This window comes from Bacillus sp. PPSBB_11, assembly GCF_038023285.1.
Classification (GTDB): Bacteria; Bacillota; Bacilli; order Bacillales; family Bacillaceae; genus Bacillus; species Bacillus altitudinis.
This window is the reverse complement of the sequence record NZ_CP150633.1, coordinates 2,936,434-2,994,104: the sequence shown is the minus strand read 5'-3', so window position 1 is coordinate 2,994,104 and position 57,671 is coordinate 2,936,434. Positions and strand designations below refer to the sequence as shown.

Annotated in this window: 59 protein-coding genes and 1 riboswitch (2 of these 60 only partly in view); of the genes, 2 read left to right on the top strand and 57 right to left on the bottom strand. The window is 42.6% G+C overall.

Annotated elements, in window-relative coordinates; translation table 11 throughout:
- The 29 genes from topA to V7L95_RS14530 all read right to left on the bottom strand — a co-directional run.
- Nucleotides 1–1,966 carry the 5' portion of a type I DNA topoisomerase gene (gene topA / locus V7L95_RS14670; RefSeq protein ID WP_046526653.1) on the bottom strand. 110 nt of this gene lie to the left of the window's left edge, so 1,966 of the gene's 2,076 nt are visible here — the first part of the coding sequence; the start codon lies at nt 1,964–1,966; its stop codon lies off the left edge, out of view.
- Nucleotides 1,967–2,160: 194 nt separating this feature from the next.
- A complete protein-coding gene (dprA, locus tag V7L95_RS14665) occupies nt 2,161–3,063 on the bottom strand; it encodes a DNA-processing protein DprA (RefSeq protein WP_017367240.1) in 903 nt (300 codons plus the stop codon).
- 63 nt (nt 3,064–3,126) lie between these two features.
- The gene (gene sucD, locus V7L95_RS14660; RefSeq protein WP_007499624.1) at nt 3,127–4,029 is read right to left on the bottom strand and encodes a succinate--CoA ligase subunit alpha; all 903 of its coding nucleotides are present in this window, start codon (nt 4,027–4,029) and stop codon (nt 3,127–3,129) included.
- A 22-nt stretch (nt 4,030–4,051) separates the two neighbouring features.
- Entirely contained in the window at nt 4,052–5,212 is a 1,161-nt protein-coding gene (sucC, locus tag V7L95_RS14655; RefSeq protein WP_008344824.1) for an ADP-forming succinate--CoA ligase subunit beta, read from the bottom strand.
- A gap of 176 nt (nt 5,213–5,388) precedes the next feature.
- Nucleotides 5,389–5,664 carry a FlhB-like flagellar biosynthesis protein gene (locus V7L95_RS14650; RefSeq protein ID WP_048002829.1) on the bottom strand — a complete coding sequence of 92 codons (276 nt, stop codon included), beginning with the start codon at nt 5,662–5,664 and terminating at the stop codon, nt 5,389–5,391.
- On the bottom strand, nt 5,661–7,397 hold the full coding sequence (locus V7L95_RS14645; protein ID WP_050827260.1) for a hypothetical protein: 1,737 nt from the start codon (nt 7,395–7,397) through the stop codon (nt 5,661–5,663). The genes V7L95_RS14650 and V7L95_RS14645 overlap by 4 nt, the downstream gene beginning before the upstream one ends.
- A gap of 28 nt (nt 7,398–7,425) precedes the next feature.
- Nucleotides 7,426–8,190, bottom strand: coding sequence for a ribonuclease HII (locus V7L95_RS14640; RefSeq protein WP_046526651.1), 765 nt, complete (start codon nt 8,188–8,190; stop codon nt 7,426–7,428).
- A 76-nt stretch (nt 8,191–8,266) separates the two neighbouring features.
- Nucleotides 8,267–9,115 (bottom strand): ribosome biogenesis GTPase YlqF, encoded by an 849-nt coding sequence (gene ylqF, locus V7L95_RS14635; RefSeq protein WP_007499632.1) that lies wholly within the window; start codon nt 9,113–9,115, stop codon nt 8,267–8,269.
- A gap of 90 nt (nt 9,116–9,205) precedes the next feature.
- A complete protein-coding gene (rplS, locus tag V7L95_RS14630) occupies nt 9,206–9,553 on the bottom strand; it encodes a 50S ribosomal protein L19 (RefSeq protein ID WP_008344834.1) in 348 nt (115 codons plus the stop codon).
- Nucleotides 9,554–9,690: 137 nt separating this feature from the next.
- Entirely contained in the window at nt 9,691–10,425 is a 735-nt protein-coding gene (gene trmD / locus V7L95_RS14625; protein WP_007499635.1) for a tRNA (guanosine(37)-N1)-methyltransferase TrmD, read from the bottom strand.
- The gene (rimM, locus tag V7L95_RS14620; RefSeq protein WP_007499637.1) at nt 10,422–10,946 is read right to left on the bottom strand and encodes a ribosome maturation factor RimM; all 525 of its coding nucleotides are present in this window, start codon (nt 10,944–10,946) and stop codon (nt 10,422–10,424) included. Before rimM ends, trmD begins: the two co-directional genes overlap by 4 nt.
- An 8-nt stretch (nt 10,947–10,954) precedes the next feature.
- Nucleotides 10,955–11,341, bottom strand: coding sequence for a YlqD family protein (locus tag V7L95_RS14615; RefSeq protein ID WP_008344839.1), 387 nt, complete (start codon nt 11,339–11,341; stop codon nt 10,955–10,957).
- A 103-nt stretch (nt 11,342–11,444) separates the two neighbouring features.
- Nucleotides 11,445–11,690 carry a KH domain-containing protein gene (locus tag V7L95_RS14610; RefSeq protein WP_012009937.1) on the bottom strand — a complete coding sequence of 82 codons (246 nt, stop codon included), beginning with the start codon at nt 11,688–11,690 and terminating at the stop codon, nt 11,445–11,447.
- A complete protein-coding gene (gene rpsP, locus V7L95_RS14605; protein ID WP_008344841.1) occupies nt 11,690–11,962 on the bottom strand; it encodes a 30S ribosomal protein S16 in 273 nt (90 codons plus the stop codon). The genes V7L95_RS14610 and rpsP overlap by 1 nt, the downstream gene beginning before the upstream one ends.
- Before the next feature lie 105 nt (nt 11,963–12,067).
- Nucleotides 12,068–13,411 carry a signal recognition particle protein gene (gene ffh, locus V7L95_RS14600; protein WP_008344842.1) on the bottom strand — a complete coding sequence of 448 codons (1,344 nt, stop codon included), beginning with the start codon at nt 13,409–13,411 and terminating at the stop codon, nt 12,068–12,070.
- A 13-nt stretch (nt 13,412–13,424) separates the two neighbouring features.
- On the bottom strand, nt 13,425–13,757 hold the full coding sequence (locus V7L95_RS14595) for a putative DNA-binding protein (RefSeq protein WP_008344844.1): 333 nt from the start codon (nt 13,755–13,757) through the stop codon (nt 13,425–13,427).
- Between the two features lie 343 nt (nt 13,758–14,100).
- Nucleotides 14,101–15,087, bottom strand: a complete 987-nt coding sequence (ftsY, locus tag V7L95_RS14590; protein WP_017359097.1) for a signal recognition particle-docking protein FtsY — start codon at nt 15,085–15,087, stop codon at nt 14,101–14,103.
- Between the two features lie 21 nt (nt 15,088–15,108).
- Nucleotides 15,109–18,669, bottom strand: coding sequence for a chromosome segregation protein SMC (gene smc / locus V7L95_RS14585; RefSeq protein WP_340966980.1), 3,561 nt, complete (start codon nt 18,667–18,669; stop codon nt 15,109–15,111).
- A 105-nt stretch (nt 18,670–18,774) separates the two neighbouring features.
- Nucleotides 18,775–19,518: a ribonuclease III gene (rnc, locus tag V7L95_RS14580; RefSeq protein WP_008344850.1), complete on the bottom strand. Its 744-nt coding sequence runs from the start codon at nt 19,516–19,518 to the stop codon at nt 18,775–18,777.
- A gap of 184 nt (nt 19,519–19,702) precedes the next feature.
- The gene (acpP, locus tag V7L95_RS14575; protein ID WP_008344853.1) at nt 19,703–19,936 is read right to left on the bottom strand and encodes an acyl carrier protein; all 234 of its coding nucleotides are present in this window, start codon (nt 19,934–19,936) and stop codon (nt 19,703–19,705) included.
- 81 nt (nt 19,937–20,017) lie between these two features.
- The gene (gene fabG, locus V7L95_RS14570; RefSeq protein WP_340966978.1) at nt 20,018–20,761 is read right to left on the bottom strand and encodes a 3-oxoacyl-[acyl-carrier-protein] reductase; all 744 of its coding nucleotides are present in this window, start codon (nt 20,759–20,761) and stop codon (nt 20,018–20,020) included.
- Nucleotides 20,761–21,705, bottom strand: coding sequence for an ACP S-malonyltransferase (gene fabD, locus V7L95_RS14565; protein ID WP_284565073.1), 945 nt, complete (start codon nt 21,703–21,705; stop codon nt 20,761–20,763). Before fabD ends, fabG begins: the two co-directional genes overlap by 1 nt.
- Before the next feature lie 15 nt (nt 21,706–21,720).
- Nucleotides 21,721–22,719, bottom strand: a complete 999-nt coding sequence (gene plsX, locus V7L95_RS14560) for a phosphate acyltransferase PlsX (protein ID WP_050827257.1) — start codon at nt 22,717–22,719, stop codon at nt 21,721–21,723.
- A gap of 15 nt (nt 22,720–22,734) precedes the next feature.
- Entirely contained in the window at nt 22,735–23,301 is a 567-nt protein-coding gene (fapR, locus tag V7L95_RS14555) for a transcription factor FapR (RefSeq protein ID WP_017359102.1), read from the bottom strand.
- A 112-nt stretch (nt 23,302–23,413) separates the two neighbouring features.
- Nucleotides 23,414–25,462 carry an ATP-dependent DNA helicase RecG gene (gene recG, locus V7L95_RS14550; protein ID WP_241511893.1) on the bottom strand — a complete coding sequence of 683 codons (2,049 nt, stop codon included), beginning with the start codon at nt 25,460–25,462 and terminating at the stop codon, nt 23,414–23,416.
- Nucleotides 25,440–26,342: an L-serine ammonia-lyase, iron-sulfur-dependent, subunit alpha gene (gene sdaAA / locus V7L95_RS14545; RefSeq protein ID WP_340969059.1), complete on the bottom strand. Its 903-nt coding sequence runs from the start codon at nt 26,340–26,342 to the stop codon at nt 25,440–25,442. The genes recG and sdaAA overlap by 23 nt, the downstream gene beginning before the upstream one ends.
- Before the next feature lie 20 nt (nt 26,343–26,362).
- A complete protein-coding gene (gene sdaAB, locus V7L95_RS14540) occupies nt 26,363–27,025 on the bottom strand; it encodes an L-serine ammonia-lyase, iron-sulfur-dependent subunit beta (protein ID WP_008344864.1) in 663 nt (220 codons plus the stop codon).
- 149 nt (nt 27,026–27,174) lie between these two features.
- Complete coding sequence (locus tag V7L95_RS14535) at nt 27,175–28,848, bottom strand: DAK2 domain-containing protein (protein WP_008344868.1); 1,674 nt, start codon at nt 28,846–28,848, stop codon at nt 27,175–27,177.
- A 15-nt stretch (nt 28,849–28,863) separates the two neighbouring features.
- Nucleotides 28,864–29,226: an Asp23/Gls24 family envelope stress response protein gene (locus tag V7L95_RS14530; RefSeq protein ID WP_241511892.1), complete on the bottom strand. Its 363-nt coding sequence runs from the start codon at nt 29,224–29,226 to the stop codon at nt 28,864–28,866.
- Nucleotides 29,227–29,497: 271 nt separating this feature from the next.
- Between V7L95_RS14530 and rpmB the strand changes: the two genes are divergently transcribed.
- The gene (rpmB, locus tag V7L95_RS14525) at nt 29,498–29,686 is read left to right on the top strand and encodes a 50S ribosomal protein L28 (RefSeq protein ID WP_003212514.1); all 189 of its coding nucleotides are present in this window, start codon (nt 29,498–29,500) and stop codon (nt 29,684–29,686) included.
- A gap of 69 nt (nt 29,687–29,755) precedes the next feature.
- Here rpmB and spoVM read toward each other — a convergent pair whose 3' ends face one another.
- The 17 genes from spoVM to V7L95_RS14440 form a co-directional block, all read right to left on the bottom strand.
- Entirely contained in the window at nt 29,756–29,836 is an 81-nt protein-coding gene (gene spoVM / locus V7L95_RS14520) for a stage V sporulation protein SpoVM (RefSeq protein WP_008354550.1), read from the bottom strand.
- A 71-nt stretch (nt 29,837–29,907) separates the two neighbouring features.
- On the bottom strand, nt 29,908–30,552 hold the full coding sequence (locus V7L95_RS14515) for a thiamine diphosphokinase (protein ID WP_210552426.1): 645 nt from the start codon (nt 30,550–30,552) through the stop codon (nt 29,908–29,910).
- Between the two features lie 59 nt (nt 30,553–30,611).
- Nucleotides 30,612–31,262 carry a ribulose-phosphate 3-epimerase gene (gene rpe / locus V7L95_RS14510; RefSeq protein ID WP_017367226.1) on the bottom strand — a complete coding sequence of 217 codons (651 nt, stop codon included), beginning with the start codon at nt 31,260–31,262 and terminating at the stop codon, nt 30,612–30,614.
- Between the two features lie 3 nt (nt 31,263–31,265).
- The gene (rsgA, locus tag V7L95_RS14505; RefSeq protein WP_017367225.1) at nt 31,266–32,162 is read right to left on the bottom strand and encodes a ribosome small subunit-dependent GTPase A; all 897 of its coding nucleotides are present in this window, start codon (nt 32,160–32,162) and stop codon (nt 31,266–31,268) included.
- 12 nt (nt 32,163–32,174) lie between these two features.
- Nucleotides 32,175–34,130, bottom strand: coding sequence for a Stk1 family PASTA domain-containing Ser/Thr kinase (gene pknB, locus V7L95_RS14500; RefSeq protein WP_340966962.1), 1,956 nt, complete (start codon nt 34,128–34,130; stop codon nt 32,175–32,177).
- Nucleotides 34,124–34,894 carry a Stp1/IreP family PP2C-type Ser/Thr phosphatase gene (locus tag V7L95_RS14495; RefSeq protein WP_034647887.1) on the bottom strand — a complete coding sequence of 257 codons (771 nt, stop codon included), beginning with the start codon at nt 34,892–34,894 and terminating at the stop codon, nt 34,124–34,126. The genes pknB and V7L95_RS14495 overlap by 7 nt, the downstream gene beginning before the upstream one ends.
- A 3-nt stretch (nt 34,895–34,897) precedes the next feature.
- A complete protein-coding gene (gene rlmN / locus V7L95_RS14490) occupies nt 34,898–35,986 on the bottom strand; it encodes a 23S rRNA (adenine(2503)-C(2))-methyltransferase RlmN (RefSeq protein ID WP_017367222.1) in 1,089 nt (362 codons plus the stop codon).
- Nucleotides 35,987–35,989: 3 nt separating this feature from the next.
- Nucleotides 35,990–37,333, bottom strand: a complete 1,344-nt coding sequence (rsmB, locus tag V7L95_RS14485; protein ID WP_081114473.1) for a 16S rRNA (cytosine(967)-C(5))-methyltransferase RsmB — start codon at nt 37,331–37,333, stop codon at nt 35,990–35,992.
- Entirely contained in the window at nt 37,320–38,273 is a 954-nt protein-coding gene (gene fmt, locus V7L95_RS14480; protein WP_017359336.1) for a methionyl-tRNA formyltransferase, read from the bottom strand. The genes rsmB and fmt overlap by 14 nt, the downstream gene beginning before the upstream one ends.
- Nucleotides 38,274–38,278: 5 nt before the next feature.
- A complete protein-coding gene (def, locus tag V7L95_RS14475; RefSeq protein ID WP_008344891.1) occupies nt 38,279–38,761 on the bottom strand; it encodes a peptide deformylase in 483 nt (160 codons plus the stop codon).
- Nucleotides 38,762–38,776: 15 nt separating this feature from the next.
- Nucleotides 38,777–41,185 carry a primosomal protein N' gene (gene priA / locus V7L95_RS14470; protein ID WP_050827252.1) on the bottom strand — a complete coding sequence of 803 codons (2,409 nt, stop codon included), beginning with the start codon at nt 41,183–41,185 and terminating at the stop codon, nt 38,777–38,779.
- Nucleotides 41,182–42,399, bottom strand: coding sequence for a bifunctional phosphopantothenoylcysteine decarboxylase/phosphopantothenate--cysteine ligase CoaBC (gene coaBC, locus V7L95_RS14465; RefSeq protein WP_008344895.1), 1,218 nt, complete (start codon nt 42,397–42,399; stop codon nt 41,182–41,184). The genes priA and coaBC overlap by 4 nt, the downstream gene beginning before the upstream one ends.
- Before the next feature lie 115 nt (nt 42,400–42,514).
- Complete coding sequence (gene rpoZ, locus V7L95_RS14460) at nt 42,515–42,718, bottom strand: DNA-directed RNA polymerase subunit omega (RefSeq protein WP_008344896.1); 204 nt, start codon at nt 42,716–42,718, stop codon at nt 42,515–42,517.
- 3 nt (nt 42,719–42,721) lie between these two features.
- Complete coding sequence (gene gmk / locus V7L95_RS14455; RefSeq protein ID WP_007499680.1) at nt 42,722–43,336, bottom strand: guanylate kinase; 615 nt, start codon at nt 43,334–43,336, stop codon at nt 42,722–42,724.
- Between the two features lie 9 nt (nt 43,337–43,345).
- Complete coding sequence (remA, locus tag V7L95_RS14450) at nt 43,346–43,615, bottom strand: extracellular matrix/biofilm regulator RemA (protein WP_008344898.1); 270 nt, start codon at nt 43,613–43,615, stop codon at nt 43,346–43,348.
- Between the two features lie 76 nt (nt 43,616–43,691).
- Nucleotides 43,692–44,567 carry a YicC/YloC family endoribonuclease gene (locus V7L95_RS14445; protein ID WP_007499682.1) on the bottom strand — a complete coding sequence of 292 codons (876 nt, stop codon included), beginning with the start codon at nt 44,565–44,567 and terminating at the stop codon, nt 43,692–43,694.
- Between the two features lie 83 nt (nt 44,568–44,650).
- A complete protein-coding gene (locus V7L95_RS14440; RefSeq protein ID WP_007499684.1) occupies nt 44,651–47,326 on the bottom strand; it encodes a calcium-translocating P-type ATPase, SERCA-type in 2,676 nt (891 codons plus the stop codon).
- A gap of 165 nt (nt 47,327–47,491) precedes the next feature.
- Between V7L95_RS14440 and V7L95_RS14435 the strand changes: the two genes are divergently transcribed.
- The gene (locus tag V7L95_RS14435; protein WP_076821734.1) at nt 47,492–49,201 is read left to right on the top strand and encodes an NFACT RNA binding domain-containing protein; all 1,710 of its coding nucleotides are present in this window, start codon (nt 47,492–47,494) and stop codon (nt 49,199–49,201) included.
- 31 nt (nt 49,202–49,232) lie between these two features.
- Here V7L95_RS14435 and V7L95_RS14430 read toward each other — a convergent pair whose 3' ends face one another.
- The 11 genes from V7L95_RS14430 to V7L95_RS14380 form a co-directional block, all read right to left on the bottom strand.
- A complete protein-coding gene (locus V7L95_RS14430; RefSeq protein WP_050827250.1) occupies nt 49,233–49,736 on the bottom strand; it encodes an NAD(P)-dependent oxidoreductase in 504 nt (167 codons plus the stop codon).
- Nucleotides 49,717–50,535, bottom strand: a complete 819-nt coding sequence (locus V7L95_RS14425; protein ID WP_340969056.1) for a sirohydrochlorin chelatase — start codon at nt 50,533–50,535, stop codon at nt 49,717–49,719. The genes V7L95_RS14430 and V7L95_RS14425 overlap by 20 nt, the downstream gene beginning before the upstream one ends.
- Nucleotides 50,536–50,578: 43 nt before the next feature.
- On the bottom strand, nt 50,579–51,334 hold the full coding sequence (gene cobA, locus V7L95_RS14420; protein ID WP_050827248.1) for a uroporphyrinogen-III C-methyltransferase: 756 nt from the start codon (nt 51,332–51,334) through the stop codon (nt 50,579–50,581).
- Between the two features lie 28 nt (nt 51,335–51,362).
- On the bottom strand, nt 51,363–51,956 hold the full coding sequence (gene cysC / locus V7L95_RS14415; protein ID WP_007499696.1) for an adenylyl-sulfate kinase: 594 nt from the start codon (nt 51,954–51,956) through the stop codon (nt 51,363–51,365).
- Between the two features lie 13 nt (nt 51,957–51,969).
- Nucleotides 51,970–53,106 (bottom strand): sulfate adenylyltransferase, encoded by a 1,137-nt coding sequence (gene sat / locus V7L95_RS14410; RefSeq protein ID WP_008344912.1) that lies wholly within the window; start codon nt 53,104–53,106, stop codon nt 51,970–51,972.
- Nucleotides 53,107–53,163: 57 nt separating this feature from the next.
- Entirely contained in the window at nt 53,164–54,228 is a 1,065-nt protein-coding gene (locus V7L95_RS14405) for an inorganic phosphate transporter (protein WP_008344915.1), read from the bottom strand.
- Between the two features lie 13 nt (nt 54,229–54,241).
- Nucleotides 54,242–54,943, bottom strand: coding sequence for a phosphoadenylyl-sulfate reductase (locus V7L95_RS14400; protein WP_008344917.1), 702 nt, complete (start codon nt 54,941–54,943; stop codon nt 54,242–54,244).
- 45 nt (nt 54,944–54,988) lie between these two features.
- Nucleotides 54,989–55,135 (bottom strand): YezD family protein, encoded by a 147-nt coding sequence (locus V7L95_RS14395; RefSeq protein ID WP_008344920.1) that lies wholly within the window; start codon nt 55,133–55,135, stop codon nt 54,989–54,991.
- A 74-nt stretch (nt 55,136–55,209) separates the two neighbouring features.
- A riboswitch (SAM riboswitch) is annotated at nt 55,210–55,312 on the bottom strand.
- A 159-nt stretch (nt 55,313–55,471) separates the two neighbouring features.
- Nucleotides 55,472–56,110, bottom strand: a complete 639-nt coding sequence (gene pyrE, locus V7L95_RS14390) for an orotate phosphoribosyltransferase (RefSeq protein ID WP_017359346.1) — start codon at nt 56,108–56,110, stop codon at nt 55,472–55,474.
- Between the two features lie 7 nt (nt 56,111–56,117).
- On the bottom strand, nt 56,118–56,822 hold the full coding sequence (gene pyrF, locus V7L95_RS14385; RefSeq protein WP_007499705.1) for an orotidine-5'-phosphate decarboxylase: 705 nt from the start codon (nt 56,820–56,822) through the stop codon (nt 56,118–56,120).
- A protein-coding gene (locus V7L95_RS14380; RefSeq protein WP_017359348.1) for a dihydroorotate dehydrogenase crosses the window boundary here: on the bottom strand, nt 56,794–57,671 show its 3' portion. It continues 55 nt past the right edge of the window; 878 of the gene's 933 nt are visible here — the last part of the coding sequence; its start codon lies beyond the right edge, outside the window — the gene reads right to left on this strand; it ends in the stop codon at nt 56,794–56,796. The genes pyrF and V7L95_RS14380 overlap by 29 nt, the downstream gene beginning before the upstream one ends.

The window sequence follows — 57,671 nt, the reverse complement described above, 5'->3', positions numbered from 1 at the left end:
TTGGTTTGTCCCAAGAAACGAATTCACACTCTGGAAAACGATCGCAACCGTAAAAAATGCGGCGCTTCTTAGATTTCCGTTCAACGATATTTCCTTCGTGACAAGTCGGGCATTTGACACCAATATCTTTGACAATTGGTTTTGTGTTACGGCAGTCAGGGAAATTAGAGCATGCCATGAACTTACCGTATCTCCCCATTTTGTACACCATTGGATGACCACACTCTTCGCAATCAACTCCGGCGTATTCAGGCTCAATCTCAACTTCCTGCATCTCTGCTTCTGCTTTTTCTACCCGTTTTGCAAAATCTTGATAGAAACTGTCGATAATGCGTACCCATTCAATCGTACCTTCTTCAACGCTATCAAGTTCTTTTTCCATTTTCGCAGTAAATTCTACGTTAATGATTTCAGGGAAGAATTCAATAATTAAGTTGAGCACAATCTCTCCAAGCTCTGTTGGAATAAACCGTTTGTTATCAAGTGCCACGTAGCCGCGCTTTTGAATGGTATCTAATGTTGGTGCATACGTCGATGGGCGGCCGATACCTAGCTCTTCAAGGGTTTTGACAAGTCTTGCCTCAGTGTAACGTGGAGGCGGCTGCGTGAAGTGCTGCTCTGGTTCAATATCTTTTGAAAGAACGGTATCCCCCTCTTTCAGATCAGGAAGCATTTTGTCCTTTTCTTCTAACTGGTCGTCCTTCCCTTCAACATATACTTTCATAAATCCAGGGAATTTCACCTTACTTCCATTTGCACGGAAAGTAAGCCCGTTATTTTCAAGATCCACACTCATTGTATCAAGAACAGCTGGTGCCATTTGGCTTGCCACAAAACGTTCCCAAATCAATTTATAAAGACGAAGCTGATCTCTACTTAGCACGTGTTTGACATCTGCTGGTTTTCTTAGCGTAGAAGTCGGACGGATGGCTTCGTGAGCATCCTGTGCATTTTCGTTCTTTTTGGCAGTACGTTTTGTTGTATTCAAGAAATTCTTGCCGTACGTTTGATCAATGAAAGCAGATACTTCTTCAATTGCCGTATTGGAAATACGTGTTGAGTCCGTTCTCATATATGTAATGAGACCTACTGTACCTTCTTTACCAAGATCAATTCCTTCATATAATTGCTGTGCAATCATCATCGTTTTCTTCGCACGGAAGTTTAGTTTTCTCGCTGCCTCTTGTTGTAAGGTAGATGTTGTAAACGGAACAGCTGGGTTGCGTTTACGTTCTTTTTTCGTCACTTTTTCAACAGAAAACTTGCTTCCTTTTAATTTCGCAAGGATTTCTTTTACATCTTCTTTTGTTTTTAGCGGATGTTTTTTGCCATTTACGCCAAAGAAACTCGCTTCAAAACTTTCTTTCCCTTTTAGGAAGGTGCCATCAATTGTCCAGTATTCTTCTGGTTTGAATTCATTAATTTCATTCTCGCGGTCAATAATCAGGCGGAGTGCAACTGATTGAACACGACCGGCGCTTAAACCCTTTTTGACTTTCTTCCATAAAATCGGGCTGATTTTATATCCAACGAGACGATCTAAAATCCGTCTTGCCTGCTGCGCATCAACCAAGTCCATATCGATCATACGTGGATGTTTAAAGGAATCTTTAATTGCATCTTTTGTAATCTCGTTAAAGACAACGCGGCAATCTGAAGAGAGGTCAAGGTCAAGGCTGTGGGCTAAATGCCAAGCAATCGCTTCTCCCTCTCTGTCGGGGTCAGCTGCGAGATATACTTTTTTTGCTTTCTTCGCTGCTGTTTTTAATTCTTTTAAGACTGGACCTTTTCCTCGAATCGTAATATATCTCGGTTCGAAGTCATGCTCAGTGTCAACACCAAGCTGACTTTTCGGTAAATCCCTTACATGCCCCATTGAAGCCTTTACTTTATACTTTTTTCCTAAATAACGCTCAATCGTTTTCGCCTTTGCTGGCGACTCAACGATGACTAAATAATCAGCCATACTCAAAATCCCCCTTAAGAGGTGTTCTCTCTTTATCCATTTCACAAATTTATATTTATGTTAATTGCACCTATCTAACAGGCAATCGTTAAAAATTCTTTATGATGAACATCATTATAAACACGAAAAACAAAGTGTAAACTTAAATCCTCACTATTATTAAATATTCCGATGTCTTTTGTCAAACGATATTTTTATGTGAGTTCAGTATATTGAACACCGCTCAAGGAGAATTCCTCTAAAATATCCTTCGTTGAATGAACAAGCTTGGCACCTTGCTGAATCAATCTAGCTGGACCTATAGAATTAGAATCAAAGATCGATCCTGCAACAGCAAACACTTCTTTTCCTTGCTCTAATGCCTGGTAGGCTGTAATAAGCGAACCGCTCTTTTCTTTGCACTGGACCACGATGGTTCCTCTTGTCAGGGCACTAATTAATCGGTTTCTCATTGGAAAATGCCATTTTTCTGGTTTGATATAAGGCGGGTGCTCTGACAACAGTAAATGATGTTCTCCCATATATTGAGCCATTTGCACATGTTCTTTTGGATATACATGTTGAAAGCCGCCAGCTACAACACCAATCGTTTTTCCTTTTTTTCTTATGCACTCTTTGTGTGCAAGTCCATCAATTCCTTTTGCTAAACCGCTCACAATCATCCAATCTTCCTCTACAAGTTCTCCAACAATTTTCTTCACGCACGCTTCTCCATAAGAGGATGGCACTCGTGTACCTACTACACCTAAACTTTTTTCTTCATTTAAATAGGTAACGTTTCCTTTTAGGAATAATACTGGGGGAGGATCATAAATGTGTTTTAGTGAGCTGGGATATAAAGGTGATGTGATGGGAATCATGTGAATATTTTGCTTTAAATAGGCTTGAACGATGTGTTGAAAAATGGGGAATTCATTTTCTTCAGCTTGTTGTAAGCGGGTAAAGTCGATCTTTTGTAATGATCGATCCTGTTTGAAATGATGTGTTTCTTCATTTATATATAGCTCAGGATCGACTTTCCACCATTTTGTTAACAAAGAGGGTGAGATGAGGCCTTTTAAGCGGTGAAAAATCATTCTTTCGGACACGTTGTACATACCATTCCTCCAGTTTAAGATAGAAAGAAGAAGACTTGTCAAAGAACAAGTCTTCTTGTGTCATTAATGCGTTTTACAAGCTTCGAAGAGATTCTTCTCTTTTAACACTTTAATTAAGGTTTCTCCCATGACAGATGGTGTCTCTGCCACTTCAATTCCACATTCACGCATTGTTTTTACTTTTTCATCAGCAGTTCCTTTACCACCAGAAATAATGGCACCAGCATGTCCCATACGTTTTCCTGGAGGCGCTGTTTTACCGCCAATAAAGCCAACAACCGGCTTGGTCATATTTGCTTTTACCCATTCAGCTGCTTCTTCTTCAGCAGTACCGCCGATTTCACCAATCATGATCACAGCATGCGTTTCAGGATCTTCATTGAAGGCTTTTAATACATCAATAAAGTTCGTACCATTGACAGGGTCGCCGCCAATTCCTACAGCTGTTGATTGACCAACACCAGCCTCTGAAAGCTGATGTACCGCTTCATATGTAAGCGTTCCAGAACGAGACACAACACCAACATGACCTTTTTTATGAATGTAGCCAGGCATGATGCCAATTTTACATTCTTCAGGTGTAATCACACCAGGACAGTTCGGTCCAACAAGTCTTGTCTTCTTACCTTCCATATAGCGTTTCACTTTAACCATATCCAGAACTGGAATGTGTTCTGTGATACAAATCACTAGATCCACTTCTGCATCAACAGCCTCTAAAATGGCGTCTGCTGCAAATGGTGCTGGTACATAGATAACAGAAGCATTTGCTCCAGTTGTCTGTACTGCTTCAGATACAGTATTAAATACAGGAACTCCCTCTACTTCAGTTCCACCTTTTCCAGGTGTGACACCGCCAACGATATTTGTTCCATACTCAATCATTTGTTTTGTATGGAATAATGCGGTTGAACCGGTAATCCCCTGAACAATTACTCTCGTATTTTTATTAATAAATACACTCATTTAGGTTCCCTGCCTTTCTGCTCTACTTGACTAAAGATACAATCTTTTCTGCCCCGTCAGCCATAGACTCAGCAGAAGTGATATTTAAGCCTGAATCACTCAGGATTTTCTTCCCTAATTCAACGTTTGTTCCTTCAAGACGTACAACGAGTGGTAATGTTAAGCCGACTTGTTTCGTCGCTTCAACAACACCTTCTGCAATGACATCACATTTCATGATGCCGCCAAAAATGTTCACGAAAATCCCTTTGACATTTTGATCAGATAAGATGATTTTAAATGCTTCCGTTACTTTTTCAGCAGTTGCACCGCCGCCAACATCAAGGAAGTTTGCAGGGTCCCCGCCGTAATGCTTGATGATATCCATTGTAGACATCGCAAGGCCTGCTCCATTCACCATACAGCCAATATTCCCATCTAGTGAAATGTAGCTTAGGTCATATTTAGATGCTTCAATCTCCTTTGGATCTTCTTCATCAAGGTCACGGTATTCTAATATATCTTTTTGTCTATATAAGGCATTGCTATCAAAGTTTAATTTTGCATCAAGTGCCATGACTTTTCCATCACCTGTTACAACAAGAGGATTTATCTCGGCAATTGAACAATCCTTTTCAATAAACGCATTGTAAAGGCTTGTCATAAACTTAACAGCTTGACCAACTAATTTTGTTGGAATATTAATTTTAAACGCAACTTCTCTCGCCTGATAGGCTTGGAGACCAATCGCTGGGTCGATGACCACTTTCACGATTTTTTCTGGCGTTTTTTCTGCTACTTCTTCAATTTCAGTACCGCCTTCTTCAGAAGCCATCAAAACAATTCTTGATGTCGCTCTATCCAAAACGAGTCCTACATAGTACTCTTTTTGAATATCGCAGCCTTCTTCAATAAGTAAGCGTTTTATTTCGCGCCCTTCAGGCCCTGTTTGATGTGTGACAAGTGTCTTGCCGAGCAATTCCTCTGCAAACCCTTTCACTTCATCTTTTGTTTTTGCAATTTTTACCCCACCTGCTTTACCACGGCCGCCTGCATGAATCTGTGCTTTTACGACATATACAGAGCTTCCAAGCTCTTCTGATGCTTTCACTGCTTCATCAGGTGTAAATGCTACTTTACCATTTGGAACTGAAACCCCATATTTTCTTAGGATTTCTTTTCCTTGGTACTCATGGATATTCATTTCCCATCCTCCCAACATATGTAGAAACAAAAATTATAAAATAGACTGCGCTTTCATTTTAAAGAATAAAAAAGAGAATGTCTAGGGTTCTATGTAAAATCGTAAAATCCTTCTAAACATTCAAACTTTTATTTTATTAAAAATATAAATTTTTCAGTCAAAACACTTATTTTACCTTATTTTTTCATTTTTTGATCCAATCGATAGATAAATGAAAATATTTCTGCTACAGTATCGTATAACGCTTCTGGGATTTCCTCATCGAGCGTTAAGTGGCGCATCAGTTCTACTAAATTACGGTCTTCTTGAATAGGGACTCCAGCTTTTTGAGCTTCTTCAATAATATGATCAGCCACATAGCCACTGCCTGTTGCAACGACTTTTGGCGCTTTTTGTTTTTCTTCATCATAGTGTAGAGCGATCGCTCTTCTAAGCGGTTTTGAATCTTTCATACTCGTAAGTCCAGCCCTTTCTCGCTGATTTTATGAAAGTGTTCATCTAGAAAGTCAGACGGATCAATTGGCTCTTCTCTCTTTTTCGCTGTAATCCCCGTCAAACTATACCCTAGGGCATTTAAATTCTCTCGAACAGCTGGAATCATTGGATTAATGGTCCCTTGCAGTTCGTGAGCCGTCTCGACTGTAATTGACATCACTTTTTGCTGAATCGTACAGTCTATTAACGTTTCTTCTAAGTTTTCCATGTTTAAATAAAACATTAAACGGCACTGAGAAATATCGATAGAGCCATCTTTTTTCTTATGCCCTTTTAGAATAAAGGTTAAATCTTGAACACTATGTTTTGAGAAAAGCGGGTAAGAAACCATCATTTGACTAACTGTTTGGTTTTCCTGATGCACTAGTAACTGCCCATTTAATCTATGGAATAATTGATCCACTTCTTTTTTTACGGGCTCGGGAACATCAGCTTGCCTTGCATCATTTAAAACCATCTTTAATTGGTGAAGCTCTTGGCTTTTGACATCTTGGCTGCCCTTTTCCAGTAATTTCAGCATCCCAATTTCATCTCGTACACCTATCGCTTTTTTCATCGTCATCAGTAAATTGAGTACATCGGTTTTATTGCCTAATGCTGGTTCAGTCTGCTGAATGACCTTTACCAATGCGTTCGCCTCTGTTTTTGAAAGAAACGGAAATTCCCTTTGAAGCACGGCTGCCTTTGCGTCAGCCTGTGGCCCTGCCTGCTGGACTGCTTGAACCAGTGATGTGAGTTGTTTTACATCAAGCTGCTGCTGTCCGTCTGTACCTTGCTTTGTGATGCTCGTCAGAATGCGTTCTATTTGCTGAAGCGGGAGCTGTTTTGGACTTAATAATTGCTGCACGCTGTTCTGATTCACTGTATCCGCCTGTCGCCCTTGTTGTATAGCGGTGGGCTGGCTCTGCTTTGTTTGCTGAGCCGGATTGACATGAGGCTGCACTTGCTGCAAGCTTTCTCCTTGCTTCGTTTGACCTTCTTTTGCTCCTAGAAGCACCGATAAGAGCTTTTCTGCATGAACGGTTGTCTCAGCATTTACAACCGTACGAACGGCCTGTGTAAGAGCCTGTGTGGCTTCTGATTGCTTCGGAAGCTGTGTTAATCGATCTAGCAGTGCTGTCACATCCTGATGAAGTGCAGAGGGGGATTTCATCGCTAATATTGATTGGAGCACTCCTTGTTGAATCGGCAAATCTTTCTTTAAAGCAAAAAGAAGTGCTTGCAGACCTTTTTTGATATCCGCACCTTGAAGTTGTTCAATCCATTTTACTGCCGTTTTTAACTCTGCTTCGTTGATGACCGGTTTTTCTTTTAAAAAAGCTGTAGCTGTTAACATTTGTTCAAGTCCATTTTTAAGCGACAGACCTTCTAGTAGTTTAGCTGCGGCATCCTTTAATGTTTTAGGATCTTGGTCAAATTGCTGAACAGGTCTTAATTTACTCAGACTGCCTCCACCTTCTTGTTCTAATTGGAACCAGTAGAAAGAATCGGCTTTGAGCTGAGCCGCTAGCTGCGCTTTGATTTTGGTCGAACCTATTTGAACAAGTGCTGTATCATCCCCGAGCATTTTCAGTACTTTGCCGAGAATGAGCCGGTGAATATTTTCCTTTCCTTCCGTGTTAAGCGGAACAGATTCTGCCGTATTCAGCCGACTATTCAGTGCAGTATGTATATCTTCAACTCTTGTCATCACAGGCAGCCTCCTTGTGTCAAAATATTTATGAAATAACAGATTTCACTGGTGCAAATGATAACCGGTGGATAGGTGTGGCGCCATGTGTTTGAATGGCAGCAAGGTGCTCTTTCGTTCCATACCCTTTATGTTTTTCAAATTGATACTCAGGGTACTGGCGTCCATACTCTTCCATCATTTGGTCCCTTGTCACTTTGGCAATACATGCACCAGCTGCGATGGATGCGCTTTTAGCATCTCCTTTGATGATATTCTCCTGTTGAGTAGGAAGCGGGAGCGTCATCGCATCTATGAGTAGATAATCAGGTGTGTGAGTGAGCTGCTTTACAGCCCTCACCATCGCCAGTCTTGATGCTTCGTATATATTGATTTCGTCAATCGTTGCCGCATCAACAATGCCGATGCCGATGTCGAGCGCTTCCTTTTGAATGAGCTCATAATAGGTCATTCTTTTTTTCTCAGATAGCTGTTTTGAATCATTTAAACCGAGTAGGACGGTATCTTCTTTTAATATCACAGCTGCCGCAACCACTGGGCCAGCGAGTGGTCCTCTTCCTGCTTCATCTATGCCTGCAATATAAGTGTATCCTTGCGCTTTTGCTTTGGTTTCAAATTGCAGCATTTGCTTCCATGCTGCATGTAGTTCTTGCTGCTTTTCTCTCTCTTTGTTCCATTTGTCCATCAGCTTCTGGACACTTTTTCTTGTATCGTCTTTCAATAGTTCACGAATGTATGACTCGTCGTCAGCATGTTGTTCTATTAATGCTTTTATTTGTTTGACCGTGTACATTGGCTTTTCCGCAGCCTCCTTCTTTATATCGGCAGTTTTTCGCAAAAAATAAAGACCCGCATGAGCTGCGTGTCTTTTAGCTTTCAGGCTTCTCAAAAGTGAGGGGACCAAATTTTTCCGTTCGAATATCCCGAATGATGATTTCGGTCGTTTTGTCGTAATTAATGAATCCTCCACTCATCAGACAGCCGCGTTTTGTGCCAATGGCATCAAACAGCTCAACTGTATCTTCAGGTATTTCTGCTAGATCATAGCGTTTTTTTAATCGCTCTGGATAGTGCTCTTCTAAAAAGCGTAGCGCATAAACGGCGACATCCTGCAAGTTGATGATTGAGTCTTTAATCGCTCCGGTGACGGCCAGCCTAAGACCTACTTGTTCATCTTCAAATTTCGGCCAGAGAATTCCGGGGGTATCGAGCAGTTCAAGTTCTTTTCCTACCTTCACCCATTGCTGTGACGTCGTAATACCAGGTCGATCTCCTGTTTTCGCAATATTTTTCTTTGCCAACCGATTGATCAGCGTTGATTTGCCGACATTGGGAATTCCGATAATCAAAGCTCGAATGGCACGCGGCTTAACACCTTTTGCTTTCATTCGATCGAACTTTTCTTTTAATATTTCTTTTGATGTCGTAATGATTTGATTTAACCCTTGTCCATCGACAGAATTAATGGCAAGCGACCGTACACCTTGCGCTTCAAAGTGTGCCTGCCACTCTTTTGTCATACGAGGATCTGCTTTATCTGCTTTGTTCAAAAGCATAATTTTCGGTTTGTTTTGGAGGATTTCTTCAATCATTGGGTTTCTAGAGGACATCGGAATCCTTGCATCGGTTAATTCAAATACGATGTCGATGAGCTTTAATTTTTCTGTGACTTCCCGTCTTGCTTTTGCCATATGGCCTGGAAACCATTGAATTGTCATATGTGCACCTTCTCTCTTCTAACGGTTGTCTCTATACATTGTACAAAAAAAGAGCCTGTTACAGGTAACAAGCTCTTTCCTTTGATATCATTATCGTCTGATTTCTTTGATACGAGCCGCTTTACCGCGAAGTTCACGTAGGTAGTAAAGTTTCGCACGACGTACCTTACCGTGACGTACAACTTCGATCTTAGCGATTTTTGGTGTGTGTACAGGGAATGTACGCTCAACGCCTACACCGTAAGAGATCTTACGAACTGTGAAAGTTTCGCTGATTCCACCACCACGACGCTTAATTACAACACCTTCAAAGATCTGGATACGCTCACGAGTACCCTCGACAACTTTCACGTGTACACGTAAAGTGTCACCAGGACGGAACGCAGGAAGATCAGTGCGTAATTGTTCTTTTGTGATTTCTTCAATCAATTGTTGCATCGTTTTCAACTCCTTCCAACAGATGCTCATGTCCTCTTTCTTCATTGCAGCGGAACATCGTTTTCAAACTTGAATCGGCAAGCCGTCCAAGTCACAAGTAGTATCATACCACACCTGTATACCTTGTGCAATACAATCTAGTCATTATGAAGCTGCCAAAGCCATCTTTTTTCTTCATCCGTTAATGTTTTGCAAGAATCGATCAAATCTGGCCGTCTTGTATAGGTTCGCTTCAACGATTCTTTACGCCGCCACTCTTCAATTTTGGCATGATTTCCAGAGAGAAGCACATCTGGTACTTTCAATCCTTTATAATCAGCTGGTCTTGTATAGTGCGGATGCTCAAGCAGACCTGTACTAAATGAATCTTCGATATGAGACGCTTCTTTTCCAAGCACATGAGGCAAAAGCCTGACCACACTGTCTGCAATCATCATCGCCGGCAGCTCTCCGCCTGTGAGAACGAAATCTCCGATTGAGATTTCATCTGTGACAAGATGCTCCCTGATGCGCTCATCGTAGCCTTCATAGTGGCCGCAAATGAACATAAGATGCTCTTCTTTTGCAAGCTCTTCTGCTTTCTTTTGTGTATATCTTTCTCCTTGAGGACAGACAAGAATAATGCGGGGCTTCTTGTTTGCTTTTTTCGTTAAATCTTCTACCGCATCAAATACTGGCTGTGCTTTCAGAACCATGCCAGCACCGCCGCCATACGGATAGTCATCCACTGTTTTATGTTTATGATCGGAATACTCCCTAAAATTCACGACATCAAATGAGACCGCATCTTTTTCCTGAGCTTTTTTTAAGATCGATGAGTGAAGCACTCCTTCGAACATTTCAGGAAATAGTGTTAAAAAGTCAATTTTCATTCGTCAATGAGTCCTTCCATCACTTCAATGTGTACTTTCTTGGATGAAATATCAACTGTTTTGACGACAGATGGAATATAAGGGATGAGGGCATCTTTTTTGCCTTTTCTTCCAACCACCCATACATCATTTGCCCCTGGCGTTAAAATTTCTTTGATTTGACCAATCAGTTTGTCCTCTTCATCATATACTTCGCAGCCGATGATTTCGTGGAAATAGAATTCCCCTTCATCTAATGAACCAAGATGTTCTTTTTCTACTTTTAAAATCGACTCTTTTAATTGCTCAGCTTCATTTAACGAGCCGACTTCTTCAAATGTCAGTAAATCAAATTGTTTGTGCTGTCTATGTGATGCGACAGTCACTTTTAGCGGTTCTTTTTGATTTTGTTTGAAAATATAAAGGACGCTGCCTTTTTTGTAGCGTTCTTCTGGGAAATCAGTCTTTGACACAACACGTACTTCTCCGCGCACTCCATGTGTATTGACGATCTTTCCGACATTCAACCATTCTAGCTCCATGTTCTCAATCACCCCTGACGTATTTCCACAATGGTGCCGTCTTTCACGACGATGACATTGTCTTGCATTTTGTCATCCCATTTATCACCTATTTTTACTTCAATCAGCGCATCCACTTCTGTTTCTTTCATTTCACTGCCAAGAGGCAAGATATGCAGCTGCTCGACTTGAAAATCAATTTGCCTCATTTTCTCTTGTCTTTTTTCAATGGCTTTTTGAAATTGAGGGATGGCTTCTTGCTGATGTGGTTCTTTTTCATGCTTTTTTAGTTGAAAATATAGTTGATTGCATTCACGTTCTAGTCTTTCTTTTTTCTCCAAAAAAGTCGTTAACAGTTTGTCCTTACTGCTTTCAGTTAATACTTGCATGACGGTGACATGTTGAATGATCTGCATCTTCCTTTTTGTCCCCCTATCCGAAGGCATTTGTCCTCTACAGTATAACGAAAAATAGATTTAAACGTGTAAAAAAAGGGGAGGTCCTAAGCCCTCTCCCTTTTTAGTCAGCAATCTCAAGTTGAACTTTCTTAGAAGACTCTGCACTTGCTGCAAACATGACTGTTCGTATCGCTTTAGCTGTACGTCCCTGCTTTCCGATCACTTTTCCGGTATCTTCAGCATTGACAGACAGTGTGTAAATGACCTGCTCATCTTTTTCTAATGAAGATACGTGAATATCTTCAGGGAAATCAACAAGTGGCTCGACGATGGACACAATCAATTCTTCCAAGGACAGCTCATTCATTATTTGCTGTTTTTCGCATTATGAAATTTTTCAAGAATTCCTTGGCTTGAGAAAAGGTTACGAACTGTATCAGATGGTTTCGCACCATTTTGAAGCCATTTAAGCGCTAATTCTTCGTTGATTTTCACCTCAGCTGGTGATACCACTGGGTTGTAAGTTCCAACTGTTTCGATGAAACGACCGTCACGTGGTGAACGAGAATCTGCTACAACAATACGATAGAAAGGAGATTTTTTTGCTCCCATACGTTTTAAACGAATTTTTACTGCCATTTTACTAGCACCTCCGAAAATATTTCAACAAGATAGTATATTAACAATGATAAAAGGGTTTGTAAAGTGTTTTTTCTTAACAACGGTTTTATCATGTATAACCAATTACATAAATGGTAATTTAAAGCCGCCTTTTTTCTTTCCTTTGGACATGTTGGTCATTTGCTTCATCATCTTTTTCATTTCGTCAAATTGTTTTAAAAGGCGATTGACTTCCTGTACAGATGTTCCGCTTCCTTTTGCAATCCGTTTTCTTCGGCTTGCATTGATGACCTCTGGCTGTTCTTTTTCTTCGGTCGTCATTGATTTAATGATCGCTTCGATGTGATTGAGCTGCTTTTCGTCTACTTGGACGTTTTTGAGCCCTTTCATTTTACCGGCTCCCGGCATCATTTGGATCAGTTCATCAAGTGGACCCATGTTGCGAACCTGCCCAAGTTGCTCGAGGAAATCATCGAGCGTGAAGCTCATTGTCCGCATTTTTTGTTCAAGCTCTTTCGCTTTATCTTGGTCAACGTTTGCTTGTGCTTTTTCAATAAGCGTGAGCACATCTCCCATGCCAAGAATTCTCGATGCCATCCGCTCCGGGTGGAATGGTTCAATTGCATCAAGCTTTTCACCTAGTGCGGCGAATTTAATCGGCGTATTTGTGACTGCACGAATTGAAAGTGCTGCCCCGCCTCGCGTATCACCGTCTAGTTTTGTCAGAACGACACCTGTTAAACCAAGCTGTTCATTAAAGCTTTTTGCGACATTGACAGCATCTTGACCAGTCATCGAGTCAACAACGAGGAAAATCTCTTCTGGATTTGCGACTTCTTTTACTTTCTGAAGTTCATCCATTAAGTCTTCATCAATATGAAGACGTCCTGCTGTATCTAAAATGACATAATCATGATGTTCTTCTTTCGCTTTTTCAATTGCCTGTTTGGCAATTTCGACAGGACTGACTTGATCACCTAATGAGAATACAGGCATATCAAGCTGTTTCCCAAGCGTTTGAAGCTGCTGGATCGCTGCTGGTCTGTAAATATCAGCGGCCACCATCATCGGCTTGCGATTATGTTTTTTGCGAAGTAAGTTGGCAAGCTTTCCAGTTGTGGTCGTTTTACCTGCCCCTTGAAGACCAACCATCATAATGACAGTTGGAGATTTTTTCGCTACAGCGATTTTACTCTCTTCCCCGCCCATTAATTCAGTGAGTTCTTCTTTTACAACTTTAATGACCTGTTGTCCTGGGGTAAGACTTTGCATGACCTCTTGTCCAACTGCCCGCTCGCTTACTTTTTTCACAAAGTCTTTGACTACTTTAAAATTGACGTCAGCTTCAAGAAGGGCAAGGCGTACCTCGCGCATCATTTCTTTTACATCTTGCTCTGACACTTTTCCTTTGCCGCGGATTTTTGAAATCGTCTGCTGCAGTCGGTCGGCTAATCCTTCAAATGCCATACTGTGCCGCCTCCTAATCTAATTTCTCAAGCGATTCAATTAAAGCTTCTGCTTCTTCCTTTTGCGCGGAATCTGCTACAAGCTCTCTCATTTTTGTGAGAAGTTCTTTACGCTCTTTAAATTTCTTAAACAAGAGCAGCTTTTCTTCATATTGTTCAAGCATCGCTTCAGTCCGTTTAATATTATCATAAACAGCCTGTCTTGATACTTCATATTCATCCGCAATTTCACCGAGGGAAAAATCGTCTAGGTAGTAAAGCGACATGTAGCTCTTTTGTTTTGCGGTCAACAACGATTGATAGAAATCAAACAAGTAGTTCATTCTCGTTGTTTTTTCAAGCGTCATGGGCTCTCTCCCCTTTGTTAAGTTCATTCCCTTTACAACAACTAAGTTTACACGGTTCTAATCTATGTGTCAAGTTTTTATCTTGTCACTTCCTGCGGCGATATATAAATAAAAATGCCGGCAGTTTTGCCGGCATCCCCAGATTGTTGACAAAGGGCTAAAATGAACTTGATTTTAGCACTTTGTCTTCTTTTCAGCGTGATAGAAAACCTTTGCAGCCCTAGGAAGGACGAGTACTGGCGCGGAGCGAATTTATCATTCGTGAGCACCAGCACGCAGGACTGACAAAGAATGCGAGGGTTTGTCTACACGCTGAATGCCGGCAGTTTTGCCGACATCTTGATTAGTCTTCTTGATCAATCATGTCTGAGAATAATCCGTACACATACGATTCAGCATCGAACTCTTGCAGATCGTCTACTTTTTCACCTAATCCGACAAGTTTTACAGGGATGTTGAGCTCATTGCGAATGGCAAGAACAATCCCGCCTTTTGCAGTACCGTCAAGCTTTGTTAAAGCGATACCTGTCACGTTTGTTGCTTTAGAAAATTCCTTCGCTTGCGCCATCGCATTTTGACCCGTTGTCGCATCAAGGGCAAGCAGTACTTCATGCGGTGCATCGGGCACTTCGCGTTCAATGACTCTCTTGACCTTCTCCAGCTCTTTCATCAAGTTGACTTTATTTTGCAGTCTGCCTGCTGTATCACAGATCAGGACATCTGCTTTTTTGGCTTTAGCTGATTGAACGGCATCATAGATGACCGCTGCCGGGTCAGAGCCTGCTGTTTGTTTAACGACAGGAACACCAGAGCGCTCGCCCCATACTTCAAGCTGCTCAATCGCCCCCGCACGGAACGTATCACCTGCTGCTAAAATGACGGATTTCCCTTCATTTTTCAGCTTGTTTGCCAGCTTACCAATGGTTGTGGTTTTACCGACACCGTTCACGCCTACGAATAAAATAATATTTAAACGGCCGTCTTCAATGTTCAGTTCAGAGATTTGTTCCTCACCGCTATTGTAAATCTCCACGAGTTTTTCAGAGATGACTGCTTGTACTTCACTTGGGTCTTGAATGTTTCTTAATTTCACTTCTTTTTTCAGCTCATCAATCAGTTCCATCACAGTCGTGAAACCAACATCAGCACCGATTAACACTTCTTCTAGTTCTTCAAAAAAGTCTTCATCCACTTTACGATAGCGAGAAATGAGTTCATTTACTTTTCCCTGAAACGAATTTCTCGTTTTTTCAAGTCCATCTTTAAACTTTTCTGATACTGAATCGGTTTGCTGCGTAAATTTTTCTTTTAATTTCTTAAAAAAGCTCATTGGTTCAAAAACCTCCTTTAATTACTGGACAAGCTCTTTCGTTTCCTCTAGTTTGACAGATACCAGTTTTGAGACACCTGACTCCTGCATCGTGACACCGTACAGAACATCTGCTTCTTCCATGGTTCCTTTTCGGTGTGTAATCACAATGAACTGTGTTTCTTGGCTATATTTCTTTAAATACTGGGCAAAGCGGAACACATTCGCTTCATCAAGCGCTGCTTCTACCTCATCTAGCACACAGAATGGAACTGGTCTCACTTTTAAGATCGAGAATAATAAAGCAATGGCTGTTAATGCTCTTTCTCCGCCTGAAAGCAGGCTTAGATTTTGCAGCTTTTTCCCCGGCGGCTGCGCCACAATATCGACGCCTGAGTTTAGTAAATCGTTTGGATCTGTGAGCTTAAGGTCTGCTCTTCCTCCGCCAAATAATGCTTGGAAAACAGATTCAAAATGCCCGCGGATTTGAGAGAATGTCTCAGAGAAACGTTTCGTCATCTCCTGATCCATTTCTTCAATGACTTGGAATAACGTATTTTTCGCTTCTGTCAGATCATTGCGCTGTTCAGTTAAGAAGAGAAAACGTTCATTCACACGTTCATACTCGTCAATGCTGCCTAAGTTCACTGTTCCAAGCTCTTCAATGGCTAGTTTGATCAATTTCACGCGTTTTCTTGCTTCATCCGGCGATAGCGTCAGATGATACATTTCTTTTGCTCCTTCAAACGAAAGGGCATACTCTTCGTTTAAATAAGCGATGAGGTTATCAAGTTCAACTTCCATGCGGCCAAGCTTGATTTCTTCATCTTTTAAGCTTGTCGTGAGCTGTTTATACAGGCGTTTTTGTTCTTTCAGTTCACGTTCTGCGAATTCTAATGTTTCAGAAAGAGCCAGGCGCTGTTTGCGTCGCTCTGAGATAAGTGCTGTCGTTTTGTTTTTATGTTCCAGTTTCTCTTTTGCCGCTTCTTCCAGTTGTTCGGCGCCGCTTGAGCTGGATGACATTTCACTTGTTAAGAGGGACAAATCTTCTTTTGTTTCCGTCAGCGTCTTTTCAGCCTCTTCTAATTCAGCGGTTAAGCTCGACAGTTTTTCTTGTTCATTTGCTAAAGACTGCTCTTTTTTGGCAAGCGAGATTTTCAGCTCTGTTAATTCGGAAGAAATGGTTTCTTTCGTTGAGCTTTGGGTCTGCTTCCGTTTTGTTAACGTGTTGATCTCTTCGTCAAGAGAGGTCAGTTTCTCACCTATAGATGTTTCAAGGGCTGCCTGCTCTTTGTCCTTGATCGCAAGTTCGCTAGAGCGCTGCTGCAACTCTTCTTTTTCTTGATCATAGAGCTCTAGATGAGCGTTAATATTTTTTTCAGCTACTTGCAGTTCATATAATGTCCCTTTTAACTCTTGCTGCTTTTCTCGAAGCATTTCGCCGCGCTGACGCAATTCATTTAATTGGACTTCTCTTTCGGCAATCGATTGCTTCGTTTCTTTTGTTTCTTTTTCAAGGATCGTTGTTTTTTCTTCCATTTCAACGAGCTGCTTTGTTAATGTTTCAATCTCTCGGTTTCTGGAGAGGAGGGAATTGTTCTTTTTCTTTACGCCGCCCCCAGTCATTGAACCACCTGGGTTCACCACGTCCCCATCAAGGGTCACGATGCGATAACGATGTCCAAGCATTTTCGCCAGCTCATTGGCACCTTTTAAGTCTTGAACAATCAGGACCGTTCCAAGCAAATTCTGTATGACTTTTTCATACTTTTCATCAAAGGAAACGAGCTGACTCGCTACGCCAATAAACGCGTCATGCTGCTCAGCTGTTTGAATATCTCTGAACTGAATGGTTCGTTCTTTGATGACGTTCATCGGCAGGAAGGTCGCACGCCCAAAGGAATGCTGCTTTAAATATCCAATGGCCTGTCTGGCAGCCGCTTCATTTTCAGTAACGACATGCTGCGTGGCTGAGCCAAGTGCAATTTCAATCGCTGTTTCATGTTGCTGCTCTGTTTGAATTAGCTCTGCAATCGCCCCGTGAATACCACCTAACCGGTCCTTTGCCTTTAAAACCTCTTTCACTCCTTGGAAAAATCCTGAGAAGTCTTCCTGCATGGATTCAAGCATTTCTTTTTTAGATTTTGCCTGCTGTACATATTGATAGGCTTGGTAAAGAGCCGTTTCTTTTTTCTCGTATTGACGTTTCATCTGTTCTAGCTTTTGTTCCGCTTCTCTAAAGCGTTTCACCTGAGCCAAAATGTCTTCTTCTCGTTCTGAAAGTTGCTTCTCGGCTTCTGTTTTCTTTTCCTTCACAGATACCCGTTCTTCGATATGTTTCTGATTATTTTGCGTTAACCGCTCTAGCTGCAAGGCTGCTTGGCGCTGCTGTTCTTCTAGTAATGTGCGTTCGTTTCGGATAGAAGCTTGCTCGTTTAATAGGTCAAAATAATCGTTTTTTAGCTGTTCAATTTGCCCTTCCACATCTTCACTATGAAGAGACAGCTGATGTTGTTTTGTTTTCACTTCATCTTTTAGCTGCTGGACTTCTGTTTGCAGGCTGTCACGTGTGACTTTCTGCTGTTCAATCTTTTCCGTTAACGACGCCTGTTTTTCGGTTAAGCGCACGAGCGTGTCTTCTAGCTGCCCTTGGTTAGCGGCCGCATTTTTTTTCCGTTCTTTTAGAACTTCTTTTTTCCCTTCAAGCTTTTCTAGTTCTTCACTTGTGAAAAGGAGGACTTCTTGGAGGTCATGAATCGAATCGTCAAGCGCCTGAATACGGTCTCTCGATTCTTCGATTTTGGCTTCCTTCGCTTGAATGTCTGTGGACTGCTTCATTTCATCTTGTTTGAACCGCTCGACAGCTTCACCAAGTGTTGTCCATTTTTTGTGCAGTGCTTCAATATCATGGACGGTGAGAGCAATTTCTACATTTTCAAGTTCTTCTTTCTTTTGCAGATAGTCTTTTGCAATAGACGCCTGCATTCTTAGTGGTTCTACTTGATCTTCTAGTTCATGCAGAATATCTTCTACCCGGTTTAAGTTGTCCTGCGTTTCAAACAGTTTATTCTCGGCTTTTTTCTTTCTTGTTTTATATTTCAGGACACCAGCTGCTTCTTCAAAGATGCTACGCCTTTCTTCAGCTTTACTCGATAGAATCTCTTCTACCTTACCTTGGCTGATGATCGAAAAAGCTTCTTTTCCAAGACCTGAATCCATGAAAAGATCAATAATATCCTTTAAGCGGACAGATTGATTGTTAATGAGAAATTCACTTTCTCCAGAACGATAGACTCTTCTTGTCACACTGACTTCGTGAAAATCGATCGGCAAAAAGTGATCTTCGTTATCGAGCGTTAATGTCACTTCTGCTAAGTTGACTCGTTTTCTTGAGTCACTTCCTGCAAAAATGATGTCTTCCATTTTTCCTCCGCGGAGGCTTTTAGCTGATTGCTCTCCAAGTACCCAGCGGATCGCATCAGTAATATTACTTTTGCCGCTTCCGTTTGGTCCAACAACAGCTGTAACCCCTTTGACAAAGTCTACAGTCACCCGCTGTGCGAAAGATTTGAATCCTATCACGTCTAAACGTTTGAGGAACATGAGAGTGATCCTCCTTATGTATTTAAAGTACTATTATCTTACCATATGAACTGAAAAAAGATGATGGAAAACAGAGTGAAATCCCCCTGAATCACGAGGGGGATTTTATTGGTTCATATGATGTTTCTGTAATTTAGCAAGTGCTTCCTGTGCAGCATGCTGTTCCGCTTCTTTTTTTGAACGGCCATTTCCAATTCCGAGCACTTCACCTCTAAGGGATACATTTGCTTCAAATTCCCGGTTATGTGCTGGACCTTTTTCATGCAGGATTCGGTATTCAAGTACACCTTTTCCATCTCGCTGAACAAATTCTTGAAGCTGGCTTTTAAAGTCCATGACATGTGAGAATGCCCCGTCATTAATTTTCGGGTACACATAGGCTTCTAGGAATCGTTCAACAGGCTCAAGTCCTTGATCTAAATAAAGCGCTCCGATAAACGCCTCAAATACGTCTGCTAAGAGTGCTGGGCGTTTTCTGCCGCCTGTCATTTCTTCCCCTTTTCCTAAAAGAACAAGGTCTCCGAAGGACAGCTCATGCGCTAATGACACAAGTGATGGCTCACATACGATCGCCGCTCTCAGTTTTGTTAAATCTCCCTCGCTCATGGCTGGGTACTTTGCAAATAAGAACTGTGAGATCGTCAATTCTAAAACAGCGTCCCCTAAAAATTCAAGTCTTTCATTATCCTCATAAGGTTTTTTACGATGCTCATTCACATAAGAGGAATGTGTAAAGGCTTGATAGAGTAGTTTCTCATTTTTAAAGTGTACAGAAATGCGCTGCTGAAATTCTCTGAATTGCTCTAGTTTTTTGCTCTGTTTCTGTTTGTCTTTATATTGTTTTGGCATAGCAACCTCCAGGTAGGCGTTATCGCCTTTAAGGATACTGATTATATGGAGTCTCTCTTTCTACATGCAAGGAAACCGTGCTCCTTAGCATCTGAAAAAGGCTGACAATTGATCAGCTGAATATGTTGAAACTAACATAAATTTTCAAAGTCCCGCCATGAATATAGACGGGACTTTGTTACGCTTATTGCTGGTTATTTATGTAGTTCACAGCGTCACCGACTGTTGCAATTTTTTCAGCATCTTCGTCAGAAATTTCCATATCGAACTCATCTTCAAGTTCCATAACTAGCTCAACTACATCAAGGGAATCAGCGCCTAAATCTTCTTTAAATGAAGCCTCCATTTTCACGTCAGCCTCATCAACGCCAAGGCGGTCTACAATAATTTTTGATACACGCTCTAATACGTCTGCCATTGCCTTTCACCTCCCCTCAAAGTATTATAGTTGATTCGTTTTTAAAAAACTAGAGAAAACGTAACGAAATTTTGATATTTCTTAGGACATAACCATTCCGCCATCCACTTGGATGGTTTGGCCTGTAATATAACCTGCTCCTTCTGAAGCTAAAAAGACAACAACGTTGCTTATATCTTCAGGCGCACCAAAGCGTGCGAGCGGGATTTGCTTAAGCATTTCTGTTTGAACATTCTCATCAAGCTTGTCAGTCATATCAGTAGAAATAAAGCCTGGTGCTACGGCATTGACTGTAATATGACGGCTTGCCAGCTCTTTTGCTGTTGTTTTCGTTAAACCGATCACACCAGCTTTTGCTGCAACATAGTTTGCTTGTCCAGGGTTTCCGCAAACGCCGACAACAGATGCTACATTGATGATTCTTCCGCTGCGCTGTTTCATCATTTGACGTGTCACAGCTTTTGTACAGTTGAAGACACCTTTTAAGTTTATGTTAATGACATCATCCCATTCATTTTCTTTCATTCTCATGAGCAGGTTGTCCTTTGTAATTCCAGCATTATTCACAAGAATGTCGATTGAACCAAATGTATCAACGGCTTGTTTCATTAATGCCTGTACTTCTTCTGCATTTGACACATCCGCTTTGAAAGCAAAAGCCTGCTGGCCAAGTGCTTTGATCTCATCGACGACTTCATTTGCTTTTGCTTCGTTTCCGGAATAGTTCACGACAACATTTGCACCACTTTTCGCTAGATCGATCGCGATGGAACGGCCAATCCCGCGTGATGCACCTGTGACAACGGCTGTTTTATTTGTAAGCATCAAGAATCCCCCTTGAGTGTTTGAATGGCTGCTTCAATTGTTGCTTGATCTGATACGGAAATGGTCGTCAGGCGGCGATTGACTTTTTTCACAAGACCTGAGAGCACTTTACCAGGACCAATTTCAATAAATGTTGTCACGCCTAAGTCAATCAGGCGTTCTACACTTTCTTCAAATCGAACAGGAGAATACAATTGTTCAATCAGCTTCGTTTCAATTTCATTACGTGATGTCACGATGTCTGCTGTTACGTTTGAAATCACTGGCGTTGCGGCATCAGAAATGTCTAATTTAGATAATACATCTGTGAATTTTTCAGCTGCTGGTTTCATTAATGCAGAATGGAAAGGTCCACTCACTTCAAGTGGAATTGCACGTTTTGCGCCCTTTTCTTTCGCTTTCTCTGATGCAAATTCCACACCTTTTGCTGTACCAGAGATGACGATTTGCCCCGGACAGTTTAAGTTCGCGAGTTCTACAAGATGACCGCTTTCTGTCACTTCTTTTGTCACTTCTACAAGCGCCGCTTGGTCTAAGCCAAGAATCGCCGCCATTGCGCCTTCTCCTGCTGGAACGGCTTCATTCATTAATTCGCCGCGCTTTCTCACTGCGAAAACGGCATCATTAAACGAAAGAGCTCCCGCTGCAACAAGGGCTGTATATTCACCCAGACTGTGCCCTGCTGCATAATCTGCTTTGATTCCGCTCTCTTCAAACTTCTTTAAGATCGCGATGCTTGTCGTTAAAAGAGCTGGCTGTGCATTATATGTCAGCGTCAGTTCTTCTGCATCTCCTTCAAAAATCATTGAAGATAAATCAAAACCAAGGGTCTGATCTGCTTCTTCAAACACAGCTTTAGATGCTGCTTCTTGGTCAAATAAATCTTTTCCCATGCCAATTTTTTGAGAGCCTTGGCCTGGGAATAAAAAAGCAATTTTACTCATGCTGCTCTACCTCCATTACGACTCATTCGTGTCTTCTTTTTGAACTTCTTGATGAATGATAGCTGAAACGTCTTTTTTAACGATGTCGCGCGCCTGACGAATGGCATGAAAAATCGCATTTTCATCAGAGGAACCATGCGCTTTAATAACGGGTGCTTTTAAACCAAATAATGCGGCACCACCATATTCGGAGTAATCCATTTTAGATTTCATCTGCATTAATTTTGGCTTCATCATACCTGCTGCTATTTTAGCTGTGAAGCTGGATGTTAAGGTTTCTTTCAGCATTTTAAAAACAGAAAGAGCTGTGCCTTCGATCGTTTTAAGGGCGATATTCCCCGTGAAACCATCTGTGACAACGACATCAGCTACACCTTCTAATAAGTCACGCGATTCTACATTTCCTATGAAATTCAAATCTGATGCTTTTAATAATTCAAAGGTTTTTTTCGTTAAATCGTTGCCTTTTTTATCTTCTGTCCCGACATTTAAAAGTCCAACGCGTGGATTGCTCTTCGGGAAGACATGCTCTGCGTAAATAGATCCCATCATGGCATATTGCACAAGATGCTCTGGCTTTGCATCAACGTTTGCGCCGACATCCAATAATAAGAACCCGCTGCCATCAAGTGTTGGCAACGTCGGAGCAAGTGCTGGTCTGTCAATGCCATCAATTCTGCCTACGATAAACAGGCCTGCTGTCATGAGTGCCCCAGTATTTCCAGCTGAAATACAGGCATCTGCTCTTCCTTCTGAAACTTCCTGCGCCATTTTCACCATAGAAGAATCCTTTTTACGTCTCACTGCACGCACTGGTTCATCCGTCGGTTCAATGACTTCTTTTGCATCTAAGATCGTGATGCGTTCATGATTTGTTATGTATGATTTGATCTTGCTTTCATCGCCGACTAGTGTAATCTCGATATCTGAAAATGCTTCTAAGCTTTTTTGCACACCGTCAATAATGGCTTTAGGGGCATGATCTCCCCCCATTGCATCGACTGCAATTCTCATGTTATGTGCCACCTTTTACTTTTGTTTTGAGCGATACATGACGAAATCGCCTGAGAAGACAACTTCCTCACCTACATAGCTGTTTACTTCAACTACGGTTCTGCCTTTTTCTTTATCATGTGAGGCAACTTTGGCTTTTGAGACGACTCTTTCGCCTTGTTTGACCTGCCTTGTAAACTTAATATTTGCTTTTGCTGTCAAAGCCAGTTCATCGTCGATGACGGCTACTGCCAGCGAATTTGCCTGGGCAAAAAGATGATGTCCCCTGGCAATTTGGTTACGGCTGAATACATGCTCTTTTCTCACTTCAAAAATGGAAATCGCTTGATCATCAAGCTCTACATCAATCATTTCTCCAATGACTTCATCCAGCGGAAGAGACTTCACTTCATCCTCTAATGTCTTTTCGGCCACGTGCTTAATTCGTTCGCGTAATTCAGGGATTGACAGCTCCAAACGGTCAAGACGAACTGTTTGAATGCTTACACCGAACTTACTTGCCAATTCTTCATCAGTAATGAACGGAGTCGAGCTGATCGTTTGCTGGAGAAGCTTTTGTCGTTCTTTTTTATTTAGTTTCATATGCAGACACCATCCGTACATTTATGACTAGGTACTAATAGTAGTATATAATCTCATAGATGATAAATCAATCCTTGTTTCAAAAAGACAAGAAAATTCCTCCAGCACTTGATCAGCTCAATTTATCTCCGCCTAGCACACCGCTGTCTACGAGTGTTTGCCTAAGTTCTTTGTATTCAGGTTCTGTCCAAAAGGCTTCAGACTGCACGAGCTCTGCCGCATCTTTTCTAGCGGTTTCAAGCGCTCTATAGTCATGAACCATATCTGCCACTTTAAATTCAGGCATTCCGCTTTGTTTCTTGCCAAAGAAGTCGCCAGGGCCTCTTAGTTCTAAGTCCTTTTCAGACAGTTCAAAGCCATCCGTTGTTTCAGACATGATCCGCATGCGCTCTTTACCGGTCTCTGATTTAGGGTCCGCCATTAAAATACAAAAAGATTGATGCTCTCCGCGTCCGACCCGGCCTCTTAACTGATGAAGCTGTGACAGTCCAAAGCGGTCCGCATCATAAATGACCATGATGGTCGCATTCGGCACGTTGACACCAACTTCAACAACTGTCGTTGACACAAGGATTTGCACTTCATTGGAAGTGAAATCTCTCATCACTTGATCTTTTTCATCACTGGCAAGTTTCCCATGCATTAAGCCGATCGACCATTTTCCCCGATACGCCTCTGTCAGCATGCTGTGAACATCAATCGCATTTTGGACATCCAGTTTGTCTGATTCTTCTATAAGTGGACAAATAATATACGCTTGTCTGCCTTTTCTCAGCTCTTTATCAACAAAAGCAAGAATCCGCTCAAGCATGTCATGCTTCACCCAATACGTTTCAATCTGCTTTCGGCCGGCTGGCAGCTCATCAATGACTGAGACGTCCATTTCTCCAAATACTGTGATGGCAAGCGTTCTTGGAATCGGCGTTGCGGTCATAAACAAAACATCTGGGTCCTGCCCTTTGCTTCGCAGCTTTTTCCGTTGTTCCACGCCGAACCTGTGCTGTTCATCTGTAATAACAAGACCAAGCTGCTGAAATTCCACTTCGTCCTGGATAAGGGCATGCGTGCCGACTAAAATATCAATATCTCCCTCTTTCAGACGTTCAAGCAGTTCTCTGCGGCGCTTTCCTTTCACTGAACTCGTCAAAAGAGCAATATTTAGCCCCCATTTTTCAAATAGCTGATACAGTGAATCGGCATGCTGTTCAGCCAAGATTTCAGTTGGCACCATCAGCGCACCTTGAAAGCCGGATAAATGAGCGGCATAAAGGGCAATTGCCGCTACAGCTGTTTTCCCCGATCCAACATCACCTTGAAGAAGCCGGTTCATCCGGTACGGGGATGCCATATCAGACATAATTTCATCAAGCACTCTTGATTGTGCTTTTGTCAGCGGAAACGGCAGGCTATGAACAAACTCAAAGACCGCCTCTTTTGAGAACGGATGCTGGATGCCTGATGTTTTTTCTCGTTCTTTTTTTCTGATCGCCTGCATCTTCAGCTGAAAGATGAGAAATTCCTCGTACACGAAGCGTCGTCTTGCTTGCTTGAGCGAGTCTCTCGTTTCAGGGAGATGAATGGTTTTTAGTGCTTCATGATAAGACATGAGTTTATAAGCAGCTACAAGTTGCTTTGGCAGTGGATCTTCAGCATGATCTACATAGAGTGACAACGCTTGTTTCACAAAACGCCTCATCATCTTCACGGTTACATTTTCTTTGACCGAATAAACAGGTTCTATACTGCCATCTTGTTCGTGTGTTCCTTTTTTAAATTCCTGAACCATAATGGATTGCCGGTTTTTATCCCACTTCCCTGTGACGGATACCGTATCGCCTAAAACAAGACTTCGTTTTAAATAAGGTCGATTGAAGCATATGGCTGTAATCAAAAAACGACCGACAAGCAGCCTGAATGTCAGCCTGCTTCGTTTTTTTCCATAATAGGTGAGAACGGGCTCACTGTGCACTTTTCCTTCAACTGTGACACGTTCGTCATGTCTGACTTCTTCTAAGTTGCGAAGCTCATAGTCGTCATATCGATAAGGAAAGTAGCCGAGTAAATCGGCTACTGTGTAGATTCCAAGTTCATTTAGTGTTTTTTCTGTTTCTTCTCCAATCCCTTTGAGGGCAGAGATCTTATCTTGCAATTTCTGTATCACGAGATGAGGTCACACCTCCGAAAATCTTCTTTTCAAGCTCCCTAGCTGTCGGTGTTGCAGCAAGTCCGCCTTGTGCAGTCTCACGAAGAGCGGTTGGCATCGTTTGACCAATTTTGTACATCGCATCAATGACTTCATCACAAGGGATGCGACTTGTAATGCCGGCAAGTGCCATATCTGCTGCAATCATCGCATTAGAAGCGCCCATTGCGTTTCGTTTCACACATGGCACTTCTACAAGTCCTGCGACTGGGTCGCAAACAAGACCCAGCATATTTTTTAAGGTGATGGCCATGGCTTCAGCGGATTGCTGCGGCGTACCGCCTGCCATTTCTACAATGGCTGCTGCTGCCATACCTGATGCAGATCCTACTTCTGCCTGACAGCCGCCTGCTGCACCAGAGATACTTGCGTTATTGGCGACAACAAAACCAAATGCACCAGATGTAAATAGGAATCTGACCATTTGTTCCTTTGTTGGCTTTAATGTTTCTTTCACCGCAAAGAGCGTTCCTGGCACAACACCTGCAGAGCCAGCTGTAGGCGTTGCACAGATCGTTCCCATTGCTGCATTCACTTCATTTGTTGCCACTGCCTTACTCACGGCATCTAAAATGGTATGACCAGACAATGTTTTGCCTGATGCGATATATGCTTGAAGTTTCACCGCATCCCCGCCTGTTAAACCAGATAATGATTTCACACTTTTCAATCCGTTTTCAACGGCCTGTTCCATCACTTCTAGGTTGCGGTACATCTGCGAGAAAATGTCTTCACGTGACTTCCCTGTCACTTCCATTTCTTGAGTAATCATAATTTCTGAAATGGAGGTATTCCGTTCTTCTGTTAGCTGCACGAGTTCTTTGACGTTTTTAAACATCATACATAACCTCCTTGTTGTTACTCTGCAATTTGTGTGACTTGAATAATGTTTGGCAGCGTCTCAAGCTCTGTTAAAACCGCTGGATCAATATTCTGATCCACTTCAATCGTCATGAGTGCTTCTTGCCCGACCTCTTTACGTGCCACTTCCATATGACCAATGTTGATGGCGAATTTCGCTAACACATTGGCAACTGCTGCAATCGTCCCGTAGCGGTCGTTATGAACCACAAGAATGGCCGGATGATTCCCTGAGAGTCTCAGTTCAAAGCCATTTAATTCTGTGATTTCAATTTTACCTCCGCCAATGGAAATCCCGATTAATTCAAGGCTTCCATTCGCATCTGAAATTTCTACTTTTGCTGTATTTGGATGCGCTGGTACCGCATCTTCTTCTTTAAACTCAATGTCGATTTCTTTGCTTTTTGCAATATCAATCGCTGTTTTAATTCGTTCATCAAATGTATCAAAGTCAAGAACACCGCCGATAATGGCTACATCTGTCCCGTGTCCTTTATACGTATCTTTAAAAGAGCCATAAAACGACACAACAATTCGTTTCGGTTCCCTTCCGAACAAGCTGCGAGCCACTCTTCCAATACGAGCCGCACCCGCCGTGTGCGAACTTGATGGACCAATCATGACGGGTCCAATAATATCAAACACACTTCTAAATTTCATAGGTCTTCCCCTCTCATCACCAATCACAGATTGGTTTGTTACTCCCTTTAGACTAATGGATTCATTCGATTCCCGCAACTCATTTCACCGATGAACACATAGTAAAAAAATGCAAAAGAAGAAGAAGGGCTTCATGTGCCCTTCTTTCTTTATTCAACAGCCAAAATATATGAATAAAGCGGCTGTTTTCCATCGTGGACTTCAACTTCTACATCTTCAAATGTGTCTTCAATATATGCTTCTAAAGCTTCCATCTCATCAGATGATGCATCTTCCCCTTTGATGATTGTGACAATCTCATCATCTTCTGTCACCATTTGGGTCAAAAGCTCTTTTGCTGCATCTAATTGATTTTTAGCTGTTAAGGTGATTTTTCCATTGTATAGGCCCATATAGTCGCCTTTGGCAATGTCGATCCCATCAATTTGGGTATCTCTCACTGCAAAGGTAATTTGGCCGCTTTTCACATGATCAATCGCTTCTAACATCGCTGCTTCATTGTCTTCATTTGAAGCTGCTTCATTGAGAGAAAGAAGTGCCGACATTCCTTGAGGAACGGTCTTTGTCGGAATAACAACGACCTCACGACTTGAGACAGTTGCCGCCTGTTTAGCTGCCATGACAATATTAGAATTATTAGGTAAGATAAAGACGGTTTCGGCATGAATGCTATCAATTGCTTTGACAATGTCTTCTGTGCTCGGATTCATCGTCTGTCCGCCTTCAATGACGACGGATGCTCCGATACTTTTAAACAAGTCAGCAATCCCTTCTCCCATTGCGACACTCACTACTCCAAAACGCTGTTTTTCAGCAGCTGTTGCTTTTGGTGTAGCAGGCGAGTGATCTTTTTCTTCATTGACGATCGAGCTATGCTGCTCTCTCATGTTTTCAATTTTCATATTAATTAAGCTGCCATAGCGCTGTGCATATGATAAGACATCTCCTGGCTGCTCTGCATGAATATGAACTTTTGCAAGCGTATCATCAGATACCACAAGAAGTGAATCTCCGAATTCGCTTAATTCTTCTCTGAAGGCATTTTCGTCAAAGGACTGTTTGTCTTCTTCGAATTTCACCATAAATTCTGTACAATAGCCAAATTCAATATCTTCTGTGTTCATATGGCTTTGTGCACTTTTATGATGCTCTGCACTCACTAATTCTTTTAATGTTGGCAAAGAGGCCGTTTTAGGAGGAAGCTCTTCTCCTCTTAATGAAGCAAGGAAACCTTCATATACACAAAGAAGCCCTTTACCGCCGCTATCTACAACGCCGACTTCTTTTAAAACAGGAAGGAGATCTGGCGTGCGGTCCAGTGATGCTCTTGCTTCCTCAATCGTTAATTCAAGCACACGATCGATTTGGTCTTCTGTTGCTGAAACAGCAACCGCTTTCTTTGCTGCGTCCTTTGCAACCGTTAAGATGGTTCCTTCAATCGGTTTCATGACGGCTTTATATGCTGTATCAACGCCGGCCTGCAAGGCAAGCGCAAATTCTTTTGCGTCAATTGTTTCTTTTTGTTCTATATTTTTGCTGAAACCTCTGAAGAGCTGAGACAGGATCACACCTGAGTTTCCTCTTGCCCCCATTAACAGCCCTTTCGACAGAGCCACCCCGACCTTACCAATGTGATCGGTATTTGTTTCTTCAACTGCTTTTGCCCCTGAAGTCATTGACAAATTCATATTTGTCCCCGTGTCTCCGTCTGGCACTGGAAAAACATTTAACGCATCAACAATTTGTGCGTTTTGAGAAAGATGGTGAGCACCTGCAAGAATCATTTTTGCAAATGAGCGGCCACCCAGATTTCTAATAGACAATATATTTCCTCCTTACTACGGGTTCGTAACTTTTACTCCTTGTACATAAATGTTGACTGAGTCAACTGAAAGTCCAATCGTGTGATGAATCGTATATTTGACTTTCGTTTGAACATTATGTGCGACTTCTGATATTTTTGTACCGTAGCCAACGATGATGTACATATCAATATGAATGCGATCTTCTTTTTGACGCACAAGAACACCCCGGCTGAAGTTCTCTTTGCGGAGAATATCCGTCAAGCCGTCCTTTATTTGATTTTTGGACGCCATGCCAACAATACCATAGCAATCGATCGCAGCGCCTCCTGCCACCATTGCAATGACTTCATTTGATATATCAATTTGTCCGTATTTCGTTCTAAGTTCAATGGACACATTGGTTCCCCCTTTTTGAGAAATTGCCCTGAGTTATCACTATTTTACTATAAGACCCTTCTTTTTAAAAGAAATCATTCAATCCGACCCAATCCTACTTATACTATAGCCTTGAATTTTTATCAAGATGTCAAGGTATTTTTCTTGAAAGAGGTGCAAACAATCCTTGCAAACCCCTTGAAGCTGTGGTAAATTATTAAAGTATCTTGAGGCATCTCTAAGTACGTATATGAAGAATATGATGATGTTTTCGCAGTTAGGAGGGAAACAAATGGCACGTAAATGCGTTATTACAGGCAGAAAAACAAAAGCTGGGAACAACCGTTCTCACGCAATGAACTCTACAAAACGTACATGGGGCGCGAACCTTCAAAAAGTTCGTATTCTAGTGGACGGTAAGCCTAAAAGAGTATATGTATCAGCTCGAGCTTTGAAATCTGGTAAAGTTGAGCGTGTATAAGCAAGAGTAAACGCCTGCTACAGTTAAATGTAGCAGGCGTTTTTATGTGGAAATAAAGGAGATTACTCATTAATCTTTCTTAAATGAACCAAGCATCGCACGGACAATGCCGCCAAGAAATCTAGGCAGTTTGATTGTATAAAATTTCATTTTGTCCCCCTCCTAAAAGTACCGCTTGCAGCACAATTGAGCTTAATCAGCCATCCACATTGATAGGTTGGTCAATCTTTGCTTCTTACCATTATTAATATGCCTTCATGAAAAGAAAAAGTACCATTTGAGTGGATGAGTTCGTTACTAATACATAGTGTGGAACCAGGCTCAATATGACAATTTTTCAGAGGATATTTGAAACCTTTTAATGTCAGCTTTTCAACCGATGTACCGAAGGGCAAAAACGACACATATTTTTTATCCGGGTCTTGTTTGATTTCGTATGTACCAGGTCCAAACATTTGAATGATATTTTGTTTATCTACAAGGGTCATGCTCTGTTTGTGCTGAATGCCTTTATAAAGGAGATGGATATTCCCAAGAAAATGATCTGCTCTTCCGCCTGTGATGCCGTAAATTTGAATATGTGCTGGATTCTGACGCAAAGACCAGTTCAGCGCAAGTTCTAAATCCGTTTCATCTTTCTCTGCCTGAAATAAATTGAGTGCAGGCAATTTCTTTTTCAGTTCATGAAGCTCTTCTTCTGTCACACTATCAAAATCACCAAATGCTCTGTCAGGTACAATGCCATGCTCTAGTAAGAAAAGGGTTCCCCGATCTACGCCGACCCAGAGAATGTCCTCCTCAGATGCTTCATGATCAAGCGGCGGGATGTACGCAGAAGGACCGCCGGCTACGATATGTATGTGCATGATTACGCTCCTCTCCATTGAAAAAGAACCAAAGATCACAATGACTTTGGTTCTTTTTCTTATGCTTCTCGAATGGCCTGAATGGCCGCCGCGCGGTCGTCTTTCCCATATACCGCTGAGCCGGCAACAAGTAGATTAGCGCCTGCTTCTTTGCAGCTCTTTGCTGTCTCTACATTGACACCGCCATCTATTTCAATAAGTAAATCAGTTAAGCCTTTTTGTTCACTAAGTGTCTTTACTTCTTTTACCTTTGAGAGAACAGAAGGAATAAACGCCTGTCCGCCAAAACCAGGGTTCACCGTCATGAATAAGACAAGGTCAACATCCTCTAATACATGCGCGATTTGAGAAACGGGTGTGTGCGGGTTTAAAACAACCCCTGCTTTGACACCTTGTTCTTTTATATGCTGAATCGTGCGATGTAAGTGTGGACACGCTTCAACATGAACAGAAATAATATCAGCGCCCGCTTTTGCAAATGCAGGGATATACTGGTCTGGCTGCTCAATCATTAAGTGAACATCGAGCGGCAGCTTTGTATGCGGCCTGATCGCCTCCACTACATTTGGTCCAAATGTCATATTCGGTACAAAATGACCGTCCATCACATCAATATGAATATAATCCGCTCCACCTTGTTCCACATCACGGATATCTTTCTCCAGATTGGCAAAATCGGCTGATAAAATGGATGGGGCAATATAAACCATGATTTAGTACCTCGGCTTTCTGTCTTTAATTTCAGTTAAAAACTCTAAATAATGCTGATAGCGATACTCTCTGATGCGATCGTGTTCTACTGCCTCTTTTACCGCACATCCAGGCTCTTTTACGTGCAAACAGCCCCTGAATTTACATTCTGCACTCTTCTCTCTGATTTCTAAGAAATAGAGCCCTAAATCTTCCGCTTCGATACCTGTAAATTCAAGCGAGCTGAATCCTGGTGTATCAGCAATGAGCCCTTCAGCCGTTCGAATGAGTTCCACATGTCTTGTTGTATGTTTCCCCCTGCCAAGATGGGAGGAAATATCATTTGTTTTCAGTGCTAAATCAGGACTCATCGCATTTAAGAGAGAAGACTTCCCTACACCTGATTGACCTGCAAATACAGTAATCTTGTGATGGAAATGCGGGGTCAGCTTTTCAATTCCATCCCCTTCGATCGTCGATGTTAAATGAACGTCGTATCCAATTTGGCGATAGTCTTCTGCATAGGCTTGAATCGTTTCTCGCTCTTGCTCTGTTTTCAGCAAGTCCATTTTTGTGATGCAGATTATCGGTTCAATCTGGCTCTCTTCAACAAGCACTAGGAATCTGTCTAACAGCGATGTACTAAAGGTCGGCTCTGCTGCTGAGAAAACGAGCACCGCTTGATCAACGTTGCTAATAGGCGGCCGAATCAGCTCATTGGTCCGCTCTTTTACTTCCAGCAAATAGCCTTCCTTATCGTTATCTGCTTGATAGACGACATAATCTCCAACAAGAGGGGTTATTTTGTTTTTACGAAAAATCCCTCTTGCTCTGCACTGAATTACTTTGCCGCTTTCTAGAGACTCATCCAGCACATAATAAAATCCGCTTAATGCTTTAATAATTTTGCCCTCAGGCATAAAGTCCCTCCTTTATTCATCATCAGGGTATTCAATCGTTTTGGAGCTTACTACTTTATCATCCACTGTCACCTGATAGTATCCTTTTTGACCAGGTTCTATCTTAAATTTAATCGTTCGCTCAGTGGGCGCAGTGATTTTAAAGGTTTCATATAAATCAGAAATGCTATGTTCTGCATCGTCAATGGATATTTGAACATTCATTTCTTGTCCTTCTGTTTCTGGTTCATAGGGGATCGCAATCTTTTCAGTCACCGTTTTAGCCGGTTTCTCTTTTGGGCCAAGAGAGAACGTAATTTTAACCGTATCACCAGGTTTAACAGCAGTCCCCGCTCCTGGTTCCTGCTTCATGACCTCACCTTTTGGCACATCGTCAGAATATGCTTCTTTTTCATCTAGCTTTAGTCCATTATCCTCTAGATAATTTGATGCGGCCTGTTTACTATACGTCGTTAAATCCCGTAAGGTAATATCGGCAGGGCCTATACTGACGGTCAATGTGACTTCTTCATCTGCTGCGACAAGTTCTGTATTCGCGGAAGGTTTCTGTTCCATGACAATGCCTGATTCTGTGTCATTATCATTCACTTCCTCTACAACAACCTGTTTAAACCCTTTTTTCTCTAATCGTTCTTTTGCTTTCTCGACCTTTTCACCTGTTACATCAGGTAATTCGGTTTTTTCTTTACCTGTACTTTGATAAAGCTGAATTTCTGTCCCTTCTTTTACCTTAGTTCCGATTTTCGGGTCTGTTTTGACAACCAGCCCTTTTTCAATGGTTTCATCGGCAATATCAATGGGTTCAGAAGCGACGGTAAATCCGGCTTTCTTCAAGGTATCTTCCGCTTTTTCAACCGTCATGCCAGAAACATCGGTTACCTCTACGTCTTTTGGAAAGAGTAATCCTGGGAAGACCGTGATCGCTAAAATGGTCGCAGCCGTCAAAACAAATAAGATCGACGCTACAATCCACGGCCATTTTTTCCGTTTTTTCTTCGGCTTTTGTTTCTCTTTTTTCTTTGGTTTTTGAACCGGGTGGACGGCTGTTTTTTCATTGTCTTGATCGACTTGATGATCTTTTATAATAGGAATGGCTTTTGTTGCTTCATGATCTTCTTCAATGACAAAGCGCTTTTCTTTTAGTCTTGCAGGGTCAAAAACCGTTTTTAAGTCTTTTTGCATTTCAGATGCATCTTCGTATCGATAGAATGGATCTTTGGCCATCGCTTTTAAAATGATGTTCTCCACGCTTTGTGGTACAGAAGGATTCCACCTTCTCACAGATGGCGGCTCTGATTGCAAATGCTTCAGTGCGACACTGACAGCGGATTCTCCTTCAAATGGCATGTGTCCTGAAATCAGCTCATAAAGAACAATACCAAGTGAATAAATGTCTGACTTTTTCGTTGCAAGACCACCGCGCGCTTGCTCTGGGGACAAATAATGCACGGAGCCAAGAACAGAATTCGTATGGGTAATGGTCGCTGAGCTAAGCGCCATGGCGATGCCAAAATCAGTGACTTTGATATTCCCCAAGTTGTCTATTAATATATTGTGAGGCTTAATGTCTCGATGGACGAGCTGTTTCGCATGGGCTTCTTCCATCGCCGCAACGACTTGCTCCATAATGCGAACGGCTTCTTTTGGATGAAGCGGTCCATTGGCGTGTATGTATTCTTTCAGCGTCATCCCTTCGACATATTCCATGACAATATAATAAATGTCATCTTCTTCTCCTACATCGTAGATACTGACAATATTCGGATGATCTAAGCTGGCTGCTGATTGCGCTTCTCTCCGGAACCGTCTAATAAAATCATCATCGCTTGCAAAGTCAAACCGTAAAATTTTAATCGCCACTTCGCGATCTAAAATCATATCCTCCGCCAAATAAACGTTGGCCATTCCGCCTCCGCCTATGGCGCGAAGAATTTGATAACGGCCGCTGATCCTTTTTCCGATCAACACTTGCTGTCACCCTCCTCTGTTTGGGAGGAGATTTCTAACAGTACTGCTGTAATGTTATCTTCACCGCCGTTGTCATTCGCTGTTTGAACTAACTCTGTTACTTTTTCATCTGGTGCGGTTGTTTGCGATAAAATCTGAATCAAATGCTCTTCTTCTACTTTATTCGATAATCCGTCTGAGCAAAGCAAAATTTGATCTCCTGGGTCCACTTCAAAAGTTCGTGCATCAATTTGAACGTGTTTATCCGTTCCTAACGCTTTGGTCAGCACATTTTTTCTTGGATGATATTCTGCATCCGCTTTTGAAATCTCTCCTGTTTTCACTAACTCATTCACTAGTGAGTGATCATCTGTTAATTGGGTTAGCGCGCCTTCTCTTAGCAAATAGCAGCGGCTGTCACCAATATGGGCTATTGTGACCGTTTGCAAATGAACGAGCGCACAAACGATGGTCGTCCCCATTCCTTGGCACTCCTCATTGTTTTTCGCATGTTCGTATACTTGGTCATTAATGTCGCTAATTTTTGAGATTAACCAATTTTCTTGATCGGCTGGTTTATTTGGAATTGAAGATGTTTCCTGCCAGTATTCTTTTAAAGAAGAAACTGCCATCTTGCTGGCTACATCACCAGCAAGATGACCTCCCATTCCATCTGCTACAACAGCTAGAAGTGTGTCTTCTTTTGCTTCAAAAATACCTGCATCATCTTCATTATGCTGACGGACTTTTCCTGTATCGGTTTGAAAGGCTGCCCTTATCAACATTCGTCACCTCGTCTCTTCCTGACGCTCCTTCGCTCTTAGCTGACCGCAAGCAGCATCAATATCATGGCCTTGCTCTCGTCTAATCGTTACGTTTACGCCTCGTTCTTTCAGCGTTTTTTCAAATAGGAAGATTTGTTCTCTTGGTGTTCTCACGTAATCTCTTTCTGGTACATAGTTCACCGGGATGAGGTTTACATGGCATTTGATTCCTTTTAATAAATCAGCAAGTTCTTCTGCATGATGGACTTGATCATTGACTCCGCCAAACAGACCGTATTCAAAGCTCACGCGTCTGCCTGTTTTTTGAATGTAGTATTCAATAGCTTCCATTAATTTTGGCAGCTTGTATGCCTTATTGATCGGCATGAGGCGGCTTCGAATGTCAGTATTTGGTGCGTGCAGGGAGACAGCAAAGTTGATTTGCATTTGCTCATCCGCAAATTGATAAATCTTTGGAATGATCCCGCTCGTCGAAACGGTAATATGACGTGCTCCAATATTTAAGCCGTTATCATGGTTAATGATTTTAAGGAATGCAAGCATTTCATCAAAGTTATCAAACGGTTCGCCAATTCCCATGATGACAACTGAGCTGACGCGTTCATCTGTTTCATCAAGCGCCTGTTGTACTTTCAATACTTGGGCCACAATTTCTCCCGCCTCAAGGTTACGTTTCAAACCGCCAAGTGTAGATGCACAGAATGTACAACCAATCCGGCAGCCAACCTGTGTTGTGACGCAGACAGAGTTGCCGTATTCGTGGCGCATCAGCACGGTTTCAATGGTATAGCCATCGTGTAATTCAAATAAGAACTTGATCGTTCCATCTTGAGATGTTTGTTTGATCACTGTTTTTAAAGTCGTGATGGCGAATTGATCTTTTAATTTTTCTCTTAATTCCTTTGAAAGGTTAGACATTTCATCAAAGGATGTGACGCGTTTTTCATAAAGCCACTCAAAAATTTGTGTTGCACGGAAAGGCTTTTCGCCTTGTTCCTTTAACCATTCTTTGATTTCGTTTAGCTCAAATGAGTAGATCGACGGCATATCTGTCTTCAGTTCTTTTCTTACTTTTTGTTTTTGTTCTGTCATTTTTTATCCCTTCTTTCTCATGCTGCAAATAAAGAAACCATCTGTTCCGAAATAATGAGGAAGAATTTGTACACTTCCGTTTTGAACAAACGGAGCAACCTGCTCAGGCAGCCGTTCATTAAGAGATAGATCGGGTTCGAAGTCTTGGTGTTCTTGTAAAAACGCATGAATCACTTGTTGATTTTCTGTTGGATCCATTGTACATGTACTGTATACAAGGGTTCCGCCTGGCTTTAGCAGCTGGGCTGCTTCATGCAAGATCGATTGCTGAATTGTCGCAAGTCTTGCTGAGTCTTCCGAGGACTTTGTATATTTCATATCTGGTTTTCGTCTGATGACGCCAAAACCTGAACATGGTGCATCAATGAGAATACGGTCAAACGAAGCATCATCATAATGGTCGGATGCTTTTCTTGCATCAAGCGCTTTTGCCTCAATATGCGTTAAGTTCAGACGCTTTGCTGCCTGTTTAATCAGTTTTACTTTGTGCTCATGTAAATCAAGAGACACAATGTTCCCCTCATCGTTCATTCGCTCTGCGATATGTGTTGATTTACCACCAGGAGCGGCACAGGCATCAAGCACCATTTCTCCCGGCTGAGGGTCCAGCGCTCTTGCGACAAGCATGGAGCTTTCATCTTGAATCGTGACAAAGCCCTCTTGAAAGAAAGGAGTGGATACGATAGATCCTTTCATGAGTTTGAGTGCATCCTCAGATAAGTCGCCGAGCTCTGTTTCGATTCCTGCATCCATGAGTTCTTGCTGCAGTGCAGTGCGGTTTTTTTTCATTTGATTGACACGCAATGTCTGCTTTGGCGGGACTAAATGAATACGGCACATGCTTTCTGCTGCTTCAAAACCGTACGCCTCCACCCATTCTTGTACGAGCCACAATGGATGGCTTGTCTCTATCGAAAGCCTTTTTACCGGATCTTTGATCGCATCAAATGATGGCACGCCTTCTCTTTGCACAGAACGAAGAACGCCGTTGACTAGTGAAGAAATACCTTTATGTCCGCGCTTTTTCGTTAGTTCCACTGCTTCATGGATGGCAGCACGATCTGGAATCTTTTCAAGGTAGACCATTTGATAAAGAGACATCCGCAAAAGCTGCATGACCCAAGGAGCCACTTTTTGCGGTTTTTTCACAAAGGGTGTGAGCATATAATCAAGTGCCAGCTTGTTTTGCAGTGTACCGTATACAAGTTCTGTTAATAGCGGTTTGTCTTGATCGGAGAGTTCTTTCTCTTTCATCACTGACTGCAAAAGCAAGTTACTGTAGGCTTGATTTTGTTCGAGTTTGATCAAAGCGTCTAGTGCTACTTCTCTCACATTACTTTTCTTCATTGATTAACCCTAATTTCTGTCCAATTTCGATATTTGCGCCTCTTAAGAAGTCTTCACCGCTCATTTTTTTCTTTCCAGCGGGCTGTACACTCGTTAATAAAAGGCCTTGCTGATTTCCTGTTCCAACGACTGGTCCTTCTTTTTGAAGCTCAATCACTTTCCCAGGTTCTTCTGGTGCTTGAAGCGGGACTTTTTTCGCTTCCCATACTTTTAAGTTAGCACCGTTCCATTCAGTATAGGCAACTGGCCATGGATTTAAGCCGCGAACTTGGTTGTAAAGCTCTTCTCCTGGCTTGGTCCAGTCTAATCTTTCCTGCTCCCGCTTAATATTTGGTGCATACGTTGCTGCCTCTTCATTTTGCGGAATTGGCGAGATAGACCTGCTTAACACATTTGGAACTGTGTCTTTTAATAACGCCGCACCAGCCACACTTAATTTATCATGCAGTGTTCCGACGTTGTCTAATTCATCAATTTCTACTTCTACTTTGCTAATCATGTCACCTGCATCAAGCTTTTCTACCATATACATGATCGTCACGCCTGTTTTCTTTTTGCCTTGCAGGATCGCATAATGGATCGGTGCACCGCCTCTTAGTTCTGGCAGCAGTGAGGCATGAACGTTGATACAGCCAAATTCAGGTTCATCAAGTAATCTTTTTGGCAAAATTTGTCCGAACGCTGCTGTTACGATCAAATCTGGCTTTAACGCAAGCACTTTATCAATTTCTTCATCAAGACGTACCTTTTCAGGCTGTAAAACTGGAATGCCGTGTTTTAAGGCTTCTACTTTTACAGGAGGCGGCGTGAGCACTCGTTTTCTGCCTTTCGGGCGATCAGGCTGTGTGACGACCCCGACAACTTCATATCCTTCTGTTATAAGTGTTTGCAGCACAGGTACTGAGAAATCAGGGGTTCCCATAAATACGATACGTGCCATTTTCTTCACCCTTCCATTTCCGCAAGTTCTTTTTCTGTATACGTTTGAATGATTTTCGACGTGAATAATACGCCGTCTAAGTGATCAATTTCATGCAATAAAGCTCTTGCTAAAAATCCTTCTGCTTCTATTGTAAATGGTTTGCCTTTCTTATCAAAGGCTTTCACCTTCACATAATTTGGTCTTTCAACCGTTCCGTACAAAGATGGAAAGCTCAGGCAGCCTTCAATGTCTGTCTGGCTCCCTTCCACATCAAGAATCTCAGGATTTACTAAGTCAATCCTCCCAGAATCTTCTCCGATATCGACCACGGCGATTCTTTTTGAGATGCCGATTTGTGGTGCGGCTAGGCCGACTCCATCTAGTTCAAGCATTGTATCATACATATCATCCAGCAGTTTTTTCAGTTTTTTATCGAATGTATCAACAAGCTCTGTTTGTTGTTCAAGCACGTCTGCAGGATGTAAGACTATCGGTTTGATTGCCACGAAAAGACCTCCGTTTTACATCATCATATATGGATTCATATCGATTGATATCATCAACTGTTTTTGTTCCATTTCTTTTTGATAATGATCTTGTATTTTTCGTAATAAACTTGCCAGTTCATTTTCCCTTTTGTATTTTATCACGCATTGATATCGATATCTATCTTTGATCTTAGCGATTGGAGAAGCAGCAGGACCGAGAATTCTTGTATTCGGTGCACAATTCATTTTCAGGAACTGAACAATTTTGTCCGTGACATGCGCTGCCTTTGTCACTTCTTCATGTGATACAGTCACCATCGCCAAAAAATAAAATGGCGGATAGGACTGATGACGACGGTGCAACATCTCCTGCTCATAAAAGGCTTCATAATCATGCTGTTTGGTTAATTCAATACTATAATGCGAAGGTGTATATGATTGAATAATGACTGACCCCGCTTTTTCATGACGTCCCGCACGTCCGCTTACTTGTGTAAGAAGCTGAAACGTTTTTTCACTTGAACGAAAATCAGGGATATGAAGAGACGTATCCGCACTAAGGACACCGACAAGTGTAACATCTGGGAAGTCTAAGCCTTTTGCAATCATTTGCGTCCCAAGCAGTATATCCGCTTCTTTGTTGCCAAAGGACGTGAGAAGCTTTTCGTGCGCACCTTTTCGAGAGGTTGTATCTACATCCATTCGGATGACCCTTGCTTCTGGTAATACCTTCGTCAGCTCTTCTTCCACACGCTGCGTGCCTGTACCAAAATAGCGAATATGCTCACTATGGCATTCTGGACATTCTGCAGGTACAGGAGCTTCGTGACCGCAGTAATGGCACTTCAGCCGTTTTTGAAAGCGGTGATAAGTGAGAGAGATCTCACAATGAGGACATTGTTCCACATATCCGCAATCTCGGCACATCACAAAGGATGAATAACCTCTTTTATTGAGAAATAAAACCGCCTGCTCTTTCCTTTCAAGTACTTCTTTTAACCTGAGCATTAATTCTTCTGAGAACATGGAGCGGTTGCCGTTTCTTAATTCTTCTCTCATATCAATTAACGAAACGTGCGGCAGCTGCTGCTGATTGACGCGCCGTTTGAGCGTCAGCAGTGTATACACACCCTTTTTCGCACGAGCATATGACTCAAGTGAAGGCGTTGCACTGCCTAATACAACCGGACATTGGTGCCGCCCTGCTCGTTCAATGGCCACATCTTTCGCATGATACCGAGGCATTTCTTCTTGTTTATATGACGATTCGTGTTCTTCATCTATAATGATCATTCCTAGATTCTCAAACGGGGCAAAAACAGCCGATCTTGCGCCAACGACAAGCTTGACTTCCTTGCGGTGGATTTTCCGCCATTCATCGTATTTTTCCCCAGTCGATAAGCCGCTATGAAGGACAGCCACATTGGACCCGAAGCGCTCTTTAAAACGCTGGACCATTTGAGGCGTTAATGAAATTTCAGGAACTAGGACGATCGCTTCTTTTCCCTTTTGGAGGACATGATCAATCGTCTGTAAATAAATTTCGGTTTTACCGCTTCCTGTGACTCCGTGCAGTAAAAACGTTTCATGTTTGTCATCGCTCACTGCTTGATGAATGGGTTTTGCCGCTTCTGCTTGCTCTGTTGTGAGATCAAGAGGAGTAGATGGTGTAAACTCCCTATCCCGATAAGGATCTCGATAAATCTCTTCATAGCTTTCTGTTAACAGACCTTCTTGAATCAAGGCTTTTATCGTTTGAGAACTAGCACCTGTTTGTTGCTGCAAATCTTTTGCTAAAAACGTCGTTTCATTCGCTTGAAATAAAAAGGTAAGCAGCGCCTTCTGTTTCACCGCATTTTTCTTTAACTGCTTCTGTTTTTCTTCAAGTTTTTCTTTCGTAACTGCTATCTGAAGTGTCCGCACCTTTTTCTTTCCGGATTTTTGTGAGACGTGATATCTGACTTCTAGATGGCCTTTTTGGACATGCTTTTGAATAGGCTTCAGCTGTTCAGGCGGAATGTCAGCGTAAAGGATGCTCTCTTGCTGACCGAAAAGCTCTTTCAATGACTGCGGAAGTTCCTCAGCTGATAACACCTGAATTTCTTTTTCATATTTGGCTTTCATCGCTGCTGGGAGCATCGATTGAAGCGCCGTAATATGATAGGACAATGTTTTTTCCGTCAGCCAGTGGGAAAGCTCCAATAGCTCATCTGTCAGAACAGGAGATAAATCAAATAAATCGACAATGTCCTTGATGTTTCCTGACTGTACGTCTGTTTCTTCTTTGATTTTTGTCACAAACCCTTGAATCTTCCTTGGGCCAAAAGGAACCACTACCCTCATACCAGCCTTGACAAGGCCTTTAAAGCGGTCTGGCACACGATAGTCAAATGGCCTGTCAATGGCTTTCGTTGTGACATCGACGATCACTTCAGCAATCATGCTCGATCACGCTCTTTTGGCAGCAGTTGCTTTGCCTCCTGTAAGATTTCAAAGGCAAGGTCTTTTTTGCTCATCATTGGCAGCTCTTTTTTTGTTCCGTCTGCTTTGATCAATGCTGCGACATTTGTATCTGTGCCAAAGCCTGCGCCCTCTGCTGCAACATTGTTCGCGACAATCATATCTAAATGCTTGGATTCGATTTTCTTTTTCGCATAATATTCTACATCCTGCGTCTCAGCTGCAAAGCCGACTAGCACCTGATGTTCTTTTCTTTTCCCAAGCTCTTTTAAAATATCTTTCGTCCGCTTAAATTCAACCGCTAGTTCACCGTCTTGTTTTTTCATTTTATGAGAATACGTCGTGACAGGCGTATAATCGGCAACGGCTGCTGATTTAATCACTATATCTGCTTTCTCGTACACCTCTAACGCTGCTTGATACATCTCCTCAGCCGATTCCACTTGCACCACATCCACATGCTCAGGCGCAGTTAACGAAACAGGTCCTGAAATGAGCGTGACATCAGCCCCCATTTGCTCGGCAGCTTCTGCAATGGCATAGCCCATTTTCCCAGAAGATCGATTTGAAAGGAAACGAACAGGGTCGATCACTTCTCGTGTAGGGCCAGCTGTGACCACGACTTTTTTACCTGAAAGCGGCAAGCTGGCTGGCTCATCAAAAAACGCACGGATGTGTTCAACAATTTTTTCAGGCTCCTCTAAGCGTCCTTTTCCAATGTAGCCACATGCTAAATAGCCTTCACTTGGCTCTATAAACCGGTAGCCGTCTTCATATAAAGTGCGGATGTTCCGCTTGACAGCTGGATGGTCATACATGTGCACATTCATAGCCGGTGCAACCCATACAGGAGCTGTTGAAGCAAGCAAGGTCGTTGTGAGCATATCATCAGCAAGTCCTGCGGCCATTTTACCAATGGTATGTGCTGTTGCAGGGGCAACAAGAATGAGATCGGCCCAGTCAGCTACATCAATATGCGCAATGACTTTTGGATTGTTTTCTTTAAATGTATCCACATACACCTCATGCCGAGATAGGGCTTGGAAGGTGAGCGGAGACACAAACTCACGGGCAGATTCTGTCATAATCACTCTTACGTTTGCGCCTGCCTGTACGAGTTTACTAGTGAGTGCAGCTGCTTTATATACGGCGATTCCTCCGCTGACGCCGAGTAAAATATTTTTCGACTGTAACATTTGTTTGTCCCCCTTAACGGCCTTTTTCACAAATTCGTCTACAATTCAAAAAAGTCAAAACCAATCATAGTTTTGACTTTTTTGAACGTATCGTATCTGCATGGCAGAAGCGATGTTATTCTTGCTCTTCTTTTTCAAATGTCAAAAGACCAGCATCGATTTCTTCAAGAGCTTTCCCTACAAATTTATAGGATTTTGTGTTTTCGATTTGTTGATCTTGATGGATTTGCATTTCACGTGCACGGCGTGCAGACACTGTGACAAGTGTATATTTTGAGTCAAGTTTGTTCATCAATGAGTCAATTGAAGGATCTAACATGGTTTATTCTACCCCCAGCATTTTTTTATATCTTGGTGCGACTCTGTCTCTTCGCAGGTGCTCTGCAAGGACGATCGCTTTAATTCTTTCACATGCAAGCTCGACATCGTCGTTTTCAACGACATAGTCATAAGCATCCATCATTTCAATTTCTTCTTTTGCAGCAGCCATTCGGTTACGGATGAGATCCTCAGATTCTGTCCCGCGTGTAATAATGCGGTTTTGAAGTTCTGAAAGACTTGGCGGTGCAAGGAAAATAAAGAGACCTTCCGGGAATGCTTCTCTTACTTGAAGTGCACCTTGCACTTCGATTTCAAGGAAAACATCTTTTCCTTCGCTCAATGTTTGTTCTACATAGTCAACAGGCGTGCCGTAGTAATTCCCGACATATTCTGCCCATTCTAACAGCTTTTTGTTTTCAATCATATGTTCAAATTCTTCCCTGGTTTTAAAGAAATAATCAACACCATTTCTTTCACCTTCACGCGGTTTGCGGGTTGTCACAGAAATAGAGTATTCAAATTTCGTATCTTCCTGGGAGAAAATGGCTTGTCTGACCGTTCCTTTTCCAACTCCCGAAGGTCCAGAGAGAACGATTAAAAGTCCTCTTTCTTTCATAATGGCGTATTACCCCTGCCCTTCATCTATGATTTCTTCTTTTACAGAAAGTCTTTGCGCGACAGTCTCAGGCTGAACGGCAGATAAGATGACATGGTCACTGTCCATAATGACAACAGCACGGGTTCTTCTTCCGTATGTCGCATCAATGAGCATGCCTCGATCTCTTGCGTCTTGTATCATTCGTTTAATCGGTGCTGATTCCGGACTGACGATCGAAATCATCCGATTCGCTGAAATGATGTTTCCAAATCCGATATTGATCAACTTTATGGTCATCTTCTTTCGTCCCCCTGTAATATAAACGTCTCTAGTCTCGCCGAAAGAGACGCACTGTAAACAGCATACACAATGACTATTCTATATTTTGCACTTGTTCTTTTATTTTTTCAATAGCGCTTTTCATTTCAACCACCAGCTTTGTTAAATGGTGATGGTTTGCTTTTGATCCAATCGTGTTCACTTCACGGTTGAGCTCCTGTACAAGAAAGTCAAGCTTTCGTCCGGCAGCGCCACCTTGCGTCAAAATTTGCTGGAACTGCTGAAAATGACTTTTCAGCCTGGTAATCTCTTCTGTAATGTCACAGCGATCAGCAAAAATGGCCGCCTCTGTGGTCAGTCTGCTCTCTTCAAGCGCCTCTCCGATCCATTCTTGCAATCTTTGATTCAATCGTTCTTTGTACTGACTCACAACCTCTGGTGCAAACACTTTGATTTCTTCTGTAAATGCCTCGAGTTCAGACAGCCTGAGTTCACAGTCTTTTTGAAGTGATGTTCCCTCCTGCTCTCTCATAAAGCAAAGCTCCTTGACAGCTTCTTCACAAGTGTCTATCAGCAAATGCTCCAGCTGCTCATTACGGCTGACTGACTCTTCCACCTGAACAGCCTGTTCCAGCTTCAGTAAGTCATGTGCATGCTGAATACCTGAAATATGATAGCGGTCCTCAAGGTCTTTTGCGGCTTTCATATATTCATCAAGCAGCGGCCAGTCAATCTGCAAAGACCGGCTTGCAAGTTTACCGCCTTCAATCGTAACAAACAGCTCAATTCGACCGCGCTGCACGTGACGAAGAATAATTTTTTTTAATGTATCTTCGAAATATAAAAGCGGCCTCGGCAAACGGGCATGAACCTCTTTAAAACGGTGATTGACCGATTTTAGCTCAACTGACACTGTCAGTTCACCATCCGTTTTACTCGCTTGGCCGAATCCCGTCATACTGCGTATCATGTGAAAACACCCAATTCTTTCATATTAATAAAATGAAAAAGGTAATAGCAGACACTATTACCTCAAAATTATACCATAACCAATTATTTTTTTCTTGTCAAAAGTGATCCTGCCAGTAAAAAAGTTGGCAATGCAGACATACCGATGATCAGAAGCCAATCGACTGGTGCGACTGCCACCGTTTTGAAAATCGGCTGAAGCGGCGGATAATAAATGACCACAAGCATCAGCAGAAGGGAAGACACAACGGCGCCGATCAAGTACATATTCCCGAATGGATTGCGTTCAAAAATAGACCGTTCACTGCGGCAGTCAAACACATGAATGAGCTGCGCCAAAACGAGTGTGCTGAATGCAACCGTCTGCGCATATTGAAGATTGTTCGGATCACGGTGATACACAAACATAAAGGCTAACAAAGTGGCAATCCCGATCAGAAACCCTCTTGATATGACCTTCCAGCCAAGCCCTCTTGCAAAAATCCCCTCTTTCATGTTGCGCGGCTTTCTCTTCATGACATCGCCTTCTGGTTTATCCATTCCAAGTGCCATAGCCGGCAAGCCGTCTGTGACAAGGTTTACCCACAAAATTTGAATTGGAACGAGAGGCAATGGAAGCGCAAGAAGCATCGCAAACAGCATGACCAAAATCTCTCCCACATTCGATGCCAGCAAATAGCGGACAAATTTGCGAATGTTTTCATAAATATTCCGGCCCTCTTTAATAGCGGATTTAATGGTCGCAAAGTTGTCATCAAGCAAAATAAGAGAAGAAGCTTCTTTGGCAACGTCTGTTCCGGTAATCCCCATGGATATACCGATATCCGCCTGTTTAATCGCTGGCGCATCATTCACCCCATCACCTGTCATCGCGACAATATGGCCATTTTTTTGATAGGCCTTCACAATTCTCAGTTTATGCTCAGGTGATACACGGGCAAAGACGTACACATCTTCTGCTGTTTGCTCCAGCTCTTTGTCGCTTAGCTGATCCAGAGCTTTTCCATCAAGCACCTTTCCTTGCTTCGGTAAGAGACTTAAATCTTTAGCGATCGCTTTAGCCGTTTCTACGTGATCGCCTGTAATCATCACTGTTTTAATGCCAGCATCCCGGCATTCTTTAATCGCTCGTCTCACTTCAGGACGAGGTGGATCAATCATGCCCTCTAGACCGATAAATGTGAGGCCAGTTTCTGCCTGCTGAACAGATGTGATTTTTTCTGTCAGGCTTACTTTTTTATATGCAATTGCAATGGTTCTAAGCGCTTGTCTTGCTAAACCTTGAATGGCAGCTTCTGTTTCTTGCCGGTGGGCCTTTGAAAATGAGGCGGTGCGTCCGCCGTGCATCATATGACTTGAACGGTTCATCAGCACATCTGGCGCCCCTTTGGCAATGACATACCGCTCCTTCTGATTCGTTTCCACGACGACTGACATCATTTTTCTTTCAGAGTCAAAAGGGAATTCCTCCACCACACGAAATCCCGCTTCGATGAATTGCTCTGTAAAACCCGCTTTACGCGCAGCGGTTAGAAGTGCTCCTTCTGTCGGATCACCATCAAGTCTCATCTCTCCGTCTTTTTCAACGATGGTTGATGTATTACAAAGCGCTCCGTATAATAGCACCTTTTGCAGGCTTGGATGTTTGTCTACATGGACAAGTTCTCCGTTTAAGGTAAAATCACCTGACGGCTCGTACCCAGTGCCAGAAATATTCCACGTTTTCCCCTCTGCCCATACATGTGTCACTGTCATTTTATTTTGTGTCATTGTGCCTGTTTTATCTGAGCAAATAATCGAGGCGCAGCCGAGTGTTTCCACAGCCGGCAGCTTTCTGACAATGGATTTTTGTTTAATCATCCGCTGCACACCTAGGGAAAGTGCGACAGTGACGATCGCTGGCAGTCCTTCTGGAATCGCAGCAACAGCGAGAGATACACCCGCTAAGAACATATGATACAAATCATGACCTTGCACCACACCAAGAACAACCACAAGCACAGTTAAAAATAATGCAGCCACAATTAAAATTTTCCCCAGCTGCTCAAGGCGTCTTTGCAGCGGTGTTTCCATATTACCTGCTGAATCCAGCATACCGGCAATTTGTCCCATCGCCGTATTCATCCCTGTACCAATGACAACCCCTACACCGCTTCCTCTTGTGACAAGCGTCCCCATAAAGGCCATGTTCGTCAAATCTCCAAGCGAGACATGATCTCGTGAGAGCGGACTCGCATGTTTGACCGCTGGGATGGACTCTCCAGTGAGGGCAGATTCTTCGATTTCCAAACTCTTTGTTTCTAGTAATCTGATATCTGCCCCAATTCGATCCCCACTTGAAAACTTCACAATATCTCCCGGCACGAGGTGCTTCGACGGGATCTTGACCCATTCATTGTTTCTCCTTGCATAGACATGCGGCGTTGATAATTCCTTTAGTGCTTGGAGGGACTTTTCCGCACGGCGTTCCTGATAAAAGCCAAGCACACCATTTATCAGCACAATCGCCACAATCGCCACAGCATCAATATATTCACCTAAAAAGGCAGAAATAATCGTTGCCGCAAGCAGGATTAACACCATAAAGTCTTTAAATTGCGCTAAAAAAATAACGAACGCCGACGCCTTTTTCCCTTCCTGCAATTCATTTGGCCCATGCTTTTCAAGCCGCTTTTGCACATCTTTTTCTGACAGTCCGTCACCTATCGATGTATTCATTGTTTTTAATAAATCGGTTTGGTTCAGTTCATGCCAATTCATTTGACCTCGTCCACTCCTCTTTTGTTCTCTCTCTTATGCAGTGTTCTATAAGCCAGTTTATTCAGACTCGTCCTAAATCATGCTATAATAATAAGACTGCCTAAAGAACGAGAAAACGTAAGGTTCTTTCAGTAGATTTGTGTGAAAGAAGAGGGTGTATCCAACATGTCATTTGACGGCATTTTTACATACGGTATGACAAATGAATTGCAAGAAACATTAACTGGCGGAAGAATTTCGAAAATACATCAGCCATACAAGCATGAGCTGATTTTTCATATCCGGTCAAAGGGGAAGAATCATAAGCTGCTTTTATCCGCTCACCCGAGCTATGCAAGAGTACAGCTCACTGAGCACCATGATGATAATCCGAGCGAACCGCCAATGTTTTGTATGCTCCTCAGAAAACATCTTGAGGGTGGGTTCATTGAACGTTTTGAACAAATTGGGTTAGATCGGGTGATCGTGCTGCACGTGCGCAGCCGAAATGAAATTGGCGATGAACAAACCCGTAAGCTGTATATTGAAATTATGGGCAGGCACAGCAACTTAATTCTCGTGGAGGACGAAACGGAGCAGATCATTGACGGACTGAAACATCTTTCTCCATCTGTGAACAGCTATCGAACGGTGCTGCCCGGACATCAATATCTTCTGCCGCCGGCACAGCAAAAGCTGAATCCTTTTGACGTGACGAAGGAAGATATTTTAAAGCATTTACGTTTTCAAGAAGGGAAAATCGCCAATCAAATTGTCGATACATTCTCCGGGGTTTCTCCGCTGTTTGCTAAGGAAGCTGTCCACAGGGCCGGTCTTGCCAATCAGGAAACGATTCCAAGTACATTGCTCGAGATGTTTCAGCTCATTCAGGCGCATTCTTTTACCCCTCAGCTCACGAGAAAAGATGGGAAAGAGTATTTTTATTTATTAGAACTTCAGCACGTCGATGGTGACATGAAGACGTTTGATTCTCTTAGTGAGCTACTTGACCGCTTTTATTTCGGAAAAGCTGAAAGAGACAGAGTCAAACAGCAGGCGGCTGATCTTGAACGCTTTGTTGTGAATGAAAAAAAGAAAAATGAAAACAAGCTAAAAAAACTAACAAGAACGCTTGAAGAATCTCAAAATGCGCATAAGTATCAGCTTTATGGTGAATTGCTTACTGCCAATATATATGCGATTAAAAAAGGGGATAAAGAAGCGACTGTCATCAATTATTATGATGAAGAAGGCGGAGAGATCACGATCCCGCTCAAAACAAACAAAACCCCTTCTGAAAATGCACAAGCGTATTTTACAAAATACCAAAAGGCAAAAAATGCAGTAGAGGCCGTAAATGAACAAATTGAGCGAACACATGAAGAAATTGTATATTTTGACGAGCTGATCCAGCAGCTGTCCTCTGCCTCACCAAAAGATTTAGAGGAAATAAGAGAAGAACTGGTGGAAGGAAAATATTTGCGTCCCAAACAAAAACGCAACGCCAAAAAGAAAAAGCCATCGGCCATTCAGCTTGAAGCATATGAATCTTCTCAAGGTGTTCCGATTCTCGTTGGAAAAAACAACAAGCAAAACGAATATTTGACCACAAAGGCGGCAGCTCGTGATGACATTTGGCTGCACACAAAGGATATTCCTGGATCACATGTCGTCATTCGTCACAAAGCGCCTGATGAACAAACCTTGCTTGAAGCGGCACAAATTGCTGCCTACTTCTCGAAGGCAAAAGAATCAAGCTCCGTCCCTGTCGATTATACGAAAATCCGGCATGTGAAAAAACCAAACGGAGCAAAACCGGGCTTTGTCACGTATGATCAGCAGCAAACATTATTTGTGACGCCTGATGAGGATGTTGTCCTAAAGCTGAGAAAATAAAAAAGAGCCGATTAAATCTTTAGATGAGATTTTATCGGCTCTTTCTTTGTCGTTTTTTTCTTTCTATATAGAGCTCATCCAGTGCATCTACATTCTCTTGTTCAAGCAAGGTCTCAATGGCCGCAGCCAGCTGTTTAGTGCGGGCTGGGCTTGCACCACTCGTAGATATGGAGATTGTCACTTTTCCTGCCCTCACAACCTTTGGCACAATCACATTGCCAAGCTCTGACTGGCTCACACAGTTGACGAGCTGATGAGGAAGCGCTGATTGCGTCATCCACTCGTTTACTGAAGGGTCGTCTGTAGCAGCGACAATCAAAAATGCATCCTTTACATCTTCCGCATCAACTTTCTTTTTCTTCCAAGTCAGCTGATATGTCTCAATGAGATTCGCCATTTCATCACAAATGTCAGGGCTCACAATGGTTATGCTGCATGGCTCCATGCATAGCGCACTCGTCCTTCTAGCCGCAACCCTTCCACCGCCGGCAATCAGCACATGTTTATTGGTTAGATCAAGATGAACTGGAAGCATGGCTTTCTCCTTGAAAACGAAACGCATCCTCTTTGTTTAAGATGGTTTCCTGCACACGTTCAATATAAGCTGCTTTTACATGGGGATGAAACCCAATATATCGGCAGACACGGACATCTCGCAGCCGCTCTCTCGCCTGATTCGCTTCACTCTCAATCTCTTTCATTAAAATGCCGGTAAATAAAAGATAAGGCACGAGATAGACAGGCGTATCGTCATCTACTGTTAACTGTGCTAAGACATCACGATAATTCGGTTCACACGCTGTAATAAAACACGGAAAAACCTCTGCACAAGGCAACATGCTTCGGACATCATCTGCAATGCCAAACACATCCCGCTTTACATCTGGATCAGAGCTTCCACGGCCAATTAAGAGAATTTTTGCACGCTCTCCCTTGTATCCAGCTTCTTCAATCCTTGCGATAACCGCTTTCGTGACTTCTTGGTTCACGCCTATAGGTCTTCCATATGTCACCTTCACTTGTGGGAAACGTTTTTGTACTTTCACAATCTCATCTGGAATATCTGATTTGGCATGCATGGCAGTTAAAAGGAGGAGCGGGACGATCGCAATGTGGGTTGCTCCTTTTTGTACACAAGTCTCAAACCCTTCTTCGATTGAAGGGTCCGTCAACTCTAAAAAACAAATTTCTTGGATATCTGCTTCCACTAACGGCATACAGCTTTTCATAAAAGAAATGGCTTTATCCTGTGCTTCTTTTACCCTGCTTCCATGCCCAACATAAAGGACAGCTTGTTTCATTTGACTCCTCCTTGCGACCTTAGTTTTATTCAGACGAAAAGACACGATGTCCACACGTGTCTTTTCATCTTTGTTTTCATTTCTCAATCAGTGCTGGTTCAAACCAGTTCAACTTTTGATGAAAGTGAACGACATCTCCTACTACGATTAAACTCGGATGCTCGATCCCTTCTTTTTCAACCGTTTCAGATAGTGTCGCCACCGTGCAGCAAGTCGTGTTTTGCCTTGTGGTCGTTCCCCAGTGAATAAACGCAGCTGGGGTTTCAGGATTCCGCCCATTTTTCAAAAGCAGCCGCTGGACTCTTTCCACGTTTTTGACGCCCATGTAAATGACAAGGGTATCAATCCCCGTCGCCAGCGCTTCCCACTTTTCTTCAAAATGTTCATCCTTTTGATAATGCCCTGTTACAAACGCAACATTTGAGCTGAATTCTCGGTGCGTGACTGGAATGCCTGCATAAGCAGCGGCTGCAATGCCAGAAGTAATCCCTGGGACAACTTCATACGGAATACCGTGCTCAGCTAAGCATTCGATTTCTTCACCGCCGCGGCCAAATACAAAGGGATCACCGCCTTTTAGACGAACGACTATGTTCCCTTCCTTCGCATAAGCAACAAGCGCTTCATTAATCGCTTCCTGTCTCATCGTATGATGATTCGGCAGTTTGCCGCAATAGATCAACTCCGCCTCCGGTTTGGCATGGGCAAGAATCTCTTGATTGACAAGACGATCATATAAAATGACATCTGCCTGCTGTATTGCCTTATGGGCCTTTAGCGTAATTAAGTCTGGATCACCCGGTCCGGCACCAACAATGTATACTTTCCCCATCTTGCTTTCTCCCCCTGCCATCAGGCGATTATTTCGTTTTACCTTTTACATATTCAACAAGCCGCTGTTTTGACTCCTCGCGTGATAATTCACCTGTATCTAGAACAAGCTCAGGCGCAGCTGGCTCTTCGTATGGTGAATCGATTCCCGTGAAAAATGGAATTTCGCCGTTTCTTGCTTTTTTATATAATCCCTTTGGATCACGCTCTTCACACACGTTCAGATCACATTTCACAAACACTTCGTGAAATTCTCCGTCTTCGACTAACTGTCTTACGATTTGGCGGTCTTCTTGAAATGGTGAAATAAAAGCAGTAATGACAATCGTTCCTTGCTCAACAAATAATTTCGCCACTTCACCGATGCGCCGAATGTTCTCTTTTCTGTCGTCATCTGAAAAGCCTAAGTCTTTATTGAGTCCATGGCGTACGTTATCGCCGTCAAGGACTGTCACTTGGTACCCCTGTTCAAAGAGCTCTCGAGCCGCTGCGTTGGCGATCGTCGATTTACCTGAACCGCTTAGACCTGTCAGCCAAATGATCCCGCTTGTATGGTTGTTTTTCTGTTGATATTCTTTTTTAGTAATAGATGAATCATGCCACACGATATGTTCGTTGCTCATGTCATATCCTCCTTTAAGATACCGTCGTTTTTAATCCTTCGATTAATGTTTCAATGACTTCTTTTCGGCTGAACGTGCTCGGTGGTAATTCACCATTTCTCAGCATCGTTCTGACCTTTGTACCTGAAAGAATGACATGTTCGCTTTTATCATGTGGGCATGTTTTTGGTGTTGCCATGGCTTCACATGTATTGCAGTAAAAGCTGTGCTCAAATTTTAATGGTGTGATCCCAATTTCTTCGCTTGTAAATTGTTCAAATAGCTCCTGCGCTTCGTATGTGCCGTAATAATCACCAACACCTGCATGATCTCTGCCGACAATAAAATGTGTACAGCCATAATTTTTACGCACAAGCGCATGAAAAATCGCTTCCTTTGGTCCAGCATAACGCATGGCAGCAGGAAAAACACCTAAAAAGACGCGGTCTTTCGGGTAATAACCGTTCAGTAACACTTGATAGCTTTTCATTCTGACATCTGCTGGAATATCATCAGATTTTGTTTCACCAACAAGTGGATTTAGAAATAGACCATCCACTGTTTCCAGTGCTGTCTTTTGAATGTATTCATGCGCACGATGGACTGGGTTTCTCGTTTGGAAACCGACAATGGTTTTCCAGCCGTTTTCTTTAAAATGTTTTCTTGTTTCTTCTGGCTCATACGTAAATTGCGGGAAAGGTTTTTCGCTACGTTTTGTCAGTGTAATTTTACCACCAATATACGTGTCACCGCGTTCAAATAATTTTTTCACGCCTGGGTGATTGCGGTCATCTGTTTTATACACATTCACTGCTTCTTTTTCCTTATCAGGTGTGTATTGATCTTCCACCTCAATGACCCCGTATACTGTTCCATTATACGATAGACGAACAATGTCACCTTGATTGATCTCCGCTGCTTTTTCCTTTGTGACAGGCAAAGTAATCGGAAGAGACCAAACGACACCACTTGCTAGTCGCATACTGCTGACAACTGCTTCATAATCAGCTTTCGTTAAAAACCCTTCAATTGGACTATACCCGCCAATTGCGATGAGTTCAAGGTCTGCAAAAGAGATGGCATCCAGCTCAATTTCTTTCGCAGCTGTGCTTAGATCAAATTCTTCATTTACTCGATTAATTAATACGCCACCATGTGGTGTTAAACTCATTTGTTCATCTTCCTCTCAATGTTCATATTTATTAGATGTTAATAGTCGGATTTATATTTAAATCCCGCCGCCCTGTTCATGAATCGAGCTGCTCTCATTTTTAACTGCCTTCATAAGACTCAGTGCACCTAGTGAAGCAAGCAGTACACTCATCATGATAAAGATAGAGTAATAGTCTCCTTTTAAGAAAAGGCTTACCAACAAATAAGATAGACTAAGTGATAAGAAAGGTGACACAACCCATACCTTCAGCATTTTTTTCACAACATGTTTATGAAAAATGTTCGGTCCACCCTTTGCCATACCTAGCCCAATAATGGACGAGGAGGTAATTTGAGTAAGGGGAACAGGGAGTCCGAATATAGAGCTGACGATGACAAGTCCTGCACCGGTGCTCGATAATAGAATGCCTTCACCCGTTTGATAGCGTGTAATTTTCTTTCCGTTTGTTTCTAGTACCCTTCTTCCTAGAAGCAGCGCCCCAATGGCCACAAAGATTCCGCCGTAAAGGGTTCCTTGCCCGACTGATAAAACACCTGACGCGACAAGCGGGCCGACCGCATTGGCGACATTGTTCATGCCGGCTGAAAATGCTTCTAAAAACCCACTGATAATCAAAACAACAGATAAGATCAATGTACCTTTTTTGGATAATGTTCGTTTAGGGAACAATCTGATGATTTTGACAACAGCAAAGGTAAAAACAAAGGCAACAATCGGAATAATCACCCAAAAAGAGACAATGACTAAGATCGATTTCACATACAGCACTTTATATGCGGCTGCCACACCGACCACAGCTCCTACTGTGACCTCACTTGTGGATAAAGGAATGGCCAAGAGATTCGCTATGAAAAGTGATAATGCGGCCGAGCCAATGATGATACACACAATTTCAAGTGTGATGACAGATTCCGGCATAATCCCGGAGCTGATCGTTTTGACGACCTCACCGCCGCCAATCACTGAACCTGCTAATATTCCAACCGCACAAACGCTGAGCGCGTATATTGGCTTTTTGATTGCACCTGAACCATATGCGATGCCCATCGAAGCAGCTGCTCCGCTTGCGCCAATATTTAAAGCAAAGAATAAGCTAAATAAAATTGCGGCGATTTCCATACATTATGCTCCCTTACTCATGTAATCCGCACTCAGTCTTTGCTGTCCCTGACCATCTTCCAGAACGCAAATCATCAGCAGTAAATGCCGGCTGTGTACAAGGTGCACACCCGATGCTTGGATATCCTTGGTCATGCAGCGGATTATAAGTAAGATCCTCTCTAGACGCATATCTCCATATGTCCTTCCACGTCCAGTGGATGAGCGGACATACTTTGACTGATTGGAATTTTTCATCCTTATTTAAGAAGTTCGTACCTGCTCGTTTAGGCGACTGCTCTCTTCTTAAACCAGACAGCCATGCCGGATAGCCAGATAGTGCCTCTTGCAACGGAATGACCTTTCTCATATGGCAGCAGCTTTGAGGATTCGTTTCCCATAATTTATCACCATGCTGCTCATTCTGCTCTTCCACCGTCAGCTCAGGTGTTTTCAGCACGATGTCTAAACCAGGATATCTTTCCTTCACTGCATCAATGGTGTCGTATGTTTCCTTGAAATGCAGACCTGTATCTAAAAAGACAATTCTTGCATCTTTTTTTACTTTCGCAATAAGATCGATCAGGACAATGCCCTCAATGCCAAAACTGCATGCATAAACGAGCTGATCACCATAGTGGCCGTACGCCCATTTCAGCACAGATAGGGCCCCTTTATACAAATCATCCTCTTGAAATGTAATGGACGGCTCTTGCCAATTTTCATAAGTTAACATTGTTTCTCCCCTTCCGGAGTACTGCTTCTATTGCTATTCTCCGCACTACTTTAATCTGATTTTTTCATTTTTTTCCACTTGAATCACTTGACCGTCCTGAACGATCAACGTAATTGAACCGAATTTCATATCCCCAATCAGCTCTTGCATGTGCTTCACTAAGTCCTCATCCTGGTTTTGTTTCAGTTCCATCTCCTCTTCCTCCTCACCGTTAAAATAAAAAAACTTTCTTTCAGTCCGAAAGAAAGATGAGGAAGCTCACGATTTCCTTATCTTTCAAAATAGAATCATTTTGCAGGAAGTAGCACCTTGCAAATCGCAGGTTGCCGGGCTTCATCGGGCCAGTCCCTCCACCTCTCTGGATAAGAGTTTTAATTTGTATTAAATATTAACACAATTCAAACAAAAGTCAACCCGACTTTATTGATAGGATTAGTTTTTATTTAAATTTGAGTCTATTTTACTATTTTTAACCAAATAAAAAACTGTGCAGTGCAGCACAGCTTTTTTTAAAACAAAACAAGCTTTTTAGACCGTTTCTTCCATCCAAGATTCAGACGAAGGATCCTGTCTCCAGCGTTTTAGTTTATTCATAGCAGAAGGCTCGATTGCTTTTAGCTCAAGTGCCACTTCTGTCAGTGTGTCATAGTCTGTCAGCGTGACATAGGGAATGTTTTTCTCTTGAAAAGCCGCAGCTGCTTTTGGCAGTCCATAAGTGAAGATCGCAACAACTCCGAGTACGTCACAGCCTTCTTCTTCAAGAGCAGCAACAACTTCAAGAACGCTGCCTCCAGTTGAGATGAGGTCTTCTACGACAACCACCTTTTGTCCAGGTGATACGGCTCCTTCAATTTGATTTCCTTTTCCGTGTGCTTTTGGTTTACTTCTTACATAACACATCGGTACGTTCAGACGATCAGCTGCTAATGCCGCATGAGGAATGCCAGCTGTAGCTGTACCTGCGACAACTTCCGCTCCTTCAAAATGAGTGAGAATCAAGTCTTTTAAACCTTCCGCAATGTCTCCTCTGACCTCAGGATAAGACAAGGTGAGGCGATTGTCACAGTAAATCGGTGATTTGATACCGCTCGCCCATGTAAATGGTTCGTCTGGTTTTAAAGAGACAGCTTTGATTTGTAATAAATGCTTCGCGATTTTCGTTTTCATCCGGCAGTCACTCCCACTCTTTCAAAATTTGTTGATAAGCTTCCACTGGGTTTGTGGCTTTTGTGATCGATCTTCCCACAACAATCTGTGAAACACCCTGCTCTTTGGCAAAGGCAGGTGTCGCCACACGCTTTTGGTCATCCGTTTGATCATTTGGTAAGCGAATTCCTGGCGTCACAGTGAGAAAGGAAGGAGAGATTTGTTCATGAAGCTGTTTTGATTCATGAACAGAGCACACCACACCATCAAGTCCACTTTCATATGCCAATTGTCCATAATGAAGCACAGCCTCTTGCAACGGGCGGTTAATTAGTAATTCTTTTTTCATCATATCTTCTGACGTGCTTGTCAGCTGGGTCACTGCAATAATACCCGGGCGATTTTGGCCGGCAGGGGTTCCGCTTTCAAGCCCCTCTAAAGCCGCCTGCATCATCCTTTTCCCGCCGGCTGCATGCACATTCACCAAATCAACACCAAGTGCAGCAAGCCTGTTCATCGCTTTTTGCACAGTTGTTGGAATGTCATGAAGCTTCAGATCAAGGAAAATACGGCAATTTTTTTCTTTCAGTGCGTCAATAATGGCAGGACCTTCTTGGTAAAACAGCTCCATGCCGACCTTTACGAATAATGGAGTGCCTTCAAAACGATCTATAAAGGCGTGCGCCTCCTGTCCTGATGGAAAATCAAGCGCGATGATGGGCAAGTGCTTCATGTTTCCAGCTCCTTCCGATGCATTCCTCTACAGATGAATACCCATAAGCCGCTAACACATTCGGCAGTTCATCAATGATTTCCGGGCAAATAAATGGGTTCACAAAATTGGCTGTCCCAACAGCTACCGCACTTGCGCCAGCTAGTAAAAATTCAAGTACATCTTCAGCGCTTTGCACGCCGCCCATCCCAATAATCGGAATAGAAACGGCCTGACTGACCTCATGCACCATTCGGATGGCAACAGGTTTTACAGCAGGACCTGATAATCCACCTGTTTTATTGGCAAGAATGGGTTTGCCTGTTTTTAAATCTAAACGCATCCCAATCAAGGTATTGATCATGGTGAGTCCATCCGCTCCAGCCGATTCAATCGCTTTAGCAATCTCAACGATATTGGCTACATTAGGTGACAGTTTCACATAAACAGGAACGGAGGAAACTTCCTTAACGGCTTTTGTCAATGTAGCCGCCATTTCTGGATCGGTCCCAAAGGCAATTCCGCCTGTTTTCACATTCGGACACGAGATATTCAGTTCAAGGGCATGAACATTGCTTGCTTGACTAATTTGCTTTGCTACTTCAACATAATCATCAACTTGTGATCCAGCAACATTGGCAATAATAGGGGTATCGAACTGCTCAAGCCAAGGTAATTCATGTTCAAGCACGCCTTTTAGACCTGGATTTTGGAGACCAATCGCATTCAGCATACCGGCTCCTGTCTCAGCTACCCTAGGTGTCGGGTTGCCAAATCTCGGTTCAAGGGTCGTGGCTTTAATCATGATGCCGCCCAGCAAGGAAAGGTCATATAATGATGCGAATTCTTTTCCAAATCCAAAACAGCCTG

Bases quoted from the DNA above. Each gene is read 5' to 3' on its own strand.
- dprA (WP_017367240.1), bottom strand. From the start codon at position 3,063: ATGTACAACGTGTCCGAAAGAATGATTTTTCACCGCTTAAAAGGCCTC.
- sucD (WP_007499624.1), bottom strand. From the start codon at position 4,029: ATGAGTGTATTTATTAATAAAAATACGAGAGTAATTGTTCAGGGGATT.
- sucC (WP_008344824.1), bottom strand. From the start codon at position 5,212: ATGAATATCCATGAGTACCAAGGAAAAGAAATCCTAAGAAAATATGGG.
- V7L95_RS14650 (WP_048002829.1), bottom strand. From the start codon at position 5,664: ATGAAAGATTCAAAACCGCTTAGAAGAGCGATCGCTCTACACTATGAT.
- V7L95_RS14645 (WP_050827260.1), bottom strand. From the start codon at position 7,397: ATGACAAGAGTTGAAGATATACATACTGCACTGAATAGTCGGCTGAAT.
- V7L95_RS14640 (WP_046526651.1), bottom strand. From the start codon at position 8,190: ATGTACACGGTCAAACAAATAAAAGCATTAATAGAACAACATGCTGAC.
- ylqF (WP_007499632.1), bottom strand. From the start codon at position 9,115: ATGACAATTCAATGGTTTCCAGGCCATATGGCAAAAGCAAGACGGGAA.
- rplS (WP_008344834.1), bottom strand. From the start codon at position 9,553: ATGCAACAATTGATTGAAGAAATCACAAAAGAACAATTACGCACTGAT.
- trmD (WP_007499635.1), bottom strand. From the start codon at position 10,425: ATGAAAATTGACTTTTTAACACTATTTCCTGAAATGTTCGAAGGAGTG.
- rimM (WP_007499637.1), bottom strand. From the start codon at position 10,946: ATGGAGCTAGAATGGTTGAATGTCGGAAAGATCGTCAATACACATGGA.
- V7L95_RS14615 (WP_008344839.1), bottom strand. From the start codon at position 11,341: ATGCAGATCATTCAACATGTCACCGTCATGCAAGTATTAACTGAAAGC.
- V7L95_RS14610 (WP_012009937.1), bottom strand. From the start codon at position 11,690: ATGAATGAGCTGTCCTTGGAAGAATTGATTGTGTCCATCGTCGAGCCA.
- rpsP (WP_008344841.1), bottom strand. From the start codon at position 11,962: ATGGCAGTAAAAATTCGTTTAAAACGTATGGGAGCAAAAAAATCTCCT.
- ffh (WP_008344842.1), bottom strand. From the start codon at position 13,411: ATGGCATTTGAAGGATTAGCCGACCGACTGCAGCAGACGATTTCAAAA.
- V7L95_RS14595 (WP_008344844.1), bottom strand. From the start codon at position 13,757: ATGACGCTTGAAAAAACAACGAGAATGAACTACTTGTTTGATTTCTAT.
- ftsY (WP_017359097.1), bottom strand. From the start codon at position 15,087: ATGAGCTTTTTTAAGAAATTAAAAGAAAAATTTACGCAGCAAACCGAT.
- smc (WP_340966980.1), bottom strand. From the start codon at position 18,669: ATGTTCCTCAAACGTTTAGACGTGATAGGATTCAAATCTTTCGCACAG.
- rnc (WP_008344850.1), bottom strand. From the start codon at position 19,518: ATGCCAAAACAATATAAAGACAAACAGAAACAGAGCAAAAAACTAGAG.
- acpP (WP_008344853.1), bottom strand. From the start codon at position 19,936: ATGGCAGACGTATTAGAGCGTGTATCAAAAATTATTGTAGACCGCCTT.
- fabG (WP_340966978.1), bottom strand. From the start codon at position 20,761: ATGCTTACAAATAAAACAGCCGTTGTCACAGGTGCATCACGCGGGATT.
- fabD (WP_284565073.1), bottom strand. From the start codon at position 21,705: ATGAGTAAAATTGCTTTTTTATTCCCAGGCCAAGGCTCTCAAAAAATT.
- plsX (WP_050827257.1), bottom strand. From the start codon at position 22,719: ATGAGAATTGCAGTCGATGCAATGGGGGGAGATCATGCCCCTAAAGCC.
- fapR (WP_017359102.1), bottom strand. From the start codon at position 23,301: ATGAAACTAAATAAAAAAGAACGACAAAAGCTTCTCCAGCAAACGATC.
- sdaAA (WP_340969059.1), bottom strand. From the start codon at position 26,342: ATGTTTAAAAACGTCAAAGAACTCGTGCAGCTAACAGAAGAACGGAAT.
- sdaAB (WP_008344864.1), bottom strand. From the start codon at position 27,025: ATGAAATTTAGAAGTGTGTTTGATATTATTGGACCCGTCATGATTGGT.
- rpmB (WP_003212514.1), top strand. From the start codon at position 29,498: ATGGCACGTAAATGCGTTATTACAGGCAGAAAAACAAAAGCTGGGAAC.
- spoVM (WP_008354550.1), bottom strand. From the start codon at position 29,836: ATGAAATTTTATACAATCAAACTGCCTAGATTTCTTGGCGGCATTGTC.
- V7L95_RS14515 (WP_210552426.1), bottom strand. From the start codon at position 30,552: ATGCACATACATATCGTAGCCGGCGGTCCTTCTGCGTACATCCCGCCG.
- rpe (WP_017367226.1), bottom strand. From the start codon at position 31,262: ATGGTTTATATTGCCCCATCCATTTTATCAGCCGATTTTGCCAATCTG.
- rsgA (WP_017367225.1), bottom strand. From the start codon at position 32,162: ATGCCTGAGGGCAAAATTATTAAAGCATTAAGCGGATTTTATTATGTG.
- V7L95_RS14495 (WP_034647887.1), bottom strand. From the start codon at position 34,894: ATGTTGATAAGGGCAGCCTTTCAAACCGATACAGGAAAAGTCCGTCAG.
- rlmN (WP_017367222.1), bottom strand. From the start codon at position 35,986: ATGACAGAACAAAAACAAAAAGTAAGAAAAGAACTGAAGACAGATATG.
- rsmB (WP_081114473.1), bottom strand. From the start codon at position 37,333: ATGAAGAAAAGTAATGTGAGAGAAGTAGCACTAGACGCTTTGATCAAA.
- fmt (WP_017359336.1), bottom strand. From the start codon at position 38,273: ATGGCACGTATCGTATTTATGGGAACCCCTGATTTCTCAGTACCTGTG.
- priA (WP_050827252.1), bottom strand. From the start codon at position 41,185: ATGATTGCTGAAGTGATCGTCGATGTCACAACGAAAGCCATTGACAGG.
- coaBC (WP_008344895.1), bottom strand. From the start codon at position 42,399: ATGTTACAGTCGAAAAATATTTTACTCGGCGTCAGCGGAGGAATCGCC.
- rpoZ (WP_008344896.1), bottom strand. From the start codon at position 42,718: ATGTTAGATCCTTCAATTGACTCATTGATGAACAAACTTGACTCAAAA.
- gmk (WP_007499680.1), bottom strand. From the start codon at position 43,336: ATGAAAGAAAGAGGACTTTTAATCGTTCTCTCTGGACCTTCGGGAGTT.
- remA (WP_008344898.1), bottom strand. From the start codon at position 43,615: ATGACCATAAAGTTGATCAATATCGGATTTGGAAACATCATTTCAGCG.
- V7L95_RS14445 (WP_007499682.1), bottom strand. From the start codon at position 44,567: ATGATACGCAGTATGACGGGATTCGGCCAAGCGAGTAAAACGGATGGT.
- V7L95_RS14440 (WP_007499684.1), bottom strand. From the start codon at position 47,326: ATGAATTGGCATGAACTGAACCAAACCGATTTATTAAAAACAATGAAT.
- V7L95_RS14435 (WP_076821734.1), top strand. From the start codon at position 47,492: ATGTCATTTGACGGCATTTTTACATACGGTATGACAAATGAATTGCAA.
- V7L95_RS14430 (WP_050827250.1), bottom strand. From the start codon at position 49,736: ATGCTTCCAGTTCATCTTGATCTAACCAATAAACATGTGCTGATTGCC.
- cobA (WP_050827248.1), bottom strand. From the start codon at position 51,334: ATGGGGAAAGTATACATTGTTGGTGCCGGACCGGGTGATCCAGACTTA.
- cysC (WP_007499696.1), bottom strand. From the start codon at position 51,956: ATGAGCAACGAACATATCGTGTGGCATGATTCATCTATTACTAAAAAA.
- sat (WP_008344912.1), bottom strand. From the start codon at position 53,106: ATGAGTTTAACACCACATGGTGGCGTATTAATTAATCGAGTAAATGAA.
- V7L95_RS14405 (WP_008344915.1), bottom strand. From the start codon at position 54,228: ATGGAAATCGCCGCAATTTTATTTAGCTTATTCTTTGCTTTAAATATT.
- V7L95_RS14400 (WP_008344917.1), bottom strand. From the start codon at position 54,943: ATGTTAACTTATGAAAATTGGCAAGAGCCGTCCATTACATTTCAAGAG.
- V7L95_RS14395 (WP_008344920.1), bottom strand. From the start codon at position 55,135: ATGGAACTGAAACAAAACCAGGATGAGGACTTAGTGAAGCACATGCAA.
- pyrE (WP_017359346.1), bottom strand. From the start codon at position 56,110: ATGAAAACGAAAATCGCGAAGCATTTATTACAAATCAAAGCTGTCTCT.
- pyrF (WP_007499705.1), bottom strand. From the start codon at position 56,822: ATGAAGCACTTGCCCATCATCGCGCTTGATTTTCCATCAGGACAGGAG.